Source organism: Micromonospora sp. NPDC047670, from assembly GCF_043204915.1.
Taxonomy (GTDB): Bacteria; Actinomycetota; Actinomycetes; order Mycobacteriales; family Micromonosporaceae; genus Micromonospora.
Window position 1 is genome coordinate 1 of the sequence record NZ_JBIDDA010000021.1, and the last position, 57,671, is coordinate 57,671.

At 74.5% G+C, this 57,671-nt stretch carries 47 protein-coding genes, 4 tRNA genes and 1 pseudogene (1 of these 52 running past the window's edge); 32 read left to right on the forward strand and 20 right to left on the reverse strand.

Annotated features, from left to right (window positions below; all coding sequences use genetic code 11):
* Positions 1–555 precede the first annotated feature (555 nt).
* The 8 genes from ACGF7U_RS29790 to ACGF7U_RS29825 form a co-directional block, all read right to left on the reverse strand.
* Positions 556–1,158 carry a bifunctional 4-hydroxy-2-oxoglutarate aldolase/2-dehydro-3-deoxy-phosphogluconate aldolase gene (locus ACGF7U_RS29790; RefSeq protein ID WP_393112336.1) on the reverse strand — a complete coding sequence of 201 codons (603 nt, stop codon included), beginning with the start codon at positions 1,156–1,158 and terminating at the stop codon, positions 556–558.
* Entirely contained in the window at positions 1,145–2,131 is a 987-nt protein-coding gene (locus ACGF7U_RS29795; protein WP_393112338.1) for a sugar kinase, read from the reverse strand. Before ACGF7U_RS29795 ends, ACGF7U_RS29790 begins: the two co-directional genes overlap by 14 nt.
* Positions 2,128–2,979: a PmoA family protein gene (locus ACGF7U_RS29800; protein WP_393112340.1), complete on the reverse strand. Its 852-nt coding sequence runs from the start codon at positions 2,977–2,979 to the stop codon at positions 2,128–2,130. The genes ACGF7U_RS29795 and ACGF7U_RS29800 overlap by 4 nt, the downstream gene beginning before the upstream one ends.
* Positions 2,976–3,596, reverse strand: a complete 621-nt coding sequence (locus tag ACGF7U_RS29805; RefSeq protein ID WP_393112342.1) for a hypothetical protein — start codon at positions 3,594–3,596, stop codon at positions 2,976–2,978. The genes ACGF7U_RS29800 and ACGF7U_RS29805 overlap by 4 nt, the downstream gene beginning before the upstream one ends.
* Positions 3,593–4,354 (reverse strand): carbohydrate ABC transporter permease, encoded by a 762-nt coding sequence (locus ACGF7U_RS29810; protein WP_393112498.1) that lies wholly within the window; start codon positions 4,352–4,354, stop codon positions 3,593–3,595. The genes ACGF7U_RS29805 and ACGF7U_RS29810 overlap by 4 nt, the downstream gene beginning before the upstream one ends.
* 125 nt (positions 4,355–4,479) lie before the next feature.
* Positions 4,480–5,463: a carbohydrate ABC transporter permease gene (locus tag ACGF7U_RS29815; RefSeq protein WP_393112344.1), complete on the reverse strand. Its 984-nt coding sequence runs from the start codon at positions 5,461–5,463 to the stop codon at positions 4,480–4,482.
* Positions 5,464–5,489: 26 nt separating this feature from the next.
* Positions 5,490–6,836, reverse strand: a complete 1,347-nt coding sequence (locus ACGF7U_RS29820; protein ID WP_393112346.1) for an ABC transporter substrate-binding protein — start codon at positions 6,834–6,836, stop codon at positions 5,490–5,492.
* Between the two features lie 19 nt (positions 6,837–6,855).
* A complete protein-coding gene (locus ACGF7U_RS29825; RefSeq protein WP_393112348.1) occupies positions 6,856–7,986 on the reverse strand; it encodes a LacI family DNA-binding transcriptional regulator in 1,131 nt (376 codons plus the stop codon).
* A gap of 238 nt (positions 7,987–8,224) precedes the next feature.
* Here ACGF7U_RS29825 and ACGF7U_RS29830 point away from each other — a divergent pair, with 238 nt between their 5' ends.
* The 11 genes from ACGF7U_RS29830 (at position 8,225) to ACGF7U_RS29880 (ending at position 24,367) form a co-directional block, all read left to right on the forward strand.
* Positions 8,225–9,553, forward strand: coding sequence for a Gfo/Idh/MocA family protein (locus ACGF7U_RS29830; protein ID WP_393112350.1), 1,329 nt, complete (start codon positions 8,225–8,227; stop codon positions 9,551–9,553).
* Between the two features lie 30 nt (positions 9,554–9,583).
* Positions 9,584–11,008: a glucuronate isomerase gene (gene uxaC / locus ACGF7U_RS29835; RefSeq protein WP_393112352.1), complete on the forward strand. Its 1,425-nt coding sequence runs from the start codon at positions 9,584–9,586 to the stop codon at positions 11,006–11,008.
* Positions 11,005–12,309: an enolase C-terminal domain-like protein gene (locus tag ACGF7U_RS29840; RefSeq protein WP_393112354.1), complete on the forward strand. Its 1,305-nt coding sequence runs from the start codon at positions 11,005–11,007 to the stop codon at positions 12,307–12,309. The genes uxaC and ACGF7U_RS29840 overlap by 4 nt, the downstream gene beginning before the upstream one ends.
* Positions 12,300–13,790: a mannitol dehydrogenase family protein gene (locus ACGF7U_RS29845; protein WP_393112356.1), complete on the forward strand. Its 1,491-nt coding sequence runs from the start codon at positions 12,300–12,302 to the stop codon at positions 13,788–13,790. Before ACGF7U_RS29840 ends, ACGF7U_RS29845 begins: the two co-directional genes overlap by 10 nt.
* Before the next feature lie 50 nt (positions 13,791–13,840).
* Positions 13,841–15,028, forward strand: coding sequence for a Gfo/Idh/MocA family protein (locus ACGF7U_RS29850; protein ID WP_393112358.1), 1,188 nt, complete (start codon positions 13,841–13,843; stop codon positions 15,026–15,028).
* 183 nt (positions 15,029–15,211) lie between these two features.
* Positions 15,212–16,582: a polysaccharide lyase family 1 protein gene (locus tag ACGF7U_RS29855; RefSeq protein ID WP_393112360.1), complete on the forward strand. Its 1,371-nt coding sequence runs from the start codon at positions 15,212–15,214 to the stop codon at positions 16,580–16,582.
* A gap of 110 nt (positions 16,583–16,692) precedes the next feature.
* Positions 16,693–18,315 carry a family 16 glycoside hydrolase gene (locus tag ACGF7U_RS29860; RefSeq protein ID WP_393112362.1) on the forward strand — a complete coding sequence of 541 codons (1,623 nt, stop codon included), beginning with the start codon at positions 16,693–16,695 and terminating at the stop codon, positions 18,313–18,315.
* Between the two features lie 122 nt (positions 18,316–18,437).
* Positions 18,438–20,969, forward strand: a complete 2,532-nt coding sequence (locus ACGF7U_RS29865; RefSeq protein ID WP_393112364.1) for a polysaccharide lyase family 1 protein — start codon at positions 18,438–18,440, stop codon at positions 20,967–20,969.
* 194 nt (positions 20,970–21,163) lie between these two features.
* Entirely contained in the window at positions 21,164–21,850 is a 687-nt protein-coding gene (locus ACGF7U_RS29870) for a hypothetical protein (protein WP_393112366.1), read from the forward strand.
* 176 nt (positions 21,851–22,026) lie between these two features.
* Positions 22,027–22,743, forward strand: a complete 717-nt coding sequence (locus tag ACGF7U_RS29875; RefSeq protein ID WP_393112500.1) for a pectate lyase — start codon at positions 22,027–22,029, stop codon at positions 22,741–22,743.
* A 175-nt stretch (positions 22,744–22,918) separates the two neighbouring features.
* Positions 22,919–24,367 carry a hypothetical protein gene (locus ACGF7U_RS29880; RefSeq protein WP_393112368.1) on the forward strand — a complete coding sequence of 483 codons (1,449 nt, stop codon included), beginning with the start codon at positions 22,919–22,921 and terminating at the stop codon, positions 24,365–24,367.
* 80 nt (positions 24,368–24,447) lie between these two features.
* Here ACGF7U_RS29880 and ACGF7U_RS29885 read toward each other — a convergent pair whose 3' ends face one another.
* Together ACGF7U_RS29885 and ACGF7U_RS29890 are read right to left on the reverse strand one after the other, a co-directional pair.
* Complete coding sequence (locus ACGF7U_RS29885; protein ID WP_393112370.1) at positions 24,448–26,169, reverse strand: acyl-CoA dehydrogenase family protein; 1,722 nt, start codon at positions 26,167–26,169, stop codon at positions 24,448–24,450.
* 25 nt (positions 26,170–26,194) lie between these two features.
* Positions 26,195–26,746 (reverse strand): PadR family transcriptional regulator, encoded by a 552-nt coding sequence (locus ACGF7U_RS29890; RefSeq protein ID WP_393112372.1) that lies wholly within the window; start codon positions 26,744–26,746, stop codon positions 26,195–26,197.
* Between the two features lie 70 nt (positions 26,747–26,816).
* Between ACGF7U_RS29890 and ACGF7U_RS29895 the strand changes: the two genes are divergently transcribed.
* From ACGF7U_RS29895 to ACGF7U_RS29955, 13 genes are all read left to right on the forward strand, one after another.
* A tRNA-Glu gene (locus ACGF7U_RS29895) sits at positions 26,817–26,889 on the forward strand.
* 27 nt (positions 26,890–26,916) lie between these two features.
* Positions 26,917–26,993: transfer RNA gene (locus ACGF7U_RS29900), tRNA-Arg, on the forward strand.
* 21 nt (positions 26,994–27,014) lie between these two features.
* Positions 27,015–27,089 (forward strand) — tRNA-Arg (locus ACGF7U_RS29905).
* 25 nt (positions 27,090–27,114) lie between these two features.
* Positions 27,115–28,707, forward strand: coding sequence for an ankyrin repeat domain-containing protein (locus ACGF7U_RS29910; protein WP_393112374.1), 1,593 nt, complete (start codon positions 27,115–27,117; stop codon positions 28,705–28,707).
* Positions 28,708–28,747: 40 nt separating this feature from the next.
* Positions 28,748–28,820, forward strand: a tRNA-OTHER gene (locus tag ACGF7U_RS29915).
* Between the two features lie 25 nt (positions 28,821–28,845).
* Positions 28,846–30,270 carry an SDR family NAD(P)-dependent oxidoreductase gene (locus ACGF7U_RS29920; RefSeq protein WP_393112376.1) on the forward strand — a complete coding sequence of 475 codons (1,425 nt, stop codon included), beginning with the start codon at positions 28,846–28,848 and terminating at the stop codon, positions 30,268–30,270.
* The gene (locus tag ACGF7U_RS29925; protein ID WP_393112378.1) at positions 30,267–31,403 is read left to right on the forward strand and encodes a gala protein; all 1,137 of its coding nucleotides are present in this window, start codon (positions 30,267–30,269) and stop codon (positions 31,401–31,403) included. The genes ACGF7U_RS29920 and ACGF7U_RS29925 overlap by 4 nt, the downstream gene beginning before the upstream one ends.
* Positions 31,400–33,208 carry an ankyrin repeat domain-containing protein gene (locus ACGF7U_RS29930; protein WP_393112380.1) on the forward strand — a complete coding sequence of 603 codons (1,809 nt, stop codon included), beginning with the start codon at positions 31,400–31,402 and terminating at the stop codon, positions 33,206–33,208. The genes ACGF7U_RS29925 and ACGF7U_RS29930 overlap by 4 nt, the downstream gene beginning before the upstream one ends.
* Complete coding sequence (locus ACGF7U_RS29935) at positions 33,205–34,377, forward strand: AAA family ATPase (protein ID WP_393112382.1); 1,173 nt, start codon at positions 33,205–33,207, stop codon at positions 34,375–34,377. Before ACGF7U_RS29930 ends, ACGF7U_RS29935 begins: the two co-directional genes overlap by 4 nt.
* Positions 34,374–35,555, forward strand: a complete 1,182-nt coding sequence (locus ACGF7U_RS29940; protein WP_393112384.1) for a VWA-like domain-containing protein — start codon at positions 34,374–34,376, stop codon at positions 35,553–35,555. The genes ACGF7U_RS29935 and ACGF7U_RS29940 overlap by 4 nt, the downstream gene beginning before the upstream one ends.
* Before the next feature lie 93 nt (positions 35,556–35,648).
* A complete protein-coding gene (locus tag ACGF7U_RS29945) occupies positions 35,649–36,374 on the forward strand; it encodes a FadR/GntR family transcriptional regulator (RefSeq protein WP_393112386.1) in 726 nt (241 codons plus the stop codon).
* Positions 36,371–37,222 carry a sterol desaturase family protein gene (locus ACGF7U_RS29950; RefSeq protein ID WP_393112388.1) on the forward strand — a complete coding sequence of 284 codons (852 nt, stop codon included), beginning with the start codon at positions 36,371–36,373 and terminating at the stop codon, positions 37,220–37,222. Before ACGF7U_RS29945 ends, ACGF7U_RS29950 begins: the two co-directional genes overlap by 4 nt.
* Positions 37,219–37,878 carry a lysoplasmalogenase gene (locus tag ACGF7U_RS29955; RefSeq protein ID WP_393112390.1) on the forward strand — a complete coding sequence of 220 codons (660 nt, stop codon included), beginning with the start codon at positions 37,219–37,221 and terminating at the stop codon, positions 37,876–37,878. Before ACGF7U_RS29950 ends, ACGF7U_RS29955 begins: the two co-directional genes overlap by 4 nt.
* A 76-nt stretch (positions 37,879–37,954) precedes the next feature.
* On the opposite strand, the gene ACGF7U_RS29960 is transcribed toward ACGF7U_RS29955, so the two are convergent.
* The 7 genes from ACGF7U_RS29960 to ACGF7U_RS29990 all read right to left on the reverse strand — a co-directional run bounded on the left by ACGF7U_RS29960 (position 37,955) and on the right by ACGF7U_RS29990 (position 47,631).
* Entirely contained in the window at positions 37,955–40,192 is a 2,238-nt protein-coding gene (locus tag ACGF7U_RS29960) for a heavy metal translocating P-type ATPase (RefSeq protein WP_393112392.1), read from the reverse strand.
* Between the two features lie 202 nt (positions 40,193–40,394).
* Positions 40,395–41,405: a dTDP-glucose 4,6-dehydratase gene (gene rfbB / locus ACGF7U_RS29965; RefSeq protein WP_393112394.1), complete on the reverse strand. Its 1,011-nt coding sequence runs from the start codon at positions 41,403–41,405 to the stop codon at positions 40,395–40,397.
* Positions 41,406–41,740: 335 nt separating this feature from the next.
* The gene (locus ACGF7U_RS29970; RefSeq protein WP_393112396.1) at positions 41,741–42,550 is read right to left on the reverse strand and encodes a SigB/SigF/SigG family RNA polymerase sigma factor; all 810 of its coding nucleotides are present in this window, start codon (positions 42,548–42,550) and stop codon (positions 41,741–41,743) included.
* Between the two features lie 1,486 nt (positions 42,551–44,036).
* Positions 44,037–44,504, reverse strand: a complete 468-nt coding sequence (locus tag ACGF7U_RS29975) for a MaoC family dehydratase (RefSeq protein WP_393112398.1) — start codon at positions 44,502–44,504, stop codon at positions 44,037–44,039.
* The gene (locus tag ACGF7U_RS29980) at positions 44,501–45,673 is read right to left on the reverse strand and encodes an acyl-CoA dehydrogenase family protein (protein WP_393112400.1); all 1,173 of its coding nucleotides are present in this window, start codon (positions 45,671–45,673) and stop codon (positions 44,501–44,503) included. The genes ACGF7U_RS29975 and ACGF7U_RS29980 overlap by 4 nt, the downstream gene beginning before the upstream one ends.
* Before the next feature lie 34 nt (positions 45,674–45,707).
* Positions 45,708–46,466 (reverse strand): 3-oxoacyl-ACP reductase FabG, encoded by a 759-nt coding sequence (gene fabG, locus ACGF7U_RS29985; RefSeq protein WP_393112402.1) that lies wholly within the window; start codon positions 46,464–46,466, stop codon positions 45,708–45,710.
* A 16-nt stretch (positions 46,467–46,482) separates the two neighbouring features.
* Positions 46,483–47,631 (reverse strand): acyl-CoA dehydrogenase family protein, encoded by a 1,149-nt coding sequence (locus tag ACGF7U_RS29990; protein WP_393112404.1) that lies wholly within the window; start codon positions 47,629–47,631, stop codon positions 46,483–46,485.
* 88 nt (positions 47,632–47,719) lie between these two features.
* Here ACGF7U_RS29990 and ACGF7U_RS29995 point away from each other — a divergent pair, with 88 nt between their 5' ends.
* The 4 genes from ACGF7U_RS29995 to ACGF7U_RS30010 are packed head-to-tail and all read left to right on the forward strand — an operon-like array spanning position 47,720 to position 52,019.
* Complete coding sequence (locus ACGF7U_RS29995) at positions 47,720–48,385, forward strand: TetR/AcrR family transcriptional regulator (protein ID WP_393112406.1); 666 nt, start codon at positions 47,720–47,722, stop codon at positions 48,383–48,385.
* 48 nt (positions 48,386–48,433) lie between these two features.
* The gene (locus ACGF7U_RS30000; RefSeq protein WP_393112408.1) at positions 48,434–49,852 is read left to right on the forward strand and encodes an aldehyde dehydrogenase family protein; all 1,419 of its coding nucleotides are present in this window, start codon (positions 48,434–48,436) and stop codon (positions 49,850–49,852) included.
* Positions 49,849–50,922 carry an alcohol dehydrogenase catalytic domain-containing protein gene (locus ACGF7U_RS30005; protein WP_393112410.1) on the forward strand — a complete coding sequence of 358 codons (1,074 nt, stop codon included), beginning with the start codon at positions 49,849–49,851 and terminating at the stop codon, positions 50,920–50,922. The genes ACGF7U_RS30000 and ACGF7U_RS30005 overlap by 4 nt, the downstream gene beginning before the upstream one ends.
* Positions 50,923–50,972: 50 nt before the next feature.
* Positions 50,973–52,019 carry a hypothetical protein gene (locus ACGF7U_RS30010; protein WP_393112412.1) on the forward strand — a complete coding sequence of 349 codons (1,047 nt, stop codon included), beginning with the start codon at positions 50,973–50,975 and terminating at the stop codon, positions 52,017–52,019.
* Positions 52,020–52,231: 212 nt separating this feature from the next.
* Here ACGF7U_RS30010 and ACGF7U_RS30015 read toward each other — a convergent pair whose 3' ends face one another.
* Positions 52,232–53,302 (reverse strand): serine/threonine-protein kinase, encoded by a 1,071-nt coding sequence (locus ACGF7U_RS30015; protein ID WP_393112414.1) that lies wholly within the window; start codon positions 53,300–53,302, stop codon positions 52,232–52,234.
* Here ACGF7U_RS30015 and ACGF7U_RS30020 point away from each other — a divergent pair.
* The 3 genes from ACGF7U_RS30020 to ACGF7U_RS30030 all read left to right on the forward strand — a co-directional run bounded on the left by ACGF7U_RS30020 (position 53,289) and on the right by ACGF7U_RS30030 (position 54,880).
* Entirely contained in the window at positions 53,289–53,474 is a 186-nt protein-coding gene (locus tag ACGF7U_RS30020; protein ID WP_393112416.1) for a hypothetical protein, read from the forward strand. The two genes, ACGF7U_RS30015 and ACGF7U_RS30020, sit on opposite strands and share 14 nt — an antisense overlap.
* A 407-nt stretch (positions 53,475–53,881) precedes the next feature.
* Positions 53,882–54,613, forward strand: a complete 732-nt coding sequence (locus tag ACGF7U_RS30025) for a maleylpyruvate isomerase family mycothiol-dependent enzyme (protein ID WP_393112502.1) — start codon at positions 53,882–53,884, stop codon at positions 54,611–54,613.
* Between the two features lie 18 nt (positions 54,614–54,631).
* Positions 54,632–54,880, forward strand: a complete 249-nt coding sequence (locus ACGF7U_RS30030) for a hypothetical protein (RefSeq protein WP_393112418.1) — start codon at positions 54,632–54,634, stop codon at positions 54,878–54,880.
* An 87-nt stretch (positions 54,881–54,967) separates the two neighbouring features.
* On the opposite strand, the gene ACGF7U_RS30035 is transcribed toward ACGF7U_RS30030, so the two are convergent.
* Positions 54,968–55,888, reverse strand: coding sequence for a DUF5937 family protein (locus ACGF7U_RS30035; RefSeq protein ID WP_393112420.1), 921 nt, complete (start codon positions 55,886–55,888; stop codon positions 54,968–54,970).
* A gap of 144 nt (positions 55,889–56,032) precedes the next feature.
* On the opposite strand from ACGF7U_RS30035, the pseudogene ACGF7U_RS30040 reads away from it, so the two are divergent.
* Positions 56,033–56,500, forward strand: a pseudogene (locus ACGF7U_RS30040) (tetratricopeptide repeat protein); the annotation flags it as partial.
* Between the two features lie 33 nt (positions 56,501–56,533).
* Here the strand turns inward: ACGF7U_RS30040 and ACGF7U_RS30045 are convergent.
* On the reverse strand, positions 56,534–57,671 hold the 3' portion of the coding sequence (locus tag ACGF7U_RS30045; protein ID WP_393112422.1) for a LuxR C-terminal-related transcriptional regulator. 1,589 nt of this gene lie beyond the right edge of the window; the window shows 1,138 of its 2,727 coding nt (coding positions 1,590–2,727); its start codon lies off the right edge, out of view — the gene reads right to left on this strand; the stop codon is at positions 56,534–56,536.

Consider the following 57,671-nt stretch of genomic DNA (forward strand, 5'->3'; position numbering starts at 1 on the left):
TTCACCATCCCCGACGCAATCCCGCGCCGGGCACTTTTACCACGTTACCCGGTGATTTCCGCCGTGTCAAACCGCTTCGCAGCGATCCGCACCACGTCAACCCAATTCCGAGCACCACAACAGGACCGGCTCCCGCCGCTCCCGAAAGTGGATGCCGGCAAGCCGGCCGCCGCAGTCTCCCACGAACACGCCCGGTTCCCTGCCGGTCGACAACCATACCCGGTCAGCTCCGCCCCACCAAATCCGCCTCCCAGCGAATCCGGGGCACCACCCGGTCCGAGCTCCGATGAGTCCAACCCACCCGAACCCGAGATTGTTCCCGCGCTCCGGCCTCCAGGACTTTCGCCCTGTTTCGTCCGTTCCGCGCTGGCAGAGAGAAAGTTACGCGGCCCGCGGGAAGATCGTCAAATCGGCGACGGGCGTCGCGCGTCACAGCCGGGACGGCACTGGCCGCAGCGGGGCTGACCCGAGTCGTGCTCCTGCTCCACGCCGGACAGACCCAGCCGGTCGCGACGGTGCCGGCGGAACCGGGGAACCGGGGAACCGGTCGCCGAGTCAGCCCGCGGCCAGCTCGGCGAGCCGGTCGACCTGCCGGGGGTCGGCCAGGGCGGAGCCCACCGCCACCACCCGTACGCCGGCGGCGAGGAACTCGCCCGCGTTGCCCGCGTCCAGTCCTCCCGTGGCGACGAAGCGCAGCTCGGGCAGCGGCCCCGCGACCGCCCGGAACCAGGCCGGGCCGAGGCTGACCGCCGGGAACGCCTTGAGCCACCGCAGCCCGTGGTCCCGGGCCCGCTGCGCCTCGCCGGGCGTCGCGACGCCGGGCAGGTGCGGCAGGCCCCGCTCGGCCGCGGCGTCCGCGACGGCGAGGTCGAGCCCGGGCGCGACGGTGAACGCGGCGCCGGCCTCGGCCGCCCGAACCACCTGCTCGACGGCGAAGACCGTGCCCGCCCCGACCGGCCGGCCGCGCTCGCGACCCGCGGCGACCGTCCTCCGCAGTGCGGTCAGGGCCTCCGGGGTGCGGACGGGCACCTCGACGACCCCGATGCCGAGGTCCCAGGCGCGCTGGGCGAGCCGGAGCGTCTCGTCGGCCGGCAGGTCGCGCAGGATCACCATCACCCGGGCGGTCCCGAAGACCGGGGCAAAGTCATGTGCGGGCATCGAGCGGTTCCTCCGACAGGTCGAGGGTGGTCCAGCGTTCGGGGGGCAGGGTGGCAAACTCGGCGAGCCGGTCGGCGGCCGGCACCGGGGCGGTGTCCCCGGGCACCCGGAGCGCGTGGGCGGCGAGCAGGTGCCCCCACCGCAGCCGGGCCGCCGGATCGAGGTCGCGCAGGAGGGCCGCCAGGTAGCCGGCGGCGAAGGCGTCGCCGGCGCCGACCGGCTCCACCACGGTGACCGGCAGCGCCGGCACGACGGTGGCCGGTCCGTGTCGGGGCAGCGCGGTCGCGGCCACGGGCCCGTCCTTGACCACCACCGTGTCCGGGCCGGGCAGCAGGCGGCGTACGTCGTCGGGGTCCTCGACCCCCCACAGCGTCCGCGCCTCGTCGAGGCCGACGAAGACCAGGTCGGCGCGGTCGGCGAGCCGGTGTAGCACGGGCCCGGCCAGGGCGGCGGGCCAGAGCCCGGGACGGTAATTGACGTCGAAGCTGACCAGCGCGCCGGCCAGCGGCCGCCGGGTGACGGCGTGTTCCACCAGCGCCCGGCAGGATCCGGAGAGGGCGGCCGTGATGCCGGAGAGGTGCAGCACGCGCGCGCCGGTGAGGCGGGGGTCGTCCAGCACGGTGCGGTCGAGTCGGGAGGCCGCCGAGCCGGCCCGGTAGTAGTGCACGCGGGTGCCGCCGGGGGCGGGATCCTTGACGTACAGGCCGGTGGGGGCGTCCGGGTCGACGTGCACGGCGCGGACGTCGACCCCGGCCTCGGCGACGTGCCGGACGACGAGGCGCCCGAAGGGGTCGTCGCCGACCCGCCCGGCCCAGAGGGCGTGGTGACCGAGCCGGGCCAGGTAACCGGCCACGTTGGTCTCCGCCCCGCCGACGCCGACGGCGAGGTCCTCGGCGCGGTCCAGCGGCACCGCTCCGCCGGGGGTGAGCACGACCATCGTCTCGCCGACCGTGACCAGGTCGGGCCCGGTCACCGCGGCACCGGCCCGGTGGCCAGGGCGGCGGCCGTCGCCCGGTCGAGGTCCCCGTCGGCGACCACCACCCGGTGCCGGCCGGTGTGGCTCGTGCCCGCCGCGATCACCCGGGGGCGGTCGAAGGCGAACGCGACGCAGACCCCCGGATACATGGCGGTCCGCACGAACCACCGGTCGCCGTCCGCGAGCCCCGCCAGCACGAGGGTGTACGCGGACCCGTCCGGCCCGGTGCCGGCGAACGCCAGCCAGGGCTCGGCGCTGCCGTTGACCGCCTCCTCCCCCTCGGCGGTGGCGGTGCGCACCCGGGCCGCAGTGGCGCTGGCCGCCCGCCAGAAGAAGCCGCCGTAGCCGGCGCCGCCGGGTCGGCCGTTGGTGGCGGGGCTGCCCAGGGTGACGTCCCGGTCGGCGGGGGCGGTCAGCGCGTATCCGACGTCGAGGGCCCACGCCCGGTCGCCGACCCGGTGGGCGGCCAGTTCCCGGCGCTCGGTGAGCAGCACCGACCCGCTCGGGTCGCGCCACTGGAGATGGTGCGCCAGCCGCTGTGGGTCCCGGGTCTCCCACCGGGTGTGCGCGATCCGGCCGTGGTCGTCGCGCCAGGTGTAGCCGACGTCGCGGACGTAGGTGCGCCCGCCCCAGAGGTTGGTGCCGTCGACGTCCTGCACGGCGAGGGACGCGCCGAGGTGCCAGACGTGGTCGGCCGGGAACGCGTCGGTGACCACCGTGCCGCCGAGGGTGCGCACCGGATGCAGGTACGGGCGGGGCCCGTGCCGGGGGTCGATCGCGGGGTCGACGACGTACCGGGCCACCGGCACGCCGTCCACGCTGAGCTGCCGGTCGTCGCCGGTCACGGCTGGCCCACCGGGGCGAGCACGGCCCGGCGGGCGACCGCGTGCAGGGCGGCGACGGCGTACCCGGCGAGGACGGGCACCGCGACCGGGGTGACCAGGACGGCGAGCAGCGCGGCGACGGCGCTCACCCCGCCCGCGGCGGCCCAGCTGCCGGGGCGGGCGCGGCAGACACCGGCGGCTGTGCGGGCCGCGTCCCGCCAGCCGCGCCCGCCGGCGCGGCCGATCTCCACGACCGCCAGCGCGGCGTACCCGGCCACGGCGGCGACGACCAGCGTGGTGACCAGCAGCAGCGGCGCCCCGCCCGGAACCCTGCCGTCGGCCAGCGCGGCGAGGTCCAGGGCGAGCAGGCCGAGGACGGCGACCGCCAGCACGCTCACCCCGGCGCCGGGCAGCAGCGCCCGGCCGAACCGGGTGAGGTTCTCCCGCGCGCTGGGCCAGGACCCGTCGGTGTACCGGTCGTGCACGGCCGCGCTGGCGGCGGCGACGGCCGCCGCCGAGGTGACCACCGGCAGGGCGGCCAGGGTCAGCGCGATGCCGAGCACGGCCAGGTCGGTGGCGTCGGTGAGCACGTCTCGCCAGTCGCGGCGGACGGGCCCGTCGTCCCGGTCGTTTCTCATCCCTTGAGCCCGCTGGTGTTGATGCCCTCGACCAGCATCCGCTGGAAGGCCACGAAGAACAGGAACACCGGCAGCAGCGAGAGCACCGACATGGCGAACATCGGGCCGACGGCGCTCTGGCTGGTCGAGTCGATGAACAGGGTCAGCGCCACCGGCACCGTGTAGTCCTCGAGGTCGGAGAGGAAGACGAGCTGGCGGAAGAAGTCGTTCCAGGTCCAGATGAACGAGAAGATCGCCGTGGTGACCAGCGCCGGCCGGCTCAGCGGCAGGATGACGTGCCGGAAGATGCCGAAGGCGTTCGCGCCGTCGATCTTGGCGGCCTCGTCGAGTTCACGCGGGATGCCCCGCATGAACTGCACCATCAGGAAGACGAAGAACGCCTCGGTGGCCAGGAACTGCGGGATCAGCAGCGGCAGGTACGGCCAGTCGCCGCCGACCAGGCCGAGGCTGCGGAAGAGGATGTACTGCGGCACGATCAGCACGTGGCCGGGGAGCAGCAGCGTCCCGATCATGACGGCGAACCAGACGCCGCGCAGCCGGAACCGCAGCCGGGCGAAGGCGTACGCGGCGAGCAGGCAGCTGACCGCGTTGCCGATCACGGTCAGCAGGCTGACCATGGCGCTGTTCAGGAAGAACCGGCCGAAGCTGAGGTCGAAGTTCGTCCACCCGTCGGCGTAGTTGCCGGGGGTGAACTCCTCCGGCAGCAGGCCGATGTTGCTGACGATCTCCTCCTGGCTCTTCAGCGACGTACCGATCATCCAGAACAGCGGGTAGAGCACGACCGCGACGATCGCGATCAGGACGAGCAGGCGCAGGGCCTGCCCGCCGCCGGCGCGGCGCGGGCCGCGCCGCCCGGTCGCCGGCGGGGCTGCTGCCGTGGCTGTCACCGGTCCTCCCCGTCGGAGTAGTGCACCCAGAAGCGTCCGGTGCTGAAGAAGATGGCGGTGATGATGGCGATGGCGACCAGGAAGACCCACGCCATGGCGGAGGCGTAGCCCATCTCCAGGTCGGTGAAGCCGGTGATGTAGAGGTTCAGCGTGTACATCAGGGTGGAGTCGACCGGGCCGCCGGTGCCGTTGCTGAGCACGAACGCGGCGGTGAAGCCCTGGAAGCCGTTGATGGTCTCCAGCACGAGGTTGAAGAAGATCACCGGCGAGAGCATCGGCAGGGTGACGTTGCGGAACTGCCGCCACGTGCCGGCGCCGTCGACGGAGGCGGCCTCGTAGAGCTCGGTGGGCACCTGCTTCAGGCCGGCCAGGAAGATCACCATGGGCGCGCCGAACTGCCAGATGGCGAGCACCATCAGGGTCTCCAGCGCCCAGTCGGGGTCGTTGACCCAGGGCTTGCCCTGGATGCCGAAGACGCTCAGCAGCGAGTTGAAGGCGCCCTCGCGGTTGAACATGTTGACCCAGACGATGGCCAGCGCGACGCTGCCGCCGAGCAGGGACGGCAGGTAGAACAGGCCGCGGAAGAGGCCGACGCCGCGCCAGGCGCGGTTGAGCAGCAGCGCCACCCCGAGCGCCGCGGCCAGCTTCAGCGGCACGGCCACCAGCGCGAAGGTGAGCGTCACCCGCACCGAGTGCCAGTAGGACGGGTCGGCGGTGAACATCCGCTCGTAGTTGGCCAGCCCGACCCACTTGACCTCGGACCAGGGGGTGAGGATGTCGTAGTTGGTGAAGCTCAGGTAGAGCGACAAGAGCATGGGTATCGCCGTGACGGCCAGCAGGCCGAGCAGCCAGGGCGACAGGAAGACATAACCGGCCAGTCCCTCGCGGTGCCCGGTCCGCCCGGCCCCGCGCCTGCCGGCGGGGGTCGGGACGGATCCGGTACGCGGTCGGGTCGGGCCGGGCGCCGTGGTCAGGGCCACGAGCCGGCTCCTCTCCGTGCCTGGGGTCAGGCGATCGCGGACGTGCAGGCGGCGACGAACTGCTCCGCCGCCTGGGCGGGGGTGGCCCGGCCGTACTGCGCGTTCTCGGCGGCCTTGGTCAGCTCGGCGCGGATCTTGCTGTGCCCCTTGAGCGGGACCTGCGGCGCCTCGCCGAACTTCTGGGCCAGGTCGGACTCGACCTGGATCGACTGCTTCATCGCCGGGTCGGTGACGTCGTCGCTGACCACGCGACGCAGGTCGAGGTTGGACGGCAGGCCCCGGTCGGTACCGAGGATCTTGACGGCCTCGGCGTCGTTGGCCAGGAAGTTGATCACGTCGACCGCGACGTCGCGGTGCTTGCTGCCCTTGAACACCGACCAGTACATGGAGGCGCGGGCCCACTGGGCGCTCGGGTCGCCGGGGTAGGCGACCACGCCCAGCTCGTCCTTCGTGTTCTTCTTCAGCTCCGGCATCTGGTTGACCCAGACCCAGCTGGTGGCGGCCTTGCCGGTGACCACGAGCTGCTTGGTGATGTCGGTGGCGTTGCCCTCGTGGATGACGTCGGGGGTCGGGGTGGCGCCCCGGTCCCGGGCCCCCTTCCACAGCTCGAACCACTTCGTCACGTCCTCGGCGGTGAAGCCGAGCTCCCTGCCCTTGTAGAGGTCTTTCCCCTGCTGGCGCAGCCAGACCCAGAACGCCTTGTAGTCGGCGCTCGGGTCCTGGGTGCCGGGGACCTTGGTCTTCTTCGCCACCTGCTCGGCCCAGGCGATGTGCTCCTCCCAGCTCATCCCCGTGGTCGGCTCGGGCAGGCCGTTCTTCGTCAGCAGCGTCCTGTTGTAGACCAGGCCCTGGGTGTTCTCCCCGGCGGCCAGGCCGGCGAGCTTGCCGTCGACCACGCCGTACTGCCAGAGGCTCTTGGGGAACTTGGAGACGTCGAGGTCGCCGGAGTCCTTGTAGGACGTCAGGTCGAGGGTGGTGCTGCGGGCCGCGTACTCGGCCAGGTAGTTGTCGTCGATCTGGAAGATGTCCGGCGGGTTGCCGCCGGCGGTGAGGGTGGCCAGCTTGTCGAAGTAGCCCTGGTTGGCCTGCCAGGTCTTCTCGAAGGTGACGTTGGGGTGCTTCTTGGTGTAGAGGGCGAGGGCCTCCTCGGTCAGCTTGGCCCGGGCCTCACCGCCCCACCAGAAGATGGAGAGCTTGACCGGGGCGTTCGGATCGGTGCTGGCCTCGTCGTCGCCGCACCCGGCGGCGCCGAGGACCAGGGGCAGGGCGACGACCGCGGCGAGGAGGCCGCGGATCAGCCGCCGTCGGTGGACAGGGGTACGGTGAACGGGCACGGCCGGCGTGCCAGTGGTGGGGGGCGTTGCGGGGTGCATGTGCGCTCACTCCTTGGCGTTAGGAGGCGACGACACCGCCGGTGGCCACGGTCGGGCGACCCGGGCCCGCAAGGCGATGCGGGCCCGGGGTGACCAACCCGGCTTCGGGGCGGGGCCGACCGTCAGCCGGCACGGCTGCGGTCGAGTCGCGGATGACCAGTTCGGTCTGGAGCATTACCTGTGCGGTGGTACGACGGTCGTCGCTGGCGCCGCTCCGGCCGCCGCCGCGTGATCCGCGGGCGGCGACGGTGTCGTGTTGCAGGAGCATGTCGACGGCCGTCCGGCCGGCGGCCGCGGTCGGCGTGGCCACCGTCGTCAACTTGGGCCGGGTGAGCCGGCTCAGGGTGATGTCGTCGATGCCGACGACGCTGACGTCCCGGGGGACGCGGAGTCCGATGGCGTCGAGTTCCTCGATCAGGCCGATCGCCATCAGGTCGTTGTAGGCGAGGACCGCGGTGACCTCGCTGCGGCGGACCTGCTCGGCGAGGGCCCCGCCGCCGGTCTCGGTGGGCTGGTTGGGGCCGAGCACGGTCAGTTCGGCGCCGCCGGCCCGGGCCGCGACGCCGGCCGCGCGCCGGATCTCCCGGCTGGTCCACGAGCCGCGCGGCCCGCTGAGCAGCGCGATCCGCCGGTGGCCGAGGCCGGTCAGGTGCTCGACCGCGGACCGGGCGCCCTGGCCCACGTCCATGGTGACGCAGGGCAGGCCGGCGACCTGGCGGTTTATCACCACCAGCGGCACCTCGCGGCTGAGCTGCTCGATCAGGCTGTTGCTCATCCGGGGGCTGCACAGCAGCACCCCGTCGACCTGCTTGGCGAGGGCGTGGACCAGCTCCTCCTCGGCCACCGGGTCCTCGTTGGTGTCGGCCACGAAGACGTGGTAGTCGCGCTGCCGCGCCTGGCTCTCCGCCGCCTTGATCAGTGGCGGGAAGAACGGGTTGGCGATGTCGGCGATGATCAGGCCGATGTTGTGCGTACGGCCGGTGATGAGCGCGCGGGCGGCGCGGTTGGGCCGGTAGCCGAGTTCCTCGGCACAGGCCAGCACCCGTCCCCGGGTCTCCGGGTTGACCAGGTGCGGGGCCGAGAACGTGCGGGAGACCGTGGAGATGTGCACGCCGGAGGCCCGGGCGACGTCTCGGATGGTGGCTGGCACGGCGGGCCCTTCGTCCAATGTGGCTGGGGTCACGTCAGGTGCCGCCAATTAATGCAAACGGTTGTGCCGGTGTCAACGGCGGATGGTTACGGATGCGTTTCGACCGCGCTCCCACCATGTAGCTAAATCGCCATCAAAGCGGATCTATGCCGCCGGTTTGACATCGATCGTTGACGGCGTGGCGCGGCGCGTGGTTATTTCGCTGCAAACCTTTGCAGCACCCGGGGAGGCGGTCGCCATGTCGTCCAGAGCCGGTCAGCGGGTCCGCCACGCCCTCGTGGGCACCGGGTCCCGGGCCGAGATGTTCGTCCGGTCGCTGGTGCGCGACCACGCCGACACCGCCGAACTGGTCGCGTTCGCCGACGTGAACCAGGCCCGGATGGACGCCCACAACCGGTGGCTCGGCGAACTGGGCCACCCGCCGGTGCCGACGTACCGGGCCGGTGACCTGGCGGCGATGCTCGACAAGGAGCGGGTGGACGTGCTGGTGGTGACCAGCGTGGACGACACCCACGCCGCGCACGTCGACACGGCGCTGCGGGCCGGCTGCGACGTGATCACCGAGAAGCCGATGACCGTCGACGTGGCGGGCTGCCGGCGGATCCTGGACGCGGTCGCCGACACCGGCCGGCAGGTCCGGGTCGCCTTCAACTACCGCTACAACCCGCTGCACGAGAAGCTGCGCGAACTGATCGCCGGGGGCGCGGTCGGCGAGGTGGGCTCGGTGCACTTCGAGTGGCTGCTCGACGTGCGGCACGGCGCGGACTACTTCCGCCGCTGGCACCGGGACAAGGCGCACTCCGGCGGGCTGATGGTGCACAAGGCCGGCCACCACTTCGACCTGGTCAACTGGTGGCTGGACGCCATCCCCGTCGAGGTGTACGCCGCCGGGCGGCTGTTCTTCTACGGCGAGGCCGGCCGGCGGCACGGCTACGCCCGTGACTACGACCGGGCGCACGGCTCCCCCGCCGCCGAGGACGACCCGTTCGCGCTGCGGCTCGACGCGCACCCGCGGCTGCGTGAGCTCTACCTCGACGCCGAGGCCGAGGACGGCTACCAGCGCGACCGCAACGTCTTCGCCCCCGGCGTCACGATCGAGGACGACATGGCGGTGCTCGCCCGCTACTCCACCGGCGCGACGATGACCTACCACCTCACCGCGTACGCCCCCTACGAGGGCTACCGGGTGATGGTCAACGGCAGCCGGGGCCGGCTGGAGCTGGAGGTGGTGGAGAGCGACCACGTCAGCCCGGGCGCGGCCGGCGCGCTCAAGGGCGCGGCGCTGCACGGCGACGAGGCCGCCGTCGAGTCCGGCTCCGCCACGCTGACCCTGCGCCCGTTCTGGGCGCCGCCGCGGGTCGTGCCGGTGCGGGGACGGGCCCGGTCCGGACACGGCGGCGCCGACGCCCGGATGACCCGGGTCCTCTTCGGCGGCGAGCCCGACCCCATGGGGCGCACGGCGACCGCCCGCGACGGCGCCCTCGCCCTGCTCACCGGGCTGGCCGCGAACCGGTCCTTCACCACCGGCGCCCCCGTCCGGGTCGCCGACCTGCTCGAGCTCCCCTGAGCCGCGAAAACCTTCCGAGGAGCCCCACCCGTGCCGACGACCGACCTGCTCTTCCCCGCCGACCCCGCGCAGCGCGCGGTGGCCCGCCGGCTGTACGCGCTGGCCGCGCCCCAGCCGATCATCTCCCCGCACGGGCACGTCGACCCGGCGATCCTGGCCGAGGACCGGCCGTTCCCCGACCCGGCGCGGCTGCTCATCGTCCCCGACCACTACCTCACCCGGATGCTGCTCAGCCAGGGCGTGCCCCCGGCCGACCTGGGGGTGCCCACGGTCGACGGCAGCCCGGCGGAGACCGACGGCCGGGTCATCTGGCGCCGCTTCGCCGCGCACTGGCACCTGTTCCGGGGCACCCCCTCCCGGCTGTGGCTGGAACAGACCTTCCGCGACGTGTTCGGGGTCCAGACCCCGCTCTCCCCGGCCACGGCCGACGCCGTCTACGACGAGCTGGCGGTCCGGCTGGCCGAGCCGGAGTTCCGGCCCCGGGCGCTGTTCGAGCGGTTCGGCATCGAGGTGCTCGCCACCACCGAGTCGCCCCTGGACGACCTCGGCCAGCACGCCAAGCTCGCCGCCGACGGCTGGGGCGGCCCCGGCGGGCGGGTGATCACCACGTTCCGGCCGGACAACGTGGTCGACATGGAGTTCGACGGCTGGGCCGACAACGTCGCCCGGCTCGGCGGGATCACCGGCGAGGACACCGGCACGTACGCCGGTTACCTGGCGGCGCTGCGGCAGCGGCGGGCGGCCTTCGTCGCCGCCGGCGCCACCTCCTCCGACCACGGCCACCCCACCGCGCGCACGCTCGACCTGGGCGCGGACCAGGCGGCCCGGCTCTACGACCGGGGGCTGCGCGGGCTCGCCGACGCCGCCGACGCGGAGGCGTTCCGCGCGCACATGCTGCTGGAGTTCGCCCGGATGTCGCTGGACGACGGGCTCGTCATGCAGTTGCACCCGGGCGCGGTGCGCAACCACAACCGCTGGCTGTACGCGCGGCACGGCCGCGACGTCGGCGGCGACCTGCCGCAGGCCACCGAGTACCTGCACGCGCTGACCCCGCTGCTCGACGCGCACGGCAACGACCCGAGGCTGCGGGTGGTGCTCTACACCCTCGACGAGTACACCTTCACCCGGGAACTCGCGCCGCTGGCGGGCGGGTACGCCGCCCTCTACCTGGGCGCGCCCTGGTGGTTCCTGGACTCGCCGGAGGTGCTGCGCCGGTTCCGCGAGTCGGTCACCGAGTCCGCGGGCTTCTACAACACCGCCGGGTTCGTCGACGACACCCGCGCGTTCTGCTCGATCCCGGTACGCCACGACGTGGCCCGCCGCGTCGACGCCGCCTACCTGGCCCGGCTGGTCACCGAGCACCGCCTCGGCGAGGACGAGGCCGGCGAGACCATCGTCGACCTGGCGTACCGGCTGCCGAAGAAGGTCTTCAAGATCGGAGAGAGTGTCCTGTGAGTGTCACCGTCACCGCCGTCGACGTGCACGACGTGCGGTTCCCGACCGCCGCCGCGGGCGACGGCTCGGACGCGATCAACCGGGGCGACTACTCGGCCAGCTACGTCGAGCTGCGCACCGACGTTGGCGTCACCGGGGCCGGGTTCACCTTCACCAACGGCCGGGGCAACGAGCTGACCTGCGGGGCGATCCGGGCCCTCGCCCACCACGTCACCGGCCGGACCGTCGAGGAGATCTTCGCCGACCCGGTGGCGTTCTGGCGGTCGCTGAGCGCCGACGTGCAGCTGCGCTGGCTGGGCCCGGAGAAGGGCGTCATCCACATGGCCACCGGCGCGTTGGTCAACGCGGTCTGGGACCTGCGGGCCAAGCTCGCCGGCAAGCCGATGTGGCAGCTGCTGGCCGAGCTGCCCACCGCGGAGCTGGTGGCCAGCATCGACTTCCACCACATCACCGACGCGCTCACCCCGGACGAGGCCACGGCCATCCTGGACAAGGGGCTGGTCGGGCTGGACGAGCGCCGCGCCGAGCTGGAGCGGGACGGCTTCCCGTCGTACACCACGTCGGTGGGGTGGCTGGGCTACCCGGACGACAAGGTCCGAGCGCTGACCCGGCAGGCGTACGCGCAGGGGTGGCGGGCGATGAAGATGAAGGTCGGCGGTCCGCCGGCCGACGACCTGCGCCGGGCGCGGATCATCCGGGCGGAGATCGGGCCGGACGCGCTGCTGATGATGGACGCCAACCAGGTCTGGGACGTCGACGAGGCGATCACCAACATGACCGCGCTGGCCGAGGTGGACCCGTACTGGATCGAGGAGCCGACGCACGCCGACGACATCCTCGGCCACGCCCGGATCGCCCGGGCGGTGACGGAGCTGACCGGGGGCCGGTGCCGGGTGGCCACCGGCGAGGTGGCGGCCAACCGGGTCATCTTCAAGCAGCTGCTCCAGGCCGAGGCCATCGGCGTGATGCAGATCGACGCCTGCCGGGTCGGCGGGGTCAACGAGGTCCTCGCCGAGATCCTGCTGGCGGCGAAGTTCGGGGTGCCGATCTGCCCGCACGCCGGCGGCGTGGGGCTGTGCGAGTACGTGCAGCACCTGGCGGTCTTCGACTACCTGCGCGTCGGCGGCAGCCTCGACGGGCGGATGGTGGAGTACGTCGACCACCTGCACGAGCACTTCGTCGACCCGGTGCGCACCCGCGGGGGCCGCTACCTGCTGCCGGAGGCGCCCGGCTACAGCGCCACGATGAAGCAGGAGTCGATCGCGCGGTTCCGCTTCCCGGACGGGCCGGCGTGGCGGTGACCGTGGGCGCCGCCCGGCTCGGCCTCGGGACGCTGCGGCGGCTGCCGCTGGAGAGCCGCCCGCTGCTGCGCCCCGGCACCGTGCCGGCCGGGATCGTCCACCTCGGGCTGGGCGCGTTCCACCGCGCCCACCAGGCCGTCTACACCGAGGAGGCGATGGCGCGGGCCGGCGGCGACTGGGGCATCGTCGGCGTGGCGCCGCGCAGCCCGGACGTGGTGGCGGCGCTGGCCGCGCAGGACCACCTGTTCAGCGTCACCACCACCAGCGCGCAGGGGTGCCACACCCGGGTGATCGGCGCGCTGGCCGGGACGCGGCACGCCGCCGCCGACCCGGCCGCCGTGGTGGCGCTGCTGGCGGACCCGGCGATCCGGGTGGTCACCCTCACCGTCACCGAGAAGGCGTACCAGCTCGACCCGGTGACCGGGCGGCTGCGGCCGGACCCGGAGGTCGCCGCCGACCTGGGCACCGACCGGCCGCCGGGGACCGTGCCGGGCCTGCTGCTGCGCGGGTTGCTCGCCCGCGCCGCCGCGCAGGGCCCGCCGCTGGCCCTGCTCAGCTGCGACAACCTGCCCGCCAACGGCCGCCGGCTGCGCGGCCTGGTCGAGCAGTCGATGGCGTACGCGGGCGCGCCCGAGGCGCTCGCCGCCTGGGTACGCGGGTGCGTCAGCTTCCCCGGCACCATGGTGGACCGGATCGTGCCGGCCAGCACGGGGCAGACCCTCGCCGCCGCCGAGCGGGCGCTCGGGGTCGTCGACCTGGCCGCGGTGGCCGCCGAGCCGTACCGGCAGTGGGTGGTGGAGGACGACTTCCCGGGCGGCCGGCCGGACTGGGAACGTGCCGGCGCGGTGCTCACCGACGACGCGGGCCCGTGGGAGCGGTTGAAGCTGCGTGCTCTCAACGGGGTGCACTCGGCCGCCGCGTACCTGGGCGCGCTCGCCGGCCGCGAGACGATCGCCGACGCGCTCGCCCTGCCGCACCTGACGACGGTGTTGCGCCGACTGGTCGCCGAGGACGTGGCCGCGAGCTTCGACCCGCCCGAGGGCGTCTCCGTCGTCGCGTACGGCGAGGAGGTGCTGGCCCGGTTCGCCAACCCGGCGATCCACCACCGCACCCTCCAGGTGGCCATGGACGGCTCGCAGAAGCTGCCGCAGCGGGTCCTGCACACGATCGCCGACCTGCGGGCCGGTGGCCGCTCGGCGCGCTGGGCGACCTTGGTGGTGGCCGCCTGGCTGCGCTTCGCCCTCGGCCACGCCGACGACGGCGCCCCGCTGCCGCTGGCCGACCCGCTCGCCGAGGAGATCCGCGCGGCGCTCGCCGCCGGCCCGCGGACCCCGGCGGGGGCGGTCGACGCGGTGTTCGCGCTGCGCGAGGTCTTTCCCGCCGAGGTGGCCGAGGACGACGAGGTCCGCGCGGACGTGACCGGCTGGCTGACCGCGCTGGAGCGGCACGGGGTCGCCGCGACGCTGGCCGGTGCCCGGTGACGGCCGAGCCGGCGGGCCCGGTGCGGGCGCCGACGCCTGCGACGGGGGCCGTGCCCAGGATCGCGGTGGTCGGGGCGAACGGGCACGGACGGTGGCACCGGCGGGTCGTCGCCCCGCTGCACGCCGCCGGGCGGCTGCGACTGGTCGCCCTGGTCGACGTGCGCCCGGTCGAGGACGACCCGGTGGCGCCGGTGCCGGACGGCACGCTGGTCGGCACCGACCACCGGGAGATGCTGCGGGCGACCCGGCCGGACGTGGTGGTGGTGTGCACCCCGCCGCACACCCACCTGCCGATCGCCCTGGACTGCCTCGCCGCCGGCGCCGACGTGCTGCTGGAGAAGCCACCGGTGCTCAGCACCGCCGAGCACCGGGAGCTGGCCGCCGCGCTCGCGGCGACGGGTCGGGTCTGCCAGGTCGGTTTCCAGGCGCTCGGCTCGGCGGCGCTGGCCGAGCTGACCGGCGCGGTCCGGGCGGGGCGGCTCGGCAGCGTCACCGGCATCGCCACGGTGGCGGCCTGGCAGCGCCCCGACGGCTACTACGCGCGGGCGCCGTGGGCCGGGCGGCGGACCCTGCACGGGCGGCCGGTGCTCGACGGCGCCCTGGCCAACCCGCTGGCGCACGCGGTGATGCAGTGCCTGGCGGTGGCCGAGGCGGTCGGGGACGGGCCGGTGGAACCGGTGCGCATCGAGGTGGAGCGCTACCGGGTCCGGCCGATCGAGGTGGACGACACGGCCACCCTGCGGGTGTGCTCGCGCTCGGGGCCGCCGGTCGTCGCGGCGGTGACCCTGGCCGGCGAGGACCTCGTCGCCGGCGAGGTGATCGTGACCGGCACCGCCGGGCGGGCCGTACTGGAGTATCCGACCGACCGGTTGCTGCTGCCGGGCGACGCCGGCCCGCGCGAGGTGCCGGGCCGGCGCGGGCTGCTGGAGAACCTGCTCGCCCACCGGGCCGACCCGGTGGGCGTACCGCTGATCGCTCCGTTGGCCCGGACGGCGCCGTTCACGGCGGTGCTGGAGGCGGTCGCGGCCGCCCCGGAGCCGACGCCCCTCGGCGGGGATCTCGTCACCGCCACCGGCGCGGGGCCGGACCGGGTGCTGACCGTCCGCGGGGTCAACCGGCTGCTGCGCCGGGCGGCCGAGGAGGGTGCGCTGCTGTCGGAGCTGGGGGTGCCGTGGGCGGTACGGCCGCACCGCAGGGACCTGGCGGGGGCGGGAGGGACCGCAACGCGCTGCAACTGACCGGCCCGCGGGGCGGGTCCATATCGGACATAGGGGCGCCAACCCGACCTCAGGTGGTCGGGACGATACCGGCCGATCGGGATCTGTTGCAACATTCCTGCACACGGTACTCATTGACTCGCATAAATCGCTAAACCTACCGTTGCCCATATCGAAAGCGGCGACGAACAGGTGGTCCGAGTCATGTGGAAGCAGGCAGTGGGCGGGGCGTTGATCGCCGCCACGCTCGTGGCGACACCCGGGAGCGCGCCGGCCGCCCCGGCCCGGGACGGCACGGTCGACGCGGCCGGCGACGGGCTCTCCCGGGCCGCCCGACACCTCGGCCGGCAGGCACTGCCGGCCGGGGACGGCTGGGCGGCCGAGGGCGCCGGCACCACCGGCGGCGCCGCCGCGACGCCCGACCGGGTGCACGTGGTCTCCAGCCGGGCCGAGCTCGTCGCGGCCCTCGGCGGAGACAACGCCACGAACCGGGGCAACGCCACCCCGAAGATCATCTACGTCGAGGGCGTGGTCGACGGCTTCGAGGGGCCCACCGGGACCCCGCTGGACTGCGCCGACCTCGCCGACCCGGAGTACTCGCTGGCGGCCTACCTGGCCGCGTACGACCCGGCGGTCTGGGGGCGGGTGGCGCCGAGCGGGCCGCTGGAGGCCGCGCGGGTGCGCTCGGTGGCGAACCAGACCCGGCAGACCCAGATCAACGTGGGGCCGAACACGACGATCGTCGGCCTGCGCGGCGCCCGGCTGACCGGGCTGACGCTGATGCTCGACGGCGCGCACAACACGATCGTGCGGAACCTGACCTTCGACGACGCCCGGGACTGCTTCCCCGCCTGGTCCCCGACCGACGGCGAGGCCGGCAACTGGAACTCCCAGTACGACCAGGTCTCGGTCCGCCGCAGCGAGCACGTCTGGATCGACCACAACACGTTCACCGACGGCGACAACCCCGACAGCGGCCAGCCGCTGCGCTTCGGCCGGCCGTACCAGGTGCACGACGGGTCGGTGGACGTGACGCACACCGCGAGCCTGGTGACCGTCTCGTACAACAGGTTCGTCGGGCGGGACAAGGTCATGCTGATCGGCTCGTCCAACACGGTCGGCCCGGACGTCGGGCGGCTCAGGGTGAGCGTGCGCCACAACCTCTTCGACGGGGTGCTCCAGCGGCTGCCCAGGGTGCGCTTCGGCCAGGTCGACGTGTGGAACAACCACTACCGGCTGGCCGGCGACGGGTTCGCGTACGCGATCGGCGTCGGGGTCCAGTCGGCCGTGGTCGCCGAGCACAACTTCTTCAGCCTCGGCGCCGGCGTCGCGGCCGCCGACCTGCTGTACGACTGGGGCGGCACCGCCGTCACCACCCGCGGCAACTGGGTGCGCGCCGCCGGCGACCGGGCCCGGCCGGTCGACCTGGTGGGCGCGTACAACGCGGCGCACGAGCCGGACCTGGCCCCGGACGCCGGTTGGACGCCGACCCTGCGACGCGCCCCCGTGCTGCCGGCGCCCGCGGTGCCGGCGGTCGTGGGCGCGCTGGCCGGCGCGGACCGGCTGCCCCTGTAGACGCCGGCGTCGCGCCGTCCCGCGCGGCGACCGGACGGCCGGTGGGCCGCCGTGCCCGGCGCTCAGCGCGGCGGCCCACCGGTGCCACCCCCACCACCAGGAGGTCCACCATGAAGCGGACACCCCGCCCCCGGCCGCGCCCCACGAGGCTGCTCGGCGCGGCGCTCACCGCCGTCGCCCTGGCCGCCGGCACGGTGCTCGTGAGCACCTCGTCGGCGCACGCCGGCACCCTGTTCACCGACACGTTCTCCGACGGCGCGGCCGACGGGTGGTCCCGCTCCGGCGGGAGCTGGTCGGTGGTCACCGACGGCTCGTACGCCTACCGCCAGTCCGGCACCGGCAGCGACGCCCGCGCCCTGGCCGGCGCGGGCACCTGGACGGACTACGGGGTGCAGGCCCGGGTCCGGCCGACCGGCTTCGGCGGGGCGAACCGGCACGTCGGGGTCGTCGCCCGGGCGCAGAGCACCAGCAGCTACTACGCGCTGGTGGTGACCGCGAGCGGCGGCGTGCAGCTGATCCGCCGCTCCGGCGGCGACCCGGTGTCGCTCGGCTCCGCCCCCGCCGGGGTCACCGTGGGCGCCTGGGCGACCCTGCGCCTGGAGGCGGTCGGCAGTTCGCTGCGCGGCTACGTCGACGGCGCGCTGCTGGTGCAGGCCACCGACGCGACGTTCGCCGCCGGGCGCATCGGCCTGGCCACCTCGTACGCCAGCGCCACCTTCGACGACGTCGAGGTGGCCACGGCGACCGGGGCGCCGCCCACGGGCGGGCCGAGCGGCGGACCGACCCTGCCGCCCACGGGCCCGCCGATCGACCCGGGCGCCCCGCCGATCGGGTTCGCCTCGGTCGACGCGCTCGGCCAGGACGGCACCACCGGCGGGGCGGGCGGCCCCACCGTCACGGTGGACACCGCCGCCGAGTTGCTCACCGCGATCGGCACGGCCGGCCCGCTGACCGTGCGGGTGGACGGGATGATCGCGCTGCCCGGCCCGATGCACGACGTCACCTCGGACAAGACCATCGTCGGCGTCGGCGCGAACTCCGGCATCACCGGCGGCGGGCTGAACATCGGCCTGCCGGTCAGCGACGCGACCAGCCCGCCGGCGAACGCCGTGCACAACGTGATCGTGCGGAACCTCAACTTCCGCAACACCGTCGACGACGCGATCAACGTGCAGATGTTCTCCCACCACGTCTGGATCGACCACAACGACCTGGCGTACGGCTACGACGGGCTGATCGACATCAAGCGGGGCGCCAGCTACGTGACGGTGTCCTGGAACCACACCCACCACCACACGAAGAACATGCTGCTCGGGCACGACGACCGCAACGCCGCCCAGGACGTCGGCAACCTGAAGGTCACGTACCACCACAACTGGTTCGACCGGACGCCACAGCGCAACCCGCGGGTCCGCTACGGCGACCCGGTGCACGTGTTCAACAACTACTTCGTCTACAACACCGACGTCGGCGTGGCCTGCCAGCTCGACGCCGGCTGCGTGGTCGAGGGCAACTACTTCGAGGACGTCGAGGTGCCCTGGTCGATCAGCTACGCCGGGGACCGGGGCCGGATGGTCGCCCGCGACAACGTGCTCGCCGGCACCAGCGAGCCCGGCGACGCGGGCGGCACCGTCCAGGAGCCGCGCACGTTCTACCCGTACACGCTGACCGACCCGGCCGCCGTGAAGTCGGTCGTCACGGCGGGCGCCGGCACCGGCCGGCTCCCCTACTGACCGTTCGTCTCCCCGCACCGCCGGGCCCGGTTCGGCGCCGGGCACCGGCCCGGCGGTCGGGGCGCACCACACCCCAGAAGATCGATGTCTATCGATCATGTCATCACCACCAGGGAGGTCCCGTGCACCACTCCGACACTCGTCGGCGGAGGCACCGCCGAGGGTTCCTCACCGCGATCGGGGCCGCGCTCGTCGCGGTCGCCCTCGCCGTCGGCATGACCGCCACCGCCTACGCCGACACGCTCTTCTCCGACGACTTCTCCGACGGCAACTCGTCCGGCTGGACGGCCTCCGGCGGAAGCTGGTCGGTGACCGGCGACAGCGCGCGGGCACTGCGGCAGAGCAGCACCAGCAGCGACGCCCGCTCGCTGGCCGGCACGTCGAGCTGGACGGACTACTCCGTCCAGGCCACGGTCAAGCCGACCGCGTTCAACGGAACGAACCGGTTCGTCGCGCTGCTCGCCCGTGTGCAGAGCAACACCAGCTACTACTACCTGGCGTTGCGCAGCAACAACACGGTCGAGCTCAAGCGGCTGACCAGCGGCTCCTCCACCACACTGGACACCGCGCCCGTCCCGGTCGCCACCGGCAGCACCTACACCCTGCGGCTGGACGTGGCCGGCAACTCACTCAAGGGGTACGTCAACGGCACCCTGCTCACCGAGGCGACCGACACCCAGTACGCCAGCGGCCGGATCGGCGTGGCGACCTTCTACGCCAGCGCCGACTTCGACAACGTGCAGGTCACCTCGGGCGGCCCCGGGCCCACGCCGACGCCGACCACCCCGACGCCCACGCCGACCGGCAACCCCGGCCCGAACGTGGCCGACGGCTGGGCCTCGGTCGACGCGTGGGGCCAGAGCGGCACCACCGGCGGCGCCGGCGGCCCGACCGTCACGGTCACCACGGCCAGCCAGTTCATCGCCGAGGCGGCGTCGAGCGGCCCGAAGATCATCCAGGTCAGCGGGATGATCGCGCTGCCCGGACCGATGCACGAGGTCACCTCGGACAAGACCATCGTCGGCGTCGGCGCCAACTCCGGCTTCACCGGCGGCGGCCTCAACATCGGTCTGCCGATCGACAACGCGGTCACCGCGCCGCCGGCCAACGCCGTGCACAACGTCATCATCCGCAACCTCAACTTCCGCAACTGGGCGGACGACGCGATCAACGTGCAGATGTTCTCCCACCACATCTGGATCGACCACAACACCTGGACCACCGGGGCGGACGGCGGCGTCGACATCAAGCGCGGCTCGTCGTACGTGACGGTCTCCTACAACCACGCCGACGGCACCGACAAGAACATGCTGCTCGGCCACGACGACGGCAACGCCGCCCAGGACACCGGGCGGCTGAAGGTCACCTACCACCACAACTTCTTCGACAACACCAACCAGCGCAACCCCCGGGTCCGCTTCGGCGACCAGGTGCACGTCTACAACAACTACTACCTGAACACCGGGAACTACGGCGTCGCGTCGACACAGAACGCCGGGGTCATCGTCGAGGGCAACCACTTCGAGAACGTCGACGACCCGTACCACCTGGCGGAGGGCTCCTCCGGCGACGGCCGGCTGGTCGCCCGCAACAACTGCCTGGTCAACTCCGGCGCCGGTCAGACCGGCGGCAGCGTGGCCAACCCGCCGTACGCGTACACCGTGGGCACCGCCTGCGACACGAAGGCCGTGGTCACCGCGCAGGCCGGGGTGGGCCGCGTCGGGCTGCCCGGCGGGCCGACCACCCCGCCGGTCACCACGCCGCCGCCGACCGCCACGCCGACCCCGACGCCGACCGTGCCGCCGGCCGGCGGCCTGGTCGGCTGGGCCACCCAGAACGGCGGCACCACCGGCGGCGCCGGCGGTCAGACCGTGACCGTCTCCGACGGCCAGGCGCTCGCCGACGCCCTGGAGTCCTCGTCGCCGCTGGTCATCCGGGTGCAGGGCGCGCTCACCATGCCCGACACCATGAACGACGTGCGCAGCAACAAGACCGTGCTCGGCGTCGGCAACGCCACGCTGGACAACGGGCTGAACATCAGCGGCGCCAGCAACGTCATCGTCCGCAACCTCACCTTCCGGGGCTGGGACGACGACGCGATCAACGTGCAGAACTCGCGCAACGTCTGGATCGACCACAACACCTTCGACGGCGGCTACGACGGCGCGGTCGACATCAAGCGGGCGTCCGACTTCGTCACCGTCTCGTGGAACCGGGTCACCAACCACACCAAGAGCATGCTGCTCGGCCACGACGACGGCTTCACCGGCGACATCGGCCACCTGCGGGTCACCTACCACCACAACTGGTTCGACGGCAGCAAGGAGCGCCACCCGCGCGTCCGGTTCGGCGACCCGGTGCACGTGTTCAACAACTACTACTACGGCGCGGACTACGGCGTGGCGTCCACGATGGGCGCCGGGGTGCTGGTCGAGGGCAACCACTTCGAGAACGTGACCCGGCCCACCGCCGTCGGATACGCCGACTCGGGCCCGGGCGACCTGGTCCAGCGGAACAACATCTTCACCAACTCCGGCGCACCGGAGAGCGCGGGCGACGTCGCCCCCGTCCCGTACGCGTACCAGATCGACGACGCGAGCGGGGTCAAGGCGGCCGTGACCGCCGGGGCCGGCGCCGGCCGGATCACTCCCTGAGGGAGGCCCGGGGGACGGCGGCCGACGCGGCCGTCGTCCCCCGGGCGCACCCACCGCGACACCCGCGAGGGAGGTCGGTCCTGGTTCTCGGACACGCCTCGACGACCGGTCGGGCCGCCCTTCGGCGCTCTACCGGTGCGCGCCTGCCAGCCTGCGCCCGCCGTGCGTCGGTGTGGTCCGCTACCCTCGCCCGGGTGACCGACCTGGCCCCCTACGAACAGACCTGGATCGACATCCTGGACGAGCTGCGGAACTGTCCCGGAATCAAGGTCCACAACGAGTACCGGGAGATCGACCCCGACATCGAGGACGCCGAGACCAGCCTCGACGTCATCTCCCGCGCCACGGGCATGCCGCTGGCGGCCTCCTTCCGGGACTGCCACTTCCGGTTCGAGTATCTCGGCAGCGCCTGGGAGAGCGCCGAGGGGCAGGACCATTTCATCGCCGGGGAGTTCTGCCTGGAGGCACTGGAGAACGCCGTGCTGCATCAGCGGCCGCTCGAGCTGTGGGCGGACCTGACGCCCGAGCAGGAACGGCTCCAGCCCGAACTCCGCGGCATCGACGGCACGCCCGAGTGGGGCACCGGCCATCTCGCCGCGCTCCGGGTGCAGCCGGGCGTCGCGCAGCCCGAGATCTGGTTCGACAACACCAACGACCACTACTACAGGCTCGACCTGGACTACCGGGGCTATCTCGACGCCCTGCGCGTCACGAAGGGCACCTTCGGCTGGCAGTACCTGTTCACCGAGTCCTCGCTCAGGGGCGACGCCAGCACGGCCCGGAGGCTCCGCACGATGCTCGAACTGTTTCCGACGTGGTTTCCCGACCACGACTACGACCCGTTCCGGCGACGGTTGGACCTGGCTCTCAAGCGTCGCTGAGCAAGCCGAGTGACAGGCGCCGCACGCGTCGCCGGTGCGTACGGCCGGAGCCGACCTCGCGCGCCGATCGTCGGGTCCCGACCTCCGGTCGCGGAGGTCGGGACGCCTTCGCCCCGGGATCCTGCAACAGACCTGCACACGGACGGCATTGACCCTCCTCTTTCCCGGGCCATAGGCTGACGACGCGGGCAAGCGCTTTCCACGCCGTCGGAACCGCCCCGCCGAGCAACTGGCCCACGCCGACGGGCCAGGTCAAGGTCGACGCCACGATCGACGTCCCGACCAGCCTCGACGGCGGGCTCAAGCGCTACTACGGCATCGGCGACGGCGGGCAGGGCGAGAGCCAGGACCCGATGTTCGTGCTCGCGCCCGGGGCCACCCTGCGCGACGTGATCATCGGGGCGCCGGCCGGGGACGGCGTGCACTGCGAGGGCAACTGCACGCTGGTCAACGTGTGGTGGGAGGACGTCGGCGAGGACGCCGCCACCTTCCGCGGCGGCACCACGTACACGGTGGACGGCGGCGGCGCCCGCTCGGGCAGCGACAAGGTGTTCCAGCACAACGGGCCGGGCACCGTGCACATCCGCAACTTCCGGGTGGAGAGCTCGGGCAAGCTCTACCGAACCTGCGGCAACTGCTCCACCTCCCACCAGCGGCACGTGGTGATGGACAACGTCACCGCCACCTCGACGAAGGTGCTGGCCGGCATCAACGCCAACTGGGGCGACACGGCCCGGTTCAGCCGGATCACCATCCTCGACGACCCGAACCGCACGACCCGGATCTGCGTCAAGTACAAGGGCGTGCCGAAGGGCAGCGAGCCGACCGAGATCGGCGAGGGCGCGGACGGCGTGAACTGCCTCTACTCCGCCTCGGACATCACCTGGCGGTAGCCCTTGCGAGGGCGGCGGCCCCGCGGACGGCGTACCGGCCGTGCGCGGGGCCGCCGTGCGGGGTCACCCGTCCCGCGCGCCGCGCGACGGCGGCGGTAGCGTGGCGCGACATCACGGCCCGTGGGGCGGACTCCCCCCGCCGGCGTGGCGCTCGCGATCGTACGGAGGAGGGTGCATGTCCCACGGCGAGGAGCCGTTCGCGGCACGCGAGGACGCGACCTCGCGGCCCAGCTTCGACCTCACGCTGCGCGGCTACGACAAACGGCAGGTCGACCGGTACGTCGAACGGGTCGACGGCGAGCTGTCGACGCTGGCCGCCGAGCGGGAACGGGCCTCGGGCCAACTGCGGGAGCTGACCGCGGAGCTGCACCGGCTGCGCGCGGAGGTCGCCGAGCTGCGCGAGCGGCCGGCGCAGCCGGACCGGGCCTCCTTCCGGGACCTGGGCCCGATGGTCGACCAGATCCTGGCCCTGGCCGAGAAGCAGGCCGCGGTCATCACCGACGCCGCCGACCAGCGGGCCGCCGAGCTGCGCGCCGAGGCGGAGCAGGCGCTCACCCAGGCCCGGGAACAGGCCGCCACGACGCTGCGCGAGCTGGCGGAGGAGACGGCGGCGCGGCGCGCCGAGGACGAGCGGGAGCACGAGGAGCGCCGCGCCAACGCCCAGGCCGAGCTGGCCCGGATCCGCGAGGCGGCGGAGCGGCTGCGGGCGGCCGGCGAGGCGGCGCACGACCACGCGCTCCAGGAGGCCAAGCGGATCGACGAGCAGAACGCCCAGCAGCTCGAACAGGCCCGCGCCGAGGCCGAGGCGTTCCTGACGGCGGCCCGCACCCAGATCCAGCAGGAGGTGCAGGCGGCGCGCGCGAAGACCCAGCAGGAGCTGGGCCAGTGGCAGGCCAGCGTGGAGCGGGAGATCAACGAGCGGCGGTCCGCCGCCGAGCAGGAGGTCACCGAGCAGCGCGCGGCGGCCGAGCGGGAGCTGGCCGCCCAGCGTACGGCGGCGGAGCAGGAGATCGCGACGCTGATCGCCGAGGCGCAGCAGTACGCGGCCAAGGTCCGCCAGCGCGCCGACGAGCAGGCCGCGACCCATCAGCAGCAGCTCCTCGCGGCGCAGCAGGGCATCCGGGACCGCCGGGAGGCGCTGGCCCGGTTGCAGTCCGAGCTGGACACCGCGCAGCAGCAGCTCGCCCAGGCGCGGCAGGAGAGCGGCAGCGCCGAGCGCGAATACACGGAGCTTCAGCAGCGCCTCGGCGAGACCCGGCAGGAGCTGACCGACGAGCTGCACCGGCTGGACGAGGCGCGGCGCGCCGCGGACTCCGCCGAGCAGCACGCCAAGGAGGTCCGCGCCCGGGTGAAGCGGGAGGCGAAGCGGGTGGCGGACCTGGCCGCGGCGGCGGTCATGGCGGCCGCCACGGGCGGCGCGGAGACCGCCGAGTACCCGCAGGTGGCCGCCCGGCCGCGCGCCGACCGGCCGGTGGCGCCCGTCGCCGGCCCGCCGGCGGCCGGGTCCGGCGACGGGGCGGACGGGGCCGGCGACACGGCGGGCACCTCGCCCGAGGACGACGGGCGGGCACCGGCCGGCGCCCCGCCGCAGCCCCCGGGCGACCCGGTGGTGGCCGCCGGCTGACCCGCCGGCGGCGGCGCCGGTGTGCGGGGCGGGGACGTCACCTCCGGGGGCGCGGCAGCCCGGCCGCCGCGTCCCGCAGGTCAGGGACGCATCTCGTACGTGCCGCTGAGCGCCGCGACCCGCGCCCACACCCGGGCCGTGCGCTCCGCGTCCGCTACGGGCCGGCGGACGTGCGCCAGCGCCCAGGACGCCTGCGCCTCGGTGGCGGCGGCCTTGCCGTGCAGCTCGGTGGCGTACCCGGAGAAGTCGCGGACCAGCACGTCGAAGATCTCGTCGAGCACGTCTCGGTCCAGGCCGGTCAGGCCGGCCTGCTCCAGGATCAGGTGGCCGTAGACGATCAGCGCGAAGAGCTGGCCGAGGGCGAGCAGGAAGTCGAGGTCGCGCTGCTGCTCCTCGCTCGGGGCGTGGGCGGCCAGCAACGCGCAGAAGCCGTCCGCCTGCTCCCGGAAGCGGGCGACGTTCGGCACGTCGGCGTGCGCGTCGTAGGCGGCCCGCCAGTCGTGGAACCGGATCGCGCCGAGGCCGCGGGCCGGGCCCTGGCGGAAGAGGAACTCGTCGTCGGCGGGGTCGTGCCGCGTCGGCACCGGCGGGTGGTCGACCGGGTGGAACAGGTAGTTCGCCATGAACTTCAGGATCAGCGCGAGGTTGACGTGCACCGTCCCCTCGAGCTTGGGCAGCCCCCGGATGTCCTTGGCGGCCTTGTCGAAGTACGTGTCCGCCTCGAAGCCCTTCGCGGCGATGACGTCCCAGAGCAGGTCGACGACCTTCTCGCCCTCGGTGGTGACCTTCATCTTGGTCATCGGGTTGAACAGCAGGTAGCGGCGGTCGTCCGGACCGGCCGAACGGAGGTAGTCGACGGCCCGGTCGCTGAACAGCTTCATGGCCACCAGGCGGGCGTACGCGTCGGTCAGCTCGCGCCGCACATGAGGGAAGTCGGTGACCCGCCGGCCGTAGAGGACCCGGTTGTGGGCGTGGGTCACCGCCTCGTACATGGCGTGCTCGCAGATCCCGATGGAGGCGGTGCACAGGTTGAACTTGCCCACGTTGACCGTGTTGAGGGCGGCGTCAAACGCGGCCCGGCCGGTGTGCAGCACGTCCTCGGCGCGCACCGGGTAGTCCGCCAGGCGGAACTCGCTGACGTACATCTGCGCGTTCACCACGTTGCGGACCAGGTGGTACGCGGGGTGGCGGCTGTCGGCGGCGAAGAAGACGTAGCCGTCCGGGCCCGCCACGTCGGCGCGGCGGCCGAAGACCGAGACCAGCCCGGCGACGTTGCCGTTGCCGATGTAGTACTTGGCGCCGGTGGCGCGGAACCCGCCCGCCCCGTCGGGCGTGAGGAGCATGTCGGTGGAGTAGATGTCCGCGCCGTGCGCGCGTTCGGAGAGGCCGAACGCCATCACGTGGCCGTCGTCCAGCAGCGCGGCCGCGCGGGCCCGGGCGGCGGCGTTGTCGCTCTGCCAGACCGGGCCCAGGCCGAGCACGGTGACCTGCCAGGTGTACCAGTAGCCGAGGCCGTAGAAGCCGAGGAGCTCGCTGAGCGCGGCGTTGCGGGCGGTGTCCCAGCGCTTCGCGGGGTCGCCTCCGCCCTCGGCGGCCGGCGTGCAGAACGCGGCGAAGAGCCCCTCCTTCGCGGCGAAGTCCAGGAAGTCGCCGTACCACTCGTGCCGGTTGTACGTGTCGAGCAGCGCCTTCTTGCCCCGGCCCTCGAACCAGTCGACGGTGGCACGCAGCAGTCGGCGGGACTCGTCGTCGAGGTGGGCGGGGTCGTAGGTGCGCGGGTTGAGCAGCGGCGAGTCCGCCACGGCGGGACTCCCTTCGGTCGGGTGGTCAGTGGTCCAGGTCGCGCAGGGTGGCCAGCACGTCGTCGAGCCAGGCCAGCACCATCCGCTCGTACGCGATGCCGCCGCGCAGCACGACGTGCTGGAGCGCCTGCCCGGCGTCGAGCGCGGCGGGGTCGGGGAAGTCCCGTTGCTCGCCGGCCAGGTAGCGGGCGAGCGTGGCCTCGTGGGTGGCGCGGTAGCGCTCGACCTCGGCGACGAGCGCGGCGCGGCCGGCGGCGTCGTCGAAGGCGGCACCGCGGATCTTGACGGCCAGCTCGTGGCGCACCGCCTCCGGCTGGACGGGGGCGCGCAGCCAGGTGACCAGCGCGGACCGGCCGGCCTGCGCCACGGAGAAGGACCGCTTGTCGGGGCGGCCGTCCTGGCCGATCTCCTCGGCGGTGACCCAGCCGTCGGCCTCCATCCGCTTCAGGACGCGGTAGATCTGCTGGTGGGTCGCCGTCCAGAAACGGCCGATGGAGCGCTCGAAGCGCCGGGCCAGCTCGTAGCCGGACCCGGGCTGTTCGAGCAGGGACACCAGGATCGCGTGTTCGAGCGCCACGCCGCCATCTTGCTATGCAACTCGTTGCATAGCAAGGTCGCGCCGGCGGTTGCCCTACACTCGCTCGCGGCGGGCGGTAGCGCAGAGGTCGTCGCGCCTCCCTCTCATGGAGGAGGACGCCGGTTCGATTCCGGCCCGTCCGCCGCCCGGGCGTCGTCCGCCCGATCCGTGCGGGCCGTAGCGCAGCGGTCGTCGCGCCCGGTCTCCGAAACCGGGAGGACGCCGGTTCGAATCCGGCCGGCCCGCATCCCCTAGACTTCCCCGCCGAGCGGGTCGTAGCGCAGCGGTCGTCGCGCCCGATTGCGAATCGGGAGGACGCCGGTTCGATCCCGGCCGGCCCGCTCCCGACGGGGAACGGGGACGCCGAGGTGGAGCGCCGACGCGAGCGAGAGAAGCAACTGCGGATCCTCCGGTACGCGTCACCGCCGCCGATGGTCGCCGCCGTCACCGCCCGCCGGCTCGCCGGGGACTGGCGGGGCGCCTGCGCGGCCGCACTGGTCGACGCGCACATCGACCTGCGGGACGTGGCGTCCCGGTACGGTGCCGACGAGGCCGCCCGGATCGAGAGCGAGCTGCGCGGGTTCGCACCGGACCTGCTGCGCCGGTTCCTGCCCCGCACGTCCTCGCTGGCGCTCGTGCCCACGGCTCGGGTCGTGCTGTCCCGGCTGGCCGAGCCGGTGCGCACCCGCCCGGGCCCGCGCCGTCGGGGCACCCCGCTGCTGGTCGCCACCCTGCCCGCCACCGACCGCCGCCCCCAGCGCGTCGCGCTGCGCGTCACCGACAGCCTGGACCTGCCGAACGCCTGGTACGACCTGCCTGACTGGTGCTGGCACGCGGACGCGGTCGCCGCACGCCGTTGGGCGTACGGGGCGTCGGACGACCGGCTCGCGTGGCACACGGCGGACGGGCGCCCACACCGGCAGGGCGAGTCCACGCCGACCGGCTCTCCGGCCGACCGGGCGGGCGAGGTGGAGACGGTCGCCGCGCTGCTCGCGGCGGGGCGCACGATCGCGGCGTACGAGGCGGTGGGCTGGACGGTCGACGCGGCCGGGGGCGCCCACTGGTACACGGGGTGGCCGACGGTGGAGCAGGTCCTCGGATGGCACGTCGCGGCGCTGCCCGTGCTCGCCGCCGAGGCCCGCCGCCTCGCCCGCCGCTACGGCGCGACCACGCTGCACCTGGCCAACTCGCCCCTCGCCGTCGACGTGGCCGACGGCGGCGCCCTGACCGTCCGGGCCGCCGCGCCGGGTTCCCCGCGGGGCGGGCCGAACGTGTTCGGCACGCCCGCGCCGATGGACGTCGCGCTGCTGCGCCGGGGGATGCTGACGCCGGACGAGCTGCACCCGCTGGTACACGAGGCGTTGTTCCCCGGCCGGACGCAGGCGTGGCGGGTCCCGCAGCCCGCGCCGCCGCCGCCGTTCCGCGTGCGGTGTGGACCGGACTGGCACCTCGTCCGGGTCGCCGACAACCGGATCGAGACCCCGCACCACACCGATGAGGAGCTGCGCCGGGAGTTCCTGCTCGCCGGCCTGGGCGGCCCGATCGGCGGCTGCGCGGCGGCGGTGCGGGCCTGGCGTACCGGGATGAAGCCGGTCCCCAAGGAGATCCGCAAGATCCGTCGGGACCTGTTCGGGCGAGCCTTCCACGGTGACACGGAGGGACTGCTCTCCCTCATCTTCGACGGCATGGATCCCGGACTGCGCGACGGCGTCGGAGGCACGCTGATGCACCGGCTGGCGTTCGTGGACCACACCCAGATGCTGCCGATCCTCACCGCCGCCGGGCTCTGCGTCGACGAGCCCGACCGGGACGGGAACACCCCGTTGCACGCCGCCGCCGCGGCGGCGGCCACCGAGGTGATGGCGGCCCTGGTCGACGCCGGCGCGGACCCCGACGCGGTGAACCGGGAGGGCCGCACCGCCGCCGAGGTGCTCGCGGCGGCCCGCCGGACGGGCGGCTGATCATCCCCTGTCGGTGGCCTTCGGTATGCTCCCGCGCGGCGAGGCCGTAGCGCAGAGGTCGACGCGCCTTGACAGCAAGCTGGAGGACGCCGGTTCGAATCCGGCCGGTCTCGCCGCCACCCCCCACGGAGGAGCATCGTGTCCGTCGACCGCGCCGAGCTGGCGGCCTGCCTGGCCGTCCTCGCCCGCCTCGACGACGCCGACCTGGACGAGGCGACCCGGCAGGAGCTGGAACGGGCGGTCACCGCCGCCCACCGGGGCGTGAAGAGGCGCGCGAAGGCCCGCCGCGACGCCGCCAGCCGGGCGGCGGACCGCGCGCTGCTGGCCGGCGCCACCCGCTTCCACACCGAGATCCCCGACCCCGCGCCGCCCGGCCCCGCCGGGGCCGACCGGCCCGCCGCCGGGACCGCGGGCCCGGTCTCCGACGGCGGCGCCGGGGCGCGCGGGCCCGGCGGGAGCCCGTTCGGGCCGGCGGGGCGCGGGGCGCTGCGCCGGGCGCGGCAATGCTACGTGTGCAAGCAGCCCTACCGGCAGGTGGACGTGGACTACCACCTCATGTGCCCGCCGTGCGCGGCGGAGAACCGCGAGCGGCGGCACGCCCGCTGCGACCTGACCGGCCGCACCGCCGTGGTGACCGGCGGTCGGGTGAAGATCGGCTTTCACACCGCGCTCAAGCTGCTCCGCGACGGCGCCGAGGTGATCGTGACGACCCGGTTCCCCCGCGACGCGGCCCGCCGCTTCGCCGCCGTGCCGGACGCCGACGACTGGGCCGACCGGCTCTACGTGCACGGGCTGGACCTGCTCGACCTGGCCGGCACCCTCGACTTCGTCGCGCTGGTCGGGCGGCGCCTCGCCGGGCTGGACATTCTCGTCAACAACGCCGCGCAGACGCTGTACCGGCCGGAGGCGTACCACCGGGAGGTCCGGGCGGCCGAGTCCGCGGCGCTGGAGGGGCCGGCGGCACGGATCGCGATCGGCGCCGCGCCGGCCGGCCCGACGGCGCAGCGGCTGCCCGTCGGGCTGGACGCGTTCTTCCCCGCCGGGCGGGTCGACGAGACGGGCCAGCCGCTCGACCTCCGCGAGGTCAACTCGTGGGTGCTCAGCGACGCCGACGTGAGCCCGCACGAGTGGTTGCAGGTGCACGTGGTCAACGCCTTCGCGCCCTTCCTGCTCACCTCCCGGCTGCGCCCGCTGATGCAGGCGAGCGCCCACCCGCAGCGGCACGTCGTGCAGGTCTCGGCGATGGAGGGCAGCTACTCCCGCTCCGGCAAGACCACCCGGCACCCGCACACCAACATGGCCAAGGCGTCGCTGAACATGCTGGTCCGCACGGTCGCCGCCGACTACCTGACCAGCGGCATCCACATGAACAGCGTGGACACCGGCTGGGTCACCGACGAGCGGCCGCACCCCGACAAGACCGCCCAGCGGGAGCTCGGCTTCCGGCCCCCGCTCGACGTGGTCGACGGGGCCGCCCGCGTCTACGACCCGATCGTGCGGGGTGTGCGCGGCGCCCCGGTGAGCGGCCAGTTCCTCAAGGACTACCGGAGTGTGCCCTGGTGACCGACCCGACGCCGGTGCGGTGCCCGGCCATCGCCGACCCCGACGCCGGTCTGGCCCACCCGGGCGACTTCGACCCGCTGCTGGTCCGCCTCGCGGTGCCGGACGCCGTCGTCACGCCCGAGGAGTTCCCGCGCGGCACGGTGCAGCCCGACGGCCGGCTCGACCTGTGCAAGCAGGGCGTCGGCCCGGTGCAGACCGCCCGGATCGTGGCGGCGGCGGTCGACTCCCCGCTGGTGCGCCACCTGCTGCTGGGCACCAACGGCCTCGGCCCGGACGGCGCCCGGGCGGTGGCCGACGCGCTACGCCCGGGTCACCACCTCCAGACGCTCTACCTGGGGTGCAACCGGATCGACCGGGCCGGGGTGGACGCGCTCGCCGCGCGACTGGCCGGCGACGACACCGTGCGGGCGCTGTGGCTCAAGCGCAACCCGGTCGGCGACGAGGGCGTCCGGCGGCTCGCCGCCGCGCTCGCGGTGAACTCGGCCATCCGCACGCTCGACCTGGTCAACGTCGGGATGAGCGTCCGCGGGCTGGCCGCGCTCGCCGAGGCGCTGACCGTCCGCGAGCGGCCGGTGCAGCGGCTCTTCCTCGGCGGCAACGGCTTCGGGCCGGACGCCGTGCCGGTGCTCGGCGCGCTGGTCCGCTCCGCCGGGGTCCGGGAGCTCTACCTGGCGGCGAACCACCTCGGGGACTCCGGCGCCGCCGCCCTCGCCGAACTGGCCGACGGGGTGGAGGTGACGCTCGGGCTGGGCGGCAACGGCATCACCCCGGCCGGGGTGGCGGCGCTGGCCCGGCACCTGGGGGCCTGGCGGGCGCTGGACCTGGCCCGGCCGCCGTCGGAGCGGGCGCTCGGCGCGCGCGGCAACGTGGTCGGCGACGAGGGCGCGGCGGCGCTCGCCGACGTGCTGCCCGCCGCCCGGCTGCGCCGGCTGGACCTGCGGCGTACGGAGATCGGCGGGCGGGGCGCGCGGCGGCTCGTCGAGGCCGTCGAGGGCCACCCGACGCTGGAATACCTGGGCATCAACGGGGGCGTGCCGCGCCGGCAGCGTCGCCGGGCCTCGGCGCTGCTCGCCGAGCGGCCGGTCACCGCGCCGCACGAGGACATCCGGGCGATCGCGAGCGTCTACCGGTGAACCCGCCCGTCGTCGACGAGATCCGCACCTGGCAACGGATCCGCCGGTACGCGGTGCCGGCCGCGATGGTCGAGGGGTGCACGGCGGCCCGGGAGGCCGGCGACTGGCGGGCCGCCTGCGCGCACGGGCGGGTCGACGTGGCGTTCGACCTGGCCGAGGTGGCCCGGGAGCACGGCCGCGCCCGGGCCGACCGGATCGAGACGGATCTCGGCGTGCTCGCCCCGGACCTGCTGCGCTGGCACCTGCCCCGGGTGCTCGGCGGCCGCACCGGCGTGGCCACCCACCAGCGGTTCCTGCTGTCCACGTGGGACGCGCGCTTCGGCGACGACGACGTCGCGCTGGTGGTGGACACGCCGAAGACCGTGGACGGGTCGCAACGGCTGCGGCTGAGCGTCCGCCCCGTGCAGGCGGGCGAGGCCGCCCCGCAGGACCTGCCGCCGGCGTACTGGAGCGCCGCGCACGTCGACGGCCTCGCCGGCGCGTACGGCGGCTCGCCGGCCCGACTGCCCGGCTTCGAGCCCGACGGCACGGTCCGGCCGTTCGAGGCGTACGCGACGGCGGTCGACCCGGGCGACCCGGCGAGCCGGCCCGAGGTCTTCGACCGGCTGGTCGCCGGCGGCGAGCTGGCCCGGGCGTGGGCGGTGTCCGGCGTCGACCTCGACCCGGAGGTGCCGGAGAGCTACCACCTGAACCGCGAGGTCGAGATCGCCGCGCGCGGCTGCCTGGTCCCGCTCGGGCTGGACGCCGAACTGGCCCGGCTGGAGGCCCGCTACGGCGTCGGCCGGGTCATGATCTGGTCCGGGTGGCGACCGGTGGTCGAGGTGCGCCGGCGGGGCGACGGCACGGTGACCGCCGCGTTCGCCGGTTGGGAGCAGGAGCACTTCGCCCGCCTCCGCTTCGCCGGCGTGGTCCACGAGCGACCCGCCGACCTGGACCTGCTGCGGCACGGCCTGCTCGACCCAGCCGAGCTGCACCCCCTGGTGCGCCGGGCCCTGTTCGCGTCGGCACCGTCCACGCCGGACGGAGCGGCCGTGCCGGGCGACCGCCGAGCTGCCACGCGGGCGGAACGGCTGCGGGCGGCGCGGCCCGAGGCGGCGGAGCCGACACGGCCGGGCACGGTGCGGCCCGAGGCGGCACAGGCGGAGCCGGCACAGGCGGGGACGGCCGCGCCGGAGGCGGCCGGCCTGCGGGTGGACGTGCCGGTGCGGTGCGGGGGTGAATGGCACACCGTGGTGCACGGCGACGGCCGGCTCGACCCGGTCTCGCACACCGCCGAGGAGGTCGCCGGGGAGGAGCTGCTGCGTGCCCTGGGCGGGCGGTCGACGGGCTGCTTCGCGGCGGTGCAGGCGTGGCGGGGCGGCCCGGGCCGGCTGCCCCGGCCGCTGCGCGAGCTGCGCCGCGACGTGCTGCTGCGCATCCAGCACGGCGGCGCGGCGGCGTTGGCCGCGGTGCTCGACGCGGGGCTCGACCCGAGGATGGGCGACGGCCGGGGCGGCACGCTGCTGCACCACCTGCGCGCCGTGGACGACGTCTCGCTGGTCCGGCGGCTGCTCGACGCCGGCGTGCCGATCGGGGCCGGGGACCGGCGGGGACGCACCGCGCTGCACGTGGCCGTCGGCGACGGAGGCAGCCCGGAACTGGTCCGCGCGCTGCTGGCCGCCGGCGCCGACCCGCACGCCCCCGACGGGGACGACCTCACTCCCTGCGACCTGGCGGAGGGAAAGGCGAGCATGTACGACGACGGGGAGGTCGGACAACCGGTGTTGCGGATCCGGGACGTGCTGACCGAGTGGGTGCGGCGGTGACGGCAGCGCTGGCGGCGGCCGACGACCTCGTCGCGGCGACCCGCGCGTGGCGCACCGAGCCGGCCACCGACCCGAGGGTCGAGGCGCTGGCCCTCGCGGTGGCGGCGAACCTGCCGGTGCTGCTGTGGGGCGAGCCGGGCATCGGCAAGTCCGCGACCCTCCAGCAGCTCGCCGAAGGGCTGGGCCTGCCGCTGGAGACGGTCATCGCCAGCGTGCACGAGCCGTCGGACTTCGCGGGCCTGCCGATCGTCGGTGACTCTCCGGCCACCGACGGGGTGCCGATGGCGCCGCCGGACTGGGCGGTCCGGCTGGCGCGTACCGGATCGGGGTTGCTCTTCTTCGACGAGCTCTCCTCCGCGCCGCCGGCGGTGCAGGCGGCGCTGCTGCGGGTGGTGCTGGAGCGGCGGGTCGGCAGCCTCTCGCTGCCGCCGTCGGTGCGGATCGTGGCCGCCGCGAACCCGCCGACCAGCGCGGCGGACGGCTGGCACCTGGCCCCGCCGTTGGCGAACCGGTTCGTGCACCTGCACTGGACGCACGACCCGCGCACCGTCGCGCGGGGCCTGGCCGGCACCTGGCCGGCGGTGACCGTGCCGGCGGTCCGGCCGGGGCGCACCGCGGCGGCGCTGGCCAGGGCGCGCGGGGCGATCGCGGGTTTCCTCACCGCCCGGCCCGGGCTGACCCATCACCTGCCGGCCGACGCCGAGGCCCGCGGCGGCGCCTGGCCGTCCCCGCGCACCTGGGAGATGGTGCTGCGGCTGCTCACGTTCCACCACGCCGCCGGGACCGACGCGCAGGCGCTCGCGCTGGCCGTGATCGGCGCGGTGGGCGACGGCGCGGGGCTGGAGTTCGTCACCTACCTGGAGAACCTCGACCTGCCCGACCCGGAGCGGGTGCTCGCCGACCCGGAGGCGTTCCGGCTGCCCGAGCGGGGCGACCGGCAGTTGGCGTTCCTCACCGCGGTGATCTCCGCCGTGCAGGCGAAGGTCGACCGGTCGCGCTGGGAGGCCGGCTGGGTGGTGCTGGGCAAGGCGGTCGAGGCGGGGGTGCCGGACGTCGCGGCCCGCGCCGCGATGGACCTCGCGGCACTGCGCGACCCCTCCTGGCCGGTGCCGCCGGCCATCCACGCCTTCGCCGAGGTGCTGCGGCTCTCGGGTCGCCTGTCCGGATGAGCCCGGGCGGCGGCCGGCTGGACCGCACCAAGCTGCTCGCCGCCCGGTTCCGGGCGGCGCAGGACCGGCCCTACCTGGCCACGGCGCTGTACAGCGTCACGGTGGTCGAGTCCCGGGACGTGCCCACGATGGGCGTGGACCGGCGGTGGCGCTGCCACGTCTCGCCGGGGTTCGTCGACCGGCTGCCGGTGGCCCAGCTCGCGGCGGTGTGGATCCACGAGGTGGCCCACCTGCTCCGCGACCACCACGGCCGCGCCGACCGACTGCCGGTCGGGCAGCGGCGCGACCACCACCGGGTCAACGTCGCGCAGGACTGCGAGATCAACGACGACCTGGTGGCCGACCGGCTGCCGCTGCCGGCCGACCGGGTCGAGCCGGAGACCTTCGGGCTGCCGACGGGTCTGTTCTTCGAGGCGTACCTGCCGCTGCTTCCCGCGGGTCTGCGCGGACACGAGGCGCATGACTGCGGCTCCGGGGCGCACGGCATCGAACGGCCGTGGGAGCGCGACGGCGCCGGCGGGGTCAGCGCGGTGGAGGCGGGGGCGATCCGCCGGGAGACGGCACAAGCGGTCCGCGCGCACGTCCGGGCCCGGGGCACCGTCGCGGCGGGGTGGGAGCGCTGGGCCGCCCAGCTGCTCGAACCGAGGGTGGACTGGCGGCGGGCGCTGACCGGCGCGGTACGCGAGGCGGCCGCCTGGGCCGGCGGCGCGGTCGACTACACCTACCAGCGGCCCTCCCGGCGCGCCGCGGCCACGCGGGGGGTGGTGCTGCCCAGCCTGCGTCAACCGGTGCCCCGGGTGGCGGTCGTGGTGGACACGTCGGGGTCGATGGGCGAGCCACAGCTCGCCGCGGCCCTCGCCGAGGTCGCCGGGGTGCTCCGGGCGGTCGGCGTCGGCGGCAACCGGGTCACCGTGCTCTCCTGCGACGCGGCCGTGCACGTCGTACGGCGGGTGCACACCGTCGGCGAGGTGCGGCTGGCCGGGGGCGGCGGCACCGACATGCGGGTCGGCATCGACGCCGCGCTGCGCGGTCGACCGCACATCGTGGTGGTGCTGACCGACGGGTTGACGCCGTGGCCGGCCACGCCGCTGGAGTCCACCCGGGTCATCGCGGGGCTGATCGGGACGGGCGCGCCGCAGCCGCCGTCGTGGATCACCACCGTCACGATCGACGACTGATCCACCGGCGTCGCCGGCCGCTGCGCGGGGAGCCGGACCCAGACTGGTCCAACCAATTGACGGGTTGATGTGTGCTGCGCCACACTCCTCGGCATGGACTTCGCCCCCGTCCCCCGCTCGTCGGTCTCCGACCACGTCTTCGGCCAGATCCGCGACGCCATCGTCAGCGGCTCCTACCGCCCGGACGAGGCGCTGCCCGGCGAACGGGAGCTGGCCGCCACCTTCGGTGTGAACCGGCATGCCGTCCGCGAGGCCCTGCGGCGGTTGCAGCAGCTCGGGCTGGTCCGGGTCAGTCAGGGCGGCGCCACCCGGGTGCTGGACTGGCGGGTGCACGCCGGGCTCGACCTCGCCCTGTCCCTCACCCGTTTCCACGACACCCTCCCAGTGGACACGCTGGTCCGGGACATGCTGGAGATGCGGGCCTGCGTCGGCGTCGACGCGGCCCGGCTCTGCGCCGAGCGCGGCGACCCGGCGGCCCGGGCCGCGATCCCGCGGGCCGTCGAGGAGTACGCGGGGCTCGCGCCGGACCTGACCGGGATGGGCGAGGCGACGATCGTGCTCTGGCGGCACATCGTCGCCGGCTCCGGCAACACCGCCTACCTGCTGGCCTTCAACAGCCTGGTGGCCGGCGCGCTCGCCGTCGGCGAGGTGCCACCGGAGCGGCGTGCCGCGGAGCTGCTCGACGTCGCCGGCCACCGCCGGCTCGCCGACGCCATCGTCACCGGCCGGGGCCGCGACGCCGCCCGCGAGGCACGCGCCCTGCTCACCGCACCCCTCGCCACCCCCGCCGCGCCACCGAGAAGGGAAGCCCGGGCATGATCCCCGCCGTGCTCTACGCCGTACCGGCGTTCCTGCTCCTCATCGCCGTCGAGGCGCTCTCCTACCGCTTCGCGCCCGACGACGACGAACGCGGGTACGAACTGCGCGACACCGCCACCAGCCTGACCATGGGCGCCGGCAGCCAGGTCATCGGCGTGCCGTGGAAGCTGCTGACGATCGGCCTCTACGCCGCCGCGTACACGGTCGCCCCGATCCAGCTCTCCCCCACCAGCGTCTGGACCTGGGTCCTGCTGTTCTTCGCCGACGACCTGGCCTACTACTGGTTCCACCGGTCCCACCACGAGGTGCGGCTGCTCTGGGCCGGGCACGTGGTGCACCACTCCAGCGTCTTCTTCAACCTGTCGACGGCGCTGCGGCAGAGCTGGACCCCGATGACGTCGATGCCGTTCTGGCTCGGGCTGGCGCTGCTCGGCATCCCACCGTGGATGATCTTCCTTCAGCAGTCGATCAGCCTGCTGTACCAGTTCTTCCTGCACACCGAGCGGATCACCGTGCTGCCCCGACCCATCGAGTGGATCTTCAACACGCCGTCGCACCACCGGGTCCACCACGGCGCCAACGCCGAGTACCTGGACCGCAACTACGGTGGCATCCTGATCGTCTGGGACCGGCTGTTCGGCACCTTCGAGCCCGAGCGCGCCGCCGTCCGGTACGGCCTGACGAAGAACATCGACACCTACAACCCGCTCCGGGTCGCGACCCACGAGTACCGGGCCATCTGGGCGGACGCGCGGGCCGCCTCGTCCTGGCGGCACCGGCTCGGCTACGTGCTCGGCCGGCCCGGCTGGCAGCCCACCGCGCGGGCGCAGCCGATCGCGGCCCGATGAGGCGGCTCTGGCCGTTCGGCGTGGTGGCCGCCGTCGAGCTGATCGGCGTCGCGTCCGACGTGACCGCCCTGCAGTGGCTGGCCAAGCCCCTGCTCGCGCCGGTGCTGCTGGCGTACCTGCTGCGGGTGCGCCGGCGCGTCGACGGCGTCGCCGTCGGGCTGGTCTTCGCCACCGCCGGCGACGTCGCGCTCCTGCTCGACGGCCGCACCGCGTTCCTCGTCGGCATGGGGTGCTTCCTCGGCACGCAGGTCGGCTTTTTGAGCGCCTTCCTGCGTCACCGGCGGCCGCCCGTCGCCGCGGTCGCCGGCTACCTCGCCTGCTGGGCGGCGGCCAACGTCGTGCTGTGGAACGCCCTCGGCCCACTGCGGCTGCCGGTCCTCGGCTACAGCCTCGCGCTCAGCCTGATGGCCGCCGCCGCGACCGGCGTCTCCCGCCGGGCGGCCGTGGGCGGGGCGCTGTTCCTCGTCTCCGACCTGCTGATCGGGCTGGACGCCGCGGGCACCACGCTGCCCGGCCACAGCCTGGCCGTGATGACCACCTACATCGCGGCCCTGCTGCTCATCACCACCGGGTGGGCGCAGGCGACCGGCCGCGCCCCGACCGCCGTCGGCGGCCCCTCCCGCACCCCGCGACCGGTGCCGGGCGGCGCCCGGTAGCCGACGGCCCCGCGCCCGCCGATCCGCTCCGGGCCGCCCGGCACGGTGACCGGACGGAGGGCGCCGACCGTTGGGCCTACTGTCCGGGGGTGAGCCGCACCCGGCGCAGCAACTGCGCGTTGACGGCCACCACGATGGTGGAGGCGGACATCAGCACCGCCGCGACGGCCGGGCTTAGCGCGATGCCGGCCCAGGCCAGGACGCCGGCGGCCAGCGGGATCGCCACCACGTTGTAGCCGGCGGCCCAGGCCAGGTTCTGGATCATCTTCCGGTACGACGCCCGGGACAGCCGGAGCACGCCGGTGACGCCGCGCGGGTCGGAGGAGGCCAGGATGACGCCGGCCGACTCGATCGCCACGTCGGTGCCGGCGCCGATCGCCACGCCGACGTCGGCGCGGGCCAGGGCGGGGGCGTCGTTGACGCCGTCGCCGACCATCGCCACGGTCAGCCCGCGGGCCTGCAGGTCCGCGACCGCCCGGTCCTTGTCGGCGGGGAGCACCTCGGCGAAGACCTCGTCGAGCCCCGGCCGGAAGCCCAGGTCCGCGGCGACCGCCTCGGCGACCGGCCGGGCGTCGCCGGTGATCATCGCGATCGTCCGTACGCCGTGCTCGCGCAGCTCGGCGATGGCCGCGCGGGCCTCCGGGCGCACCTCGTCCTCGAGGGCGAAGGCGCCCACCGCCGACGGCCGGCCGTCGGCGGGCAGCCGCAGGAGGTGCAGCACCGCCGCGCCGCGCGCCGACCACCCCCGGGTCGCCGCGGCGAGGTCGTCCGGGACGTTCGCCCCGAGCTCGCGCACCAGGGCCGGACCACCGACCGCCCAGGTGGCTCCGTCGACGACGGCCTGGACGCCCCGGCCGGGCAGGGACCGGAAGTCCCGGGCGGTCGCCTTCAGACCGCGCTCCCGCGCGACCGCCACCAGCGCGCGGGCGAGCGGGTGTTCGCTGTCGGCCTCGACCGCGCCGGCGACCCGCAGCACCTCCTCCTCGGTGGTGCCGCCGGCGGCGGCCGTGGCGGTGACCGTGTGGGCGCCCTTGGTCAGGGTGCCGGTCTTGTCGAACAGCACCGCGTCGACGGTGCGCATCCGCTCGAGGGCGAGGCGGTCCTTGACCAGGATGCCGGCCTTGGCCGACAACGCCGTGGAGAGCGCGACCACCAGCGGGATGGCCAGCCCGAGCGCGTGCGGACAGGCGATCACCAGCACCGTCACCGATCGCACCACGGACTGGTCCGGGTCGCCCAGCGCCCACCAGGCGGCGAAGGTGACCAGCGCGGCGGCGGTGGCGACGTAGAAGAGGGTGGCGGCGAACCGGTCGGCGAGGACCTGGGCCCGGCCGCCGGACGCCTGCGCCTGCGCGACGAGCCGGCCGATGCCGGCCAGCGCGGTGTCCTCGCCGACCGCGTCGACCCGCACCCGCAGCGTGGAGTCGGTGGCCACCGTGCCGGCCACCACCCGGTCGCCGACCCCGCGCGGCACCGGCCGGGACTCCCCCGTGATCATCGACTCGTCCAGCTCGGCGGCGCCGTCGACGATCGAGCCGTCGGCCGGGACCCGGCCCCCGGAGCGGACCAGCACCACGTCGCCCACCCGCAGGTCGGCCAGCGGCACGCGGTGCGGGGTGCCGTCGTCGCCGAGCCGCTCGGCGTCGTCGGGCAGCAGCGCGGCGAGCGCGGCGAGGGCGCCCCGCGCCTGGCCGATGGCCTTCATCTCCTGCCAGTGCCCCAGCAGCATGATGGTCACCAGCGCCGCCAGCTCCCACCAGAAGTCCAGGTCGAACGCGCCCACGCTGGTCGCCACCGAGGCGACGTACGCCACCGTGATCGCCATCGAGACCAGCAGCATCATCCCGGGGGCGCGGTCGCGGACCTCCCGCACGGCGCCCACCAGGAACGGCCAGCCGCCGTAGAAGAAGACCACCGAGCCGAGGACCGGGCCCACCCAGCTCCTGCCGGGGAACTCCAGGGTGTAGCCGAGCCAGTCCATCACCAGGTCGCTGGTCAGCACGATCGGCACGGTGAGGGCGAGGCTCAGCCAGAACTTCCGGCGGAACTGCGCGGGGTCGTGCCCGGCATGCTTGTCGTGCCCGCCGTGCCCGCCGTGCCCGCCGGGCTGCTCGGGGCCGTGCCCGCCGGCACCACCCTGCCGGTCGGACCGCGCGGGACCGCCGTGCCCGGCGTGGTCGTCACGCCGGCCGGAGCCGGCGTGGTCGTCGCGCCGGCCGGGCCCGCCGGGCGCGGCTGCGCCGTGGCCGTGGCCGCCGGCCGAGCGGGTCGCGCCACGGCGCGGGCGGGCCGCGCGGAACGCCCGTGCGAACACCCGGACCCCCGTTTCCGCCCCGACACCGGGCCGGGGCCATCGGCCCCCGCCGCGCGGCCCGGCGCCCGGGACGGGCAGCCGGCGCGCCCGACAGGCCGCACGACCACTGTAGGAAAACCGGGGGCCGCCGGGCCGGGGATCGCCCCGATCGGCGCGACCCGCGCCACGGTCCGCCCACCCGGTCCGCGGCTTCAGCGCCGGTTCACCGCCAGGCGGTCTCCTCCGCCACCTGTACGCGGTCGAGCAGCGGCCGCCACCAACTCTCGTGCTCCCGGTACCAGGCGATCGTCTCCGTCAGCCCGGTGTCGAACCCGATCCTCGGAGCCCAGCCCAGCTCGTCCCGCAGCTTGCCGGAGTCGAGCAGGTAGCGCCGGTCGTGCGAGGGGCGGTCGGGCACCCGCCGCTTCATCTCGGGGCCGAGGCCCAGCTCCGCGAGCACGGCGTCGGCGAGCGTCTCGACGTCGACCTCGACGCCGCTGCCGACGTTGTACGTCTCCCCCAGCCGGCCGTGCAGCAGCACCGCCTCCACCGCACGGCAGTGGTCGGCCACGTGCAGCCACTCCCGGCGGTTGCGGCTGGAGGCGTAGACCGGCAGTGGCCTGCCCCGCAAGGCGTGCGTGACGAACAGCGGGATCACCTTCTCCGGGAACTGGTACGGCCCGTAGTTGTTGGCGCAGGTCGTGATGGTGAAGGGGATCCCGTAGGTGTGGCCGAAGGCACGCACCGCGTGGTCGCCCCCGGCCTTCGCGGCGTTGTACGGGGTACGCGGCAGGTAGGGCGAGTCCTCCGTGAAGGCGCCGGGGTCGTCGAGCGCCATGTCCCCGTACACCTCGCAGGTGGAGATCTGGTGGAAGCGGATGCCGTCGTGGCCGACCCGCCGGACGGCCTCCATCAGGGCGACCGGGCCAAGCACGTTCGTCTCGAAGAAGGCCGTCGGGCCCAGCACCGCACGCGAGTTGTGCGACTCGGCGGCGAAGTTGACCACCACGTCGACGCCGTGTTCGCGCAGCACCCGCTCCACCGCCGGCTGGTCCCGGATGTCGCCCCGCACGAAGGTGACCGTGTCTTCGAGGTCGGCGAGGTTGGTCAGCGTGCCGGAATAGGTCAGCAGGTCGAAGGCGATCACCCGGTCCCGCGGGTGGGCGCGGCGCCAGTGGCGGACGAAGTTGGACCCGATGAAGCCCGCCGCGCCCGTGACGAGAATCGTGCTCATTCTGCTCTCCTACCTTCGCCGACGGGCCCCGAGGCGGCACCGGAGGGTCGGTCGGCGAGTCCGGCCGGTCCCCGCGACGCGTCCCGCCGTCGGCCGGCCCGCGTGGGTGCTCCACCCCGACGAGTCTGCCCGGCCGCGCGGCGCAACGGGCGGCCGGGCATTGCGGCGTACACCCGGACCGGCGCCTGGGCGGGCGACCGGGCGGAAGCGACGCGCCGCCCCGGCGGCGGTCCGCATGCGGCGCCCGCGCACCCGCGCCACGCACGGCAAGGGCCCTTCCCACGCCGGAGGCGTGCGAAAGGGCCCTTGCACCAGCCGTGCGACGGGAGCGGGGGTCAGCAGTCGGTGAGCTGCCCGCGCAGCTTGTCGAGGGCGCGGGCGAGCAGCCGGGAGACGTGCATCTGGGAGACGCCGACCTGAGCGGCGATCTCGCTCTGCGTCAGGTTGCCGTAGAAGCGCAGGGTGAGGATCTTCTGCTCCCGCTCGTCGAGGGTGGCGAGCGCCGGGCCGAGGGCGGCGCGCAGCTCCGCCAGCGCGAACTCGCCGTCCTCGGCGCCCAGCGTGTCGCCCAGCTCGGTGGCGCTGTCGCCGTCGCCGATGGGGGTGGACAGGGAGACGGCGTTGTAGGCGCGGGCGCCCTCCAGGCCCTCCAAGACCTCTTCCTCGGTGATGTCGAGGTGGACGGCGATGTCGGCGACCGTCGGGGCCCGGTTGAGCGTCTGCGTGAGGACGCCGTTGGCCTCGGAGATGCGCAGCCGCAGCTCCTGCAGCCGGCGCGGGACCCGGATGTTCCAGGTGCGGTCACGGAAGTGGCGCTTGATCTCGCCGAGGATCGTCGGGATGGCGAAGCCGGCGAAGTCGACGCCCCGGGAGGCGTCGAACCGGTCCACGGCCTTGATCAGCCCGAGGGCCGCGGTCTGGGCGAGGTCACCGGTGGGCTCGCCGCGCCCGCTGTAGCGGTAGGCGAGGTGGTTGGCCAGCGGCAACCACGCCTCGATCACCCGGTCCCGCAGCGCCGGCCGGTCGGGGTGTCCCTCGGGCAGGGCGGCGAGGGCGGTGATCAGCTCGCTCGCGCGGGACTCGTCGCCGACGGCCGGGGTGCTGGCGTCGGTGGTGGTCGTCGGCACGGTGGTCGTGGTGATCATGTTGGCCTTCCTGTCCCGCACGGCACGGCGGCGCCGAAAGCGTCGACCGCAGTGCAGCCACCCTAGACCAAAGGTTGCCGCCATATCAACCGAACGGCCGATGGACAGAGGCAATCAAAGCATCGAAAAACGGCCTGGACGGGGATGGTCCCGTCCTCCGTCTCCCGATGCCGGGCCGACCCGGCGGGCGGGTTTGCGGCCACGAGAACGGCGACACGCCCGCCTGGGCGACACCCGTCGCCGCCCCTCCGGCCGGCCGGGTCGACCCCAGCACGAGACCGTGGAGGCGTTCGACCGCCTGGTCGTCGAAGGCGGCGCCCGGCTGCCCCGCCCGTGGCCGGCCCTCGTGGCGACCGGGCTGCTCGGCGGGATCGACGTGGGCACCGGCGTGCTGTTCGGCGCCCTCCTGGCGCGCGGAAGGCTCTTCCACGGCGTGCTCGACTCCGTTCTCGTGTTCGCCGCCCGGACCGCCGGCTGTCTGGACCGGCTCGGCGCCCTGCCCCGACCCGTCCCGGGCAACGTCGTCGGCGGGATGAGGGCTACGCGCCGTCCCCCACCTGGCCCGCGTGCCGCATCGGGCGGCCGACGAGCGCCGCCGCCTCGGGAGGGACTGGGCCGGGTGACAGCCCTGGTCGTGGTCGCGCGGCTTCCCCACCGGACGGATTCGGAGGGCAGGAGCGTCGGGCGGGGTCCCGGATCGGCCCGTGGCCGGCTGGGCGGGTCGCACGCGGGCGATTCGCCCCGACGCCGTCCCGCGGCGGCCGGGTACGCACCGCGACGGCCGGGGACGCACCGCGACGGCCGTCGGAGCCGGACCGCCGGGAACCGGGCCGCGACGAACCACTCCGCCGGCGCGCCCGCGGCGAGCGCGAACCGGACGCCGCCCGCGCGTTCCGAAGGTGCGGGCGCCTCGGCCACCGGCGAGAACCCGGACGGACAGCCCGTTCGGCGGCACGGCCACGGTGTTCCCGGACGACCCGCTGCTCGCCCCACCCGTGCCGTTCACACGTCTCGTCGCCTGACGCCCCCGAGGTCGCCGGCGTCCCTCGGGAGAGGACGGGCGTGGCCCGGGCTGGGGCACCGGGCCACGCCCGCGCACCGATGGGTCAGCCCCAGCTTGGCTCGCGCCGCATGCTGTACACCCCCATCCCCCCGTCGGACCGTGCGACGAGGGTCGCCCGGCGGCCATGACGTTTCCTTGCCATTCGCCGGACATGCTCCGGCCGCGCCCAACGGCGGCGTCGACGCAGTGGCGTGCCGGCTGCCGGGCGCGGTGAAGATCCACACCGCCGGCGCGTCTGGCCCGGCGCCACGGCGGCCGACGCACCGGATGGTGGGCGAGGTCGGCGCGCCGACCCGCACGAGGCCGCCGCGCTGCCGGTGCAGCCGACACGGCCGGCACGGGCCCGAGGCGGAGCCGGGTCAGCCGACACCGCCCGAGGGCGGAGCCGGGTCAGCCGGCCGCCGGCCCGAGGGCGGAGCCGGGTCAGCCGGCCGCCGGCCCGAGGTAGAGCCGGCTGACGGTCTCGGCGACGCAGACCGGCTTGGTGCCGGCGTCGCACTCCACGGTGACCCCGGTGACCAGTTGCACGCCGGCGTCCACCGGGGACACGCCGGCGATGGTGGCGGTGGCCCGCACCGCGCTGCCCACCGGTACCGGGGCGGGGAACCGGACCCGGTTGAGCCCGTAGTTGACCCCCATCCGCACCCCCTGCACCCGGTAGAGCCGGCCGACCAGCGCCGGCAGCAGGGACAGGGTGAGGAAGCCGTGGGCGATCGTGCCGCCGTAGGGGCCGGCGGCGGCCCGCTCCGGGTCGAGATGGATCCACTGGTGGTCGTCGGTGGCGTCGGCGAAGAGGTCGACGCGGCTCTGGTCGATCCGCTGCCAGTCGCCCGGGCCGAGGGTCTCGCCGACCGCGGCGGTCAGCTCGTCGAGGGAGGCGAAGGTCCTCATGCCAGGTGCCCGCCCAGCTTGGTGTAGCCGCGCAGCAGGTCCCGCGCGATGATCAGCCGCTGCATCTCGTCGGTGCCCTCGAAGATCCGGTAGAGCCGGACCTGCCGGTACCAGCGCTCGATGGGCAGCTCCCGGGTGTATCCCATGCCGCCGTGGATCTGGAGCACCCGGTCGACCACCCGGTTGACCATGCCGGCGCCGTAGAGCTTCGCCATCGACGAGGCGTGCCGGGGATCCATCCCCTGGTCCACCGTCCAGGCGGCCCGCAGGATGAGCCACCGGGCCGCCTCCAGCTCGGTCTCGGAGTCGGCGATCATCCACTGGATCGCCTGGTTCTCGCCGATCGGCCGGCCGAACGTGTGCCGGGTGTTGGCGTGCTCGACGGCCATCCGCAGGGCCCGTTCGGCGATGCCGACCGCGTGCGAGGGGATGGTGTAACGACCCTTGCCGATCCACTCCATCGCGAGGGCGAAGCCCTGGCCCGGCTCGCCGAGGATGTTGCGCTCCGGCACCCGGACGTCGGAGAAGATCAGCGAGGCGGGCCCACCCTCGCCCATCGTCGGGATGAACTCCGACCGCCAGCCCATCGACCGGTCCACCAGGAAGGCGGTGGCGCCGCCGTCGCGGGCGCCCTTCTCCCGGTCGGTCACGGCGATCACGATGGCGAAGTCCGCCTCGTTGCCGCCGGTGATGAAGGTCTTCTCGCCGTTGAGGACCCAGTCGCCGCCGTCGCGGCGGGCGCTGAGCCGGATGTTGGCCGCGTCGGAGCCGGCGCCCGGCTCGGTGATCGCGAAGCAGCTGCGCCGCTCGCCCTCGATCGTCGGGAGCAGGAACTCCCGCTTCTGCTCCTCGTTGGCACGGAACAGGATGTTGTCGGCCTCGCCGCCGAACCGGAACGGCACGAACGAGCGGCCGATCTCGGTCCAGATCAGCGACTGGGTGACGGCCGGCAGGTCCATGCCGCCGTACTCCTCGGGGGTGGCGAGGCCCCAGAAGCCGAAGGCGCGCGCCTTGAGCTGCAACTCGCGCAGCTCGCCGGGCTCCAGCCCGGGCCGGTGCTCGCGTTCCCGCCGGAGCAGCTCATGCTCCAGCGGCGCCACCTCCCTGGCGATGAAGTCGCGGGCGGTGTCGCGGATGGCCCGCTCGGTGTCGGATAGCGCGAAGTCCATGTCCCCTCCGGGTCCGTGAGGTGCTACGCGCGACTCAGCGCGCGCCACCGTTGACGTACAGGGTCTGGCCGCTGACGTACGAGGCGTCGTCGCTGGCCAGGAAGGCGATCACCGAGGCGATCTCGGCCGGTTGGGCGACCCGGCGCAGCGGGGTGTGCTCGGCGACCATCCGCTGGTGCTCCTCCGGGCTGCTGCCCACCCGCTCGGCGGTGGCGGCGGTCATCGCGGTCGCCACGTAGCCGGGGGCGACGGCGTTCACCGTGACGTTGAACGGGCCCAACTCGATGGCGAGGGTGGCGGTCAGGCCCTGCACGCCGGCCTTGGCCGCCGCGTAGTTGACCTGCCCGCGGTTGCCGAGGGCGGAGCGGCTGCTGAGGTTGACGATCCGCCCGTAACGGGCCTCGACCATGTGCCGCTGCGCCGCCTGGCAGCAGAGGAACATGCTCGTCAGGTTGGTGGTCAGCACCGCCTGCCAGGCCGGCAGGGGCATCTTGAACAGCAGGTCGTCGCGGGTGATGCCGGCGTTGTTGACCAGCACGTGCAGCCCGCCGTACGTCTCGACCACGCGGTCGGTCGTCGCGGCGACCGCGTCGGGGTCGGTCACGTCGCAGCCGATGCCGACGGCCCGGCCGCCGGCCGCGGTGATCTCGTCGGCGACGGCCCGGCTGCGCTCCGCGTCGAGGTCGACCACGGCGACGGCCGCGCCCTCGGCGGCCAGCCGGTGGGCGGTGGCGGCGCCGATGCCCCGCGCGGCGCCGGTGACGACGGCGACCCGGTCGGCGAATCTGGTCACGGTTGCTCCCTGGGGGTCAGAAGGCGTTCACGCCGGTGAGCGCGCGGCCGATGAGGAGGTGCTGGATCTGGCTGGTGCCCTCGTAGAGGGTGGCGACGCGGGCGTCGCGCAGGTACCTGCCGACCGGGTACTCGTCGATGTAGCCGTACCCCCCGAAGACCTGGACGGCGTTGTCGGCGGCACGGACGGCGGCCTCGCTGGCGAAGAGCTTGGCCATGGACGCCTCGGTGGCGAACGGCTCGCCCCGGTCGATCAGGTCGGCCACCCGCCACACCAGCAGCCGCGCGGCGGCGGTGTCGACGGCGATGGTGGAGAGCAGTTGCTGCACGAGCTGGTGGCCGGCGATGGGCTTGCCGAACTGGGTGCGCTGCCCGGCGTAGGAGACCGCGGCGTCGAGGCAGCCCTGGGCGATGCCGACGCAGCCGGCGGCCACCGACATCCGGCCCTTGGCGAGGGCGCCCAGGGCCAGCCGGAAGCCGGCGCCCTCCTCACCCAGGCGCGCCGAGTCGGGCACCCGTACGCCGTCGAAGCGCAGCTCGCCGGTGGCCTGCCCGCGCAGGCCCAGCTTGCCGTGGATCTCTCGGCGGGTCAGGCCGGCGGCCTCGGTGGGCACGAGGAACGCGGTGATGCCGCGGTGCCCCGGCCCGCCGGTGCGGGCGAAGACCAGCGCGACGTCGGCGGTGGTGCCGTTGGTGATGAACATCTTCGCGCCGGTGATCAGCCAGTCGCCGCCGTCGCGGACCGCCCGGGTGCTCAGCGCGGCGGCGTCCGAGCCGCTGTCCGGCTCGGTGAGCGCGAAGCAGCCGAGCGCGGCGCCGGAGCAGAGCCGGGGCAGCCACTGCGCCCGCTGCTCCGGGGATCCGTGCGCGGCGACGGACTTGGCGACCAGGCCGAGCGAGACCGAGACGATGCCCCGCACGGACGAGTCGCCCCGCCCCAGTTCCTCCAGGACCAGGCAGTAGGAGAGATGGTCGCCGCCCGATCCGCCGTCGTCCTCGCCGATGGTCAGCCCGAGGAAGCCGAGCCGACCGAGCTTGCCCACGACGTCCGGGTCGACCGACTCCCGCCGGTCCCAGGCCGCCGCGTGCGGCCGCACCTCCCGGTCCACGAAGTCGGCGGCGAGCCGGCGGACCGCGACGTGCTCGGCGGAGAGCTGAAGGTCCATGCGGCATAAACTAGCGGTGCAAGTTTAATTCCGTCCAGACCCCGTGTGGCAGAGTCTGCGGCGGACCCATCCCGAGGAGGAGGAACGGATGCCCCGGCCACGGCAGGCGCTGCTCAGCCGGCAGCGGATCGTCGAGGCCGCCGCCGCGCTGATCGACGCCGAGGGGCTGGAGGGCTTCTCCACCCGCCGGCTCGCCGCCGAACTCGGGGTGCGGGGCCCGTCGCTCTACAACCACTTCGCCACGAAGGACGAGATCCTCGACGCGGTCGCCGACAGCATCACCGGCCAGGTGGACGTGTCGTTCTTCGGCCACGTCGACTGGCGGGAGGCGCTGCGCCGGTGGGGCCACTCCTACCGCGCGGCACTGGCCGCGCACCCGAACATCGTGCCGTACCTGGCCCGGGGGCCGGGGCGGCGGCCGGCCGCGCTGGCCATGGCCGACGCCGTCTACGGCGGACTCGTCGCCGCCGGGTGGCCGCCGGCCCGGGCCACCCACATCGGCGCGCTGATGCGCTACTTCGTGGCCGGCTCGGCACTCGGGTCGTTCGCCCGGGGCTTCGTCGAGGATCCGGGGCTGTACGCGGAGCAGTACCCGCACCTGACCCAGGCCCACCGGCTGGCCGAGCACCAGCAGCAGGTGGACGAGGGGGCGTTCGCCCTCGGCCTCGACGCGCTCATCGACGGGCTGTCGCGCACGTACGAGGCACACATCGGCCCGCTGCCACCCCTCCCGCCGGACGCCGCGGCGTACTAAGGTCAAAACTTGCACTGCTAGTTTCGGTCGACGTACGTGAGGGGCGCGATGGATCTCGCACGGACCGCCTTCTACCTCGACGGACAGTGGGTCACCGCCGGGCCCGGGGAGACCGTGGCGGTGCGGAACCCCGCCACCGAGGAGGTCGTCGCGACCGTGCCGGCCGGCACGGCGGCCGACGTCGACCGGGCCGTCGCGGCGGCCCGGGCCGCCTTCCCCGGCTGGGCCGACACCGCGCCCGCCGACCGGGCGGCGCGCCTGGACCGGCTGCACGCCGCGCTGAGCGCCCGGGCCGAGGAGATCGCCCGCACCGTCGCGCTGGAACTCGGCACCCCGCTGAAGGTGGCCACCCGGGTCCAGGCGGGCCTGCCGCTCGCCGTCCTGCACAGCTACGTCGAGCTGGCCGCCCGGCCGACGGCCGACGAAACCGTCGGCAACTCGCTGGTGGTCCGGGAGCCGGTCGGCGTGGTCGGGGCGATCACCCCGTGGAACTACCCGCTGCACCAGGTCGTGGCGAAGCTGGCCCCCGCCCTGGCGGCCGGCTGCACGGTGGTGCTCAAGCCCAGCGAGCTGACGCCGCTCACCGCGTACCTGCTGTTCGAGGCGATCCACGAGGCCGGCTTCCCGCCCGGGGTGGTCAACCTGGTCACCGGCACCGGCCCGGTGGTGGGCGAGGCGATCGCCGCGCACCCGGACGTGGACATGGTCTCCTTCACGGGCTCGACCGCCACCGGCCGGCGGATCTCCCACCTCGCCGCCGACCGCATCGCCCGGGTCGCCCTGGAGCTGGGCGGCAAGTCGGCCAACGTCGTCCTCGACGACGCCGACCTGGCCACGGCGGTGAAGGTGGGGGTCGGCAACGCGTTCCTCAACTCCGGCCAGACCTGTACCGCCTGGACCCGGATGCTGGTGCACCGCGACCGCTACGACGAGGCGTTGGACCTGGCCGCCAGGGCCACGGCGGGCTACCGGCTCGGCGATCCGTTCGACCCGGCCACCCGGCTCGGCCCGCTCGTCTCGGCCGCGCAGCGGGAACGGGTCGACGGCCACGTCGCCCGAGGACTGGCCGACGGGGGCCGGCTGGTCGCCGGCGGGCCGGAGGCCCCGCTGCCCGAGCGCGGCTTCTTCGTCGCGCCGACGGTGATCGCCGACGTCGACCCGGACAGCGCCCTGGCCCAGGAGGAGGTCTTCGGCCCGGTGCTGGCGGTCATCCCGTTCGACGACGAGGACGAGGCGGTGGCCATCGCCAACAACTCCCGGTACGGGCTGGCCGGGGCGGTCTGGTCGGCCGACGCCGAGCGGGCGCTGCGGGTGGCCCGGCGGCTGCGTACCGGCGCCGTCGACGTCAACGGCGCCCCGTTCAACCCGCTCGCCCCCTTCGGCGGCTACAAGCAGTCCGGCCTCGGCCGGGAGCTGGGCCGCTACGGGCTCGACGAGTTCCTCCAGACCAAGGCCATCCAGCGGTGAGGGCGCTCGTCGCCCGGGCGGTGGGCGAGCCGCTGCGGGTGGAGGAGGTGGACCTGCCCGCGCCCGGGCCGGGTGAGGTGCGGGTGGACATTCGGGCCGCGGGGGTCTGCCACTCCGACCTGTCCATGGTCGACGGCACCATCGCCCCGCCGTACCCGCTGGTGCTGGGCCACGAGGCCGCGGGCGTGGTGACCGAGGTCGGCGAGGGCGTCTCCCGCGTCGCGCCCGGCGCGCACGTGGTGCTGAACTGGGCCCCGCCGTGCCGGCGGTGCTGGTACTGCGGGCACGGCGAGCCGTGGCTCTGCGAGCGCTCCGGGACTCCCGCGGCCGCCCGGGGCCGGACGGCGGCCGGCGAGCCGCTGCACGTCACGCTCGGCCTCGGCGCGCTCGCCGACGCGGTGGTGGTGGCGCAGGACGCGGTGATCCCGGTGCCGGCGGAGCTGCCGTTCGAGGCCGCCGCGCTGCTGGGCTGCGCGGTGCTCACCGGCGCCGGCGCGGTGCGCCGCACCGCGCGGGTGGCCCCCGGCGACTCGGTGGCCGTCATCGGGCTCGGCGGGGTGGGGCTGTCGGCGGTCTCCGCCGCGCGGGCGGCCGGAGCGGATCCGGTGCTCGCCGTCGACGTCTCGCCGGGCAAGGCGGAGCTGGCCGGCGCCGCGGGCGCCACCGAGTTCCTGCTCGCCGACGAGTCGGTCAACCGGGCGATCCGCGAACGGACCGCGGGCCGGGGCGTCGACCACGCGATCGAGTGCGTGGGGCGCAGCGCCACCATCCGTACGGCCTGGCGGGCCGCCCGGCGCGGGGGCCAGGTGATCGTGGTCGGCATGGGCGCCAGGGACGACGTGGTGGGCCTCAGCGCGCTGGACATCTTCCACTCGGCACGGACGCTGCGTTCCTCGGTCTACGGCTCGTCCGATCCGGACCGGGACGTGCCCGAGCTGGCCCGGGCCGTGCTCGACGGCGCCCTCGACCTCGCTCCCCTGATCACCGACCGGTGCGACCTGGACGGTGCTGCGGCGGCGTTCGGCCGGATGGCCCGCGGCGAGGGCGCCCGCACCGTCGTGCGGCCCTAAGCGGACCGTTGGCGAGTTGACTGTCAGGGGTGGCTGGCAGGATGTCCGCCGTGTCCACCCACTCCCTCTTGATCTCCGGTCTGCCTCCGAACTGCCACGAGATCGTGGACTTCGATCTCGTCACTCTTGACGGCAGGTTGATCGTCGTCGGCAGTCCCCGCAAGGACCGGCTCGCGTGCACCTGGGACCCGGCCCGCGACCGCTGGGCCACGTTCGAGCTCGACGTACCGGACGAGAACTTCCCCCTCACGGACCTCACCGCGGTCGGTGCCGCGACGGTCGACGGCCGGATCGTGATCGGCGGCGGGGGCGAGCACCAGGGCTTCGCCATGTGGGACCTGGCGGCGGGCAGGGTGCGGCTGGGCGCGCAGGAGGGCGGCACGGCCTCGACGGTCAGAGCCGACTTCGGCGACCGCTCCAGGCTGCTCGTCGGGTTCGCCGGCACGTGGGGCGTGGAGTTGTGGGACCCGTCCGTCGCCGAGCCGCAGGACTGGCACGACGACGGCGACCCGGACGACGAGGACGCTCCGGCGACAGGGCCCGAGCAGCCCTCGCCGTACGACTCCCTCGTGAGCATCGAGGACCTGGCGTGCCAGTCACGGGCCAGCAGCGCGGCGGCGGCGGGGCTGTGGGCAGGCCGGCCGGTCGTGGTGGCCGGCGGACGGCATGGCGGCGTGCTCGTTTGGGACGTCGAGGCGGAGCGGCACCTCGCCGCGTTCGGCGACCTCGACGAGACGCCCACCGAGTTCGCCCTGGCCACGGTGGAGGGTCGCACGCGGGTCGTCGCGGCGGGCGGGCAGAGCCTGGCGCTCGGGGACCCCGCGTCCAACGAGTGGGACGAACCCCTGACCGTGCCCGGAGACGAGATCAGCTGCCTGACCGCCGGCAGCGTGCGCGGTCGTCCGTGCGCCGTCACCGGGGCGAGGGACGGCACCGTCTGCGTGTGGGACCTGGCCGAGCGCCGGTTGCTGGGCCGGCCGTTCCAGGGTCACCGCGGCAGGGTGTTCGGGCTGCGGGTGGCCGGCCTCGACAGCCGCCCCGTGATCATCAGCAGCGCCCACTGCGACCCGGTCCATCTCTGGGACTTTCCGTCATAGCGGCCGCACGAGGAGTCAGGGCCGGGAGACTGGTCCACAACGGTTCGGCCTATCTGCGCGATCCTCAAGTAGCAGTAAGGCGGGGTCGGGCCTGGCGCATCAACGCGATGCTGAGGAGAACGAGCCATGCGCATCCCATGACATAGCCGGCCGCCTCCATCGTCAGCAACAATTCGAAGTAGCCGTCAGGGATGGGGACCGTCCCTGACGGATCAGCCAGATAACCGGCCGCGACCACCGCCGGTGCCGTGCCAGCGGCCACCCCGACCATCGTCGCGGCCTTGGATATCCGCCGCTGGAAGGCAGCCGTCACGGCAAACGCGACACCCTGCAGGACGAGAGGAACAACCACGAACAACATGTTCGGAAAGTCCCAGCTCGTGCCGAGAACGACAACCCAGATCACAGAGCAAGCTGAACGGCAACGCCGAGCACAACGCTATCCGCGCACCGAGGTGTGAGCGCCATACGGCTGCCGCCAGGAAAGGAGCGGACAGCAACAGCAGGAGGTCGCTGACGACTGCCCCGCTGCCGATGTCGAGCGCGATGGGCAGGGTGAGGAGTCTGACCAGTGCGGCGGTGCTCATGATGACCGACGCCGTAATCGTCAGTGGCACGTTCGGCCGATCAGCGCCGGGCGCATCGGCCCCGGGCGTCCGCGCGTCCCGGTCGAGCACTCGCGTTCGCGGCTGCGCGAACATCGGACGCGCACGCGGTGTCAGCGGGGCGGTCGCCTGATCATCGGCCGTATCTGCGGACCGCTCCCCCGTGACCCAGCGCAGCACCTCGGCGGCGTTCGGCCGGCGCTCCGGGTCCTTGGCGAGGCACTTCTCGAGCACCGGGCGCAGGGCGTCCGGCACCCCCGTCAGATCCGGCTCGGTCTCCAGGATGGCGTGCATCACCGACGGCGTCGAGTCACCCGCGAATGCGTGCCGCCCGGTGGCGGCGAACACCATCGTCCCGGCCCAGCTGAACAGGTCCGCCTCGGGGCCGATCGCGCCGCCCAGGAACTGTTCGGGAGTCATGAACGCCGGCGTGCCGATCACGCTGCTCGTGACCGTCTGGTCGAAGGCCCGCGCGATCCCGAAGTCGATGACCACCGGGCCCTCGGCGCCCATGACGACGTTGCTCGGCTTGGAGTCGCGGTGCACGATCCCCGCCCGGTGGATGGCCGTGAGCGCGGTGAGGGTCGCCACCGCCAGTCGCTCGAGGCCGCTGCCGGACCGCACGCCGTCGCCGCGCACCAGATTGTCGAGTGTCTGCCCCTCGATGAACTCGCTCACGATGTACGGCCTGCCGTCCGCGATGCCCGCGTCGAGCACCCGTGCCGTGCAGAATGGCGCGGCGCGCCGCCTCCGCCTCGCGCTCGAATCGCCGACGGGCGGCCTGGTCGGCGGTCACGTGGATGCCGAGCACCTTCACCGCGACCTGGCTGCCGACCGGGTCCCGTCCTAGGTAGACGGTGCCCTGTCCGCCCCTCCCGAGCACACCCGACAGACGGAAGTCGGCGATGTGCCGTGGGTCCGTGGAGACGAGGGGCTGCACGGACGCAGCCTAGTGACGTACGGGGCACCGGCCAACCAGGCCGACGGAGCGCGCCGGAACCGGTGGGTGAGACGGACATCCGGCGGGTCGGGGGCGTGGTGGCAATGTGCTGGTGCTCCTGGCCCGGACGGTGGGCCGGTCGCGCGTCGACGTCGCCGATGGCGAGCGGGTGCGCGGGGTTTCAGCAGGGCCTCGGCGCCGGCGCTCCGCCCGGCTGTCGGCGCGTTCGACCGACAATTCGCTACCGGCCGGCCGGGGCGAAGTGATACACACTCGAGGTGTAAAACACTCTGGAGTTCCCCGAGGTCCTGCGGCTGATCGAAGACCGCTCGGCCGCGTTCCGCGCCGCGATCGCGTCCGCCCCCGATCTTGACGTCCAGGTCCCGACCTGCCCGGACTGGACGCTGCGCGAACTGGCGCAGCACCTCGGCGACGGCCGCCGCCAGGCCGCCATCGTCGCGGCGGGCCCGGGCGCTGAGCCCCCGGCGAAGACGGACCCGAAGGGCGCCCCGACGGCGCCCCGCGACCGCGAAGCCCTGGACGCCTGGCTCGCCGAGTCGACCGGGCTCATGCTCGACGCGATGCGCGAGGCCGGCCCGGACCGCGGCTGCTGGACCTGGTGGGGCCGCTCGCAGGCCCCGGAGACCAGCGGGGCCGTGGCCCGGCACCAGATCCAGGAGATCGCCGTCCACACCTACGACGCCCAGCTCACTCAGGGGGCCGCACAGCCGCTGCCGACGGACGTCGCGGTCGAGGGCGTCGACGAGTTCCTGACGACCGTCGCGGCGACGACCGTCCCCTGGCCGTTCAAGCCGGCGACCATCGACCTGCACGCGAACGAGGGCCGCTCCTGGCGCCTGACCCTCAACGCCGACGGCGTCCGCTGCGACGACCTCGCCGCCGACGCGGGGCCGGGCGACATGTCGGTGCGGGGCGCAGCGAGCGAACTGGTCCTCTACCTCTACGACCGCATCCCGCTCGACGGCCTGGGAATTACCGGCGACACCGAGCCGATGGAGCAGCTCGCAAACTGGGACCCGAACGCGTAGAACGCGCAGGACGCGGTGGTGGTGGCGCAGGACGCGGTGATCACGGTGCCGGCGGAGCTGCCGTTCGAGGCCGCCGCGCTGCTGGGCTGCGCGGTGCTGGCCGGCGCCGGTGCGGTGCCCCGCACCGCGCGGGTGGCCCCTGGCGACTCGGTGGCCGTCATCGGCCTCGCTCCCCTGATCACCGACCGGTGCGACCTGGACAGCGCGGCGGCGGCGTTCGACCGGATGGCGCGCGGCGAGGGCGCACGGACAGTCGTGCTGCCCTGATGCCGCCCGCCTGCCCCCTCCCCGCGTCCAGTCCGTCCTCGCCGTCCCGGACGGCCACCGTCGGCCGCCCGGAACACGTCGCGCGTGTCAGGCGGCCCGGTTGAGGATCGCGGCGCCCAGGGGCGTTCTGCGGTAACGGATCTCGTGCCCGTAGCGCTGCCCCACCACCAGGCCGGCGTCGCGGAGCACCGTCAGGTGCTGGGACACGGTACCGGCTGCGAGCGCGTGCCGGTGGGCCAGCACGGTGGTGCTGGCCGGCTCGGCCAACCCGGCCAGCAGGACCGCGCGGCTTCGCCCGATCAGGCGTCCCACCGCCGCCAGCTCTCCTGTCTGCGGCGACTGCCACAGGGCACCCACGCCACGGGCGGGATAGATCACCGTGGGTTGCCATGGCGGGTCCAGGATCACCAGGACCTGGTCGAACTTGAACGCACTCGGGATCAGCAGGAGGCCCTCGCCGGCCAGCCGGCGGTGTTCGTCGCCGCCGCCGGCGCGGATGAGCACGCCGTCGCGCCACCGTAGCTGGGGGTGCAGCTCGGCGAAGAGGCGGTCCAGGCCGCCTTCCGCGAGCCGGCGGCCCTGGTGAGCCACGTCGGCGTCGAGCAGGGCGCGCACCTTCGGCCACACCGGCTCGACCACCTCCCGCCAGACGTCCCGGATCACTCCGGTCAGCAGGGACAGCGCCTCGGCCGGGTCGCCCAGCAGTCTGCGCCCAACCTCGGTGTCCGCCGCACCGCGCGTCTCGCGCAGCGAGCGGGCGATGTCCCCCGCCACCCGGTCGAGCGGAGTCGCCTCGATCCGCGCGAGTTCGTCCTCGAAGCGGGGGTGGGCGGTGGTGGGCGGCGGGGACAGGAAGTCCGGGCTGTAGCCGCGGCGTGGTTGCAGCAGCGTCACCGGCCGCAGGTCGAGCGCGTCCAGTCGGTCCTTGATCGACTCGAGGAAGCCGTGATGGTGGCCGGGGAAGTCCTCGGGTGTGGTCAGGCGGATGGCTTCGATCGTCTCCAGCACCGGCGACACCGCGAAGCGGCAGCGCATCAGGTCGGCCGGGCTGAGGCGCAGGGTGATCGCGATGGTCGGCTCCGGAGGGCGCAGTGATTCGGGGAGAGCCGAATCATTGGCGGACAGCCTACCGGCCCGAGCAGTATCTCGGCCATGACGATCACACCTGACTGGGAGCGGCGCAGCGCCGAACTGTGGGCCACCATCGACGACCACGACCCCGAGGAGTTCCGCGAGCGGGTCGAGGCGCTCGCCGCCGAGCTCCCGGAAGGCGACCCCGTGGCGGCCTTCGAGCGGGCCTGCGCCTTCGACTCCACCGGCCACTCCGACAAGGCCGTGCCCTTGTACCGGGCGGCGCTGGCCGGCGGGATCTCCGGCATCCGCCGCCGGCGCTCGGTGATCCAGTTGGCCAGCTCGCTGCGCAACATCGGGCGGGCCCAGGAGTCCGTCGACCTGTTGACGGCCGAGCGGCAGCAGCCCTCCGACGAGCTCGACGACGCGGTCAGCGCCACGTTGGCGCTGGCCCTGACCAGTGTCGGTCGCGAGCGGGAGGCGGTCGCCGTCGCCGTCGCCGCGCTCGCTCCCCACCTGCCCCGCTACCAGCGCTCCATGGCCAACTACGCCCGACTGTTGCTGGAGCGTACTGACCCGGTCCTAGGACAGCGCCCGGGCCAGCTCCGTACGGGACCGGATGCCGAGCCGGTGGAAGATGTTGCGCAGGTGGTGGTCGACGGTACGGGTGGAGAGGAACATCCGGGCGGCGATCTCCCGGTTGGTGGCGCCCTCGGCGACCAGCTGCGCGATCCGCAACTGCTGGCCGGTGAGCAGCCGGGCCGCCGACAGGTCCGGCCCACCCACGGACTCCCCGGCCGCCCGCAGCTCCGTGGTGGCCTGCTCGGCCCAGGCCGCCAGGCCGAGCAGGCCGAAGCTCTCCCGGGCGGCGTGCAGGTGCTCGCGGGCGTCCCGGGGGCGGCGGCTGCGGCGCAGCTCGCGGCCGAGGAGCAGCTCGGTGCGGGCCCGCTCGAAGGCGTCGGCGTCCGCCGGGTGCAGCCGCAACGCGTCGCGGAACCCGCGCTCGGCCTCGGCGCTGCCCCGGGGCGCGAGCAGCGCGTGGCAGCGCGCCGACAGGGCCCGGCGGGACGGGCTGGCGGTGCTGCTGGCCCAGCGGTCGAAGACGGCGAGCGCGGCGGCGGCCGCCGGCCGGTGGGCCGAGCCGGCGGCCGCCTCCACCAGGTACGGGGTGGCCATCACCTGGATCAGCACCTGCCCCCGACCGGTGCCCGGCCGGGCCAGCGCGGTCAGCCGCGCCGTCGCGGCGGCGTGCCGGCCGTCGACCAGGTCGAGCACCGCGAGGGCCCACTGCGCCAGGGCACGCGGCCGGCTGTGCGGGGCCGCCCCCTCGCCGATCTCCCGGATCCGCCGCAGGCTGGCGTCCCGGTCGGCCCGTACGGCCGCCAGCACCGCCAGCATGCCCAGGTGGACGCCGGCGGAGTTGACCTGGCCGGTGTCCCGGGCGACGCGCAGCCCCTCCCGGGAGCTGTCCGCCGCGGCCTCGTGCCGGCCGAGCCAGTACTCGGCGATCGCGCGCAGCTCCAGCGCCCGGGACAGGACCGACAGCTCGCCGCCGGCACGCGCCAGCTCGACGGCGCGCCCGGCGAGCCGGTGGGCGGCGTTGTCCACCGCGACCATCAGGCCGGCCATCGTGGCGCAGGTCAGGGCGGTCGGGGTGAGCGCCGGCCCGGTCAGCCGGTTGCCGAGGACGACGGCCCGCCGCAGCGCGGGTCCGCCCCGC

Excerpts from the sequence above, each read along its gene's own strand:
- ACGF7U_RS29790 (WP_393112336.1), bottom strand. The coding sequence starts at position 1,158 with ATGCCCGCACATGACTTTGCCCCGGTCTTCGGGACCGCCCGGGTGATG.
- ACGF7U_RS29805 (WP_393112342.1), bottom strand. The coding sequence starts at position 3,596 with ATGAGAAACGACCGGGACGACGGGCCCGTCCGCCGCGACTGGCGAGAC.
- ACGF7U_RS29810 (WP_393112498.1), bottom strand. The coding sequence starts at position 4,354 with ATGATCGGTACGTCGCTGAAGAGCCAGGAGGAGATCGTCAGCAACATC.
- ACGF7U_RS29820 (WP_393112346.1), bottom strand. The coding sequence starts at position 6,836 with ATGCACCCCGCAACGCCCCCCACCACTGGCACGCCGGCCGTGCCCGTT.
- ACGF7U_RS29830 (WP_393112350.1), top strand. The coding sequence starts at position 8,225 with ATGTCGTCCAGAGCCGGTCAGCGGGTCCGCCACGCCCTCGTGGGCACC.
- ACGF7U_RS29855 (WP_393112360.1), top strand. The coding sequence starts at position 15,212 with ATGTGGAAGCAGGCAGTGGGCGGGGCGTTGATCGCCGCCACGCTCGTG.
- ACGF7U_RS29860 (WP_393112362.1), top strand. The coding sequence starts at position 16,693 with ATGAAGCGGACACCCCGCCCCCGGCCGCGCCCCACGAGGCTGCTCGGC.
- ACGF7U_RS29880 (WP_393112368.1), top strand. The coding sequence starts at position 22,919 with ATGTCCCACGGCGAGGAGCCGTTCGCGGCACGCGAGGACGCGACCTCG.
- ACGF7U_RS29940 (WP_393112384.1), top strand. The coding sequence starts at position 34,374 with ATGAGCCCGGGCGGCGGCCGGCTGGACCGCACCAAGCTGCTCGCCGCC.
- ACGF7U_RS29945 (WP_393112386.1), top strand. The coding sequence starts at position 35,649 with ATGGACTTCGCCCCCGTCCCCCGCTCGTCGGTCTCCGACCACGTCTTC.
- ACGF7U_RS29950 (WP_393112388.1), top strand. The coding sequence starts at position 36,371 with ATGATCCCCGCCGTGCTCTACGCCGTACCGGCGTTCCTGCTCCTCATC.
- ACGF7U_RS29955 (WP_393112390.1), top strand. The coding sequence starts at position 37,219 with ATGAGGCGGCTCTGGCCGTTCGGCGTGGTGGCCGCCGTCGAGCTGATC.
- rfbB (WP_393112394.1), bottom strand. The coding sequence starts at position 41,405 with ATGAGCACGATTCTCGTCACGGGCGCGGCGGGCTTCATCGGGTCCAAC.
- ACGF7U_RS29970 (WP_393112396.1), bottom strand. The coding sequence starts at position 42,550 with ATGATCACCACGACCACCGTGCCGACGACCACCACCGACGCCAGCACC.
- ACGF7U_RS29975 (WP_393112398.1), bottom strand. The coding sequence starts at position 44,504 with ATGAGGACCTTCGCCTCCCTCGACGAGCTGACCGCCGCGGTCGGCGAG.
- ACGF7U_RS29980 (WP_393112400.1), bottom strand. The coding sequence starts at position 45,673 with ATGGACTTCGCGCTATCCGACACCGAGCGGGCCATCCGCGACACCGCC.
- ACGF7U_RS29990 (WP_393112404.1), bottom strand. The coding sequence starts at position 47,631 with ATGGACCTTCAGCTCTCCGCCGAGCACGTCGCGGTCCGCCGGCTCGCC.
- ACGF7U_RS29995 (WP_393112406.1), top strand. The coding sequence starts at position 47,720 with ATGCCCCGGCCACGGCAGGCGCTGCTCAGCCGGCAGCGGATCGTCGAG.
- ACGF7U_RS30000 (WP_393112408.1), top strand. The coding sequence starts at position 48,434 with ATGGATCTCGCACGGACCGCCTTCTACCTCGACGGACAGTGGGTCACC.
- ACGF7U_RS30020 (WP_393112416.1), top strand. The coding sequence starts at position 53,289 with ATGAACTCGCTCACGATGTACGGCCTGCCGTCCGCGATGCCCGCGTCG.